Source organism: Corynebacterium sp. HMSC05D08 (assembly GCF_001807215.1).
In the GTDB taxonomy this organism is placed as follows: domain Bacteria; phylum Actinomycetota; class Actinomycetes; order Mycobacteriales; family Mycobacteriaceae; genus Corynebacterium; species Corynebacterium striatum.
In genome coordinates, this window is sequence record NZ_KV788323.1 from 54,569 (window position 1) to 110,146 (window position 55,578).

A 55,578-nucleotide genomic window follows, 5' to 3' on the forward strand; every position below is an offset into this window, starting at 1 on the left:
CGCCGAGGATTCCAACGCCAAGGTAGCCGAACACAACCACTGCGATCCCTTCCCTGCGGAGGATAAGCAGGACGACGTCACCCGCTTTACGTGGGGTTCCTGCGCGATGCCCACCGTGAATTACAAAATTAAGGGCGGCACGCACACCTGGAACGGCGGCGTCACCGACCGCAGCGGACTCGTGCCGCACGACTGGGCAACCAACTCCATCCTGGACTTTTTCAAGGTCGAGTATCCCGGCAGGGTGCCTTCTCGGTAAGCTATGCCGCATGCTAGAAGTCTCAATCAAGGGCGATTCCATTAAGCTCGGCCAGTTCATCAAGCTGGCCTCCCTCGTGGCTACCGGCGGTGAAGCCAAAGAGCTCATCGCGCAAGGCGAGGTCCAGGTCAATGGGGAAGTGGTGACCCAGCGCGGCGCCACCCTGCACCCCGGCGACGAGGTGAGCATCGCTGGCACTTCTGCCCGCGTGGCCGCCGCAGATGACGATGATGATGACTACTTTGACGAAGCCACCGCAGACGACGACTTCGATCCCGAGAAGTGGAGGAACATGTAATGCCCGCTTTCGAAGCTGAAGTAGGCATGCCCTACTGGATTGACCTGACCACCTCCGAGCCACGCCAGTCCGTGAACTTCTACGAGCAGGTGCTGGGCTGGGAGATCGAGTCCGCGACCGAATACCGCATCGGCCGTATCCAGGGCCTGCCGATTGCTGGTTTCATTCCGCAGCCTGAGCAGGCCACCATGCCGGATACGTGGGTGACCTACTTCCTCAGCAAGGACATCGACGGCGACTGCGCCCGTGCCGAGCAGCTTGGCGGCCGCGTGTTGGTGCCGGCAACGCAGGTGCAGCTGGGCCACATGGCGCTGCTTGTCGACGTCGCCGGTGGCATGTTCGGCCTCATCCAACCGGCTGGCGCAGACCAATTCATCGCGGGCGGCGAGCCCGGAACCCCGGTGTGGCACGAGCTGACCGCCACTACGAGCTTCGCTGAGGTCCGCGACTTCTACGGCGATCTGTTCAACTGGGAAGTGCGCGGCAACGACTCCTACGCCACCGCGGAAGAAGACGGCGCTCCTTTCGCCGGCTTCTGGAACGCCGAAGGCCAGTTCCCGCCGCAGGTGCCAAGCTTCTGGCAGACCTACCTGGGCGTGCGCGACCTAGAGGCCGCTGCAGCCAAGGCCGTGGAGCTAGGCGGCGAGGTCATCCGCGAGCCGTGGGATTCTCCCTTTGGCCGCCTGTGCCTGTTGGCCGATTCCACCGGCGCCACCGTCACCTTGGCCGAGGTCGAGGACGCTCCCGAGGAGGAGCCGCGCGAGTCAGATGACGTTCTCAACCTCGACTTTTAGATGAAAGACGAGGTAGATGAAGTAGCGGAGGTCGTTCGGCGCATTCCGGCCGGCAACGTCTCTACCTACGGAGAAGTGGGCAAGGTAGTGGGCGTGGGTGCTCGCTACGTCGGCTGGGTCATGAAGAAGGCCGAGTCCGTGCCGTGGTGGCGCGTGGTGCGCGCCGACGGCACCTCGCACGCGCCTGAGCGCTCAATCCCACGCTGGGAAGCCGAAGGAATTACTCATAAAGACGGCCGCGTAAACATGCGCCGCCATGGTTTAGATGCCCGAGACTTGGAAGGGCTGATCGGTTGAGAGCTTGGTTCTTCCTCTTGCTGGCTGCGGTGCCAGCATGCATCACGCTGTAAGTGGTGTCCTCCCGCGCGAACTTGTTGCCGCGATAGACCAGGTAGATGTTCAGTGGGTAGAGCACCAGCCCCACCAGCACGTATTGAACCGGTATCAGCGTGGTGTTTTCCGGCAGGTAGTTCCAGCAAAAGTGCAGGCCAAAGGCTAGCAAAAGGAAGCCAAAGATAGAGCCCAGGCGCCACCACACTGTCTTGTTCGCGCTGAACAGCGCCCAGCCTATTCCCCAACCCGCCAGCGCGGTGAACAAGATGTGCAGCGCCGGACCCACGATGAGGCGCACGCCCCACATCTGAAACATTCCGGTCCAGTCAGAAAGCGGGTGCATCGTGCCGCCGACGACGCTGTACAACACGTTCTCGAGGGTCTCAAAGCCTAAGCCCACGGTGGCGCCCACGACCCAGCCGTGCCACGGCCGGTTGAGCTGCCGGAATGACAAAAGAATGAAGAAGACTCCGGCGGCCTTGGAAATCTCCTCCGGGTAGGCACCCGCCCACGACATCGTGGCGGCCTGCCACCCAAAGGATGACGCCAGCGTCATCAGCGGAGTAGAGGAGAGCAAAACCATGCCCACCGCGGTGCCGCCACCCCACAGGAGCGCCGCCCAGACCCATCCGCGCGCCGGGAACATGGGGCTTAGGCGAAGCAAAAAGAGGACGAGGGCCACGTAGGCGCCGCCGATGAGCACGCTGGGTACCACCAAAGCAGGAGCAATCAGCAGGTAGCTGATTAGGTTAACCATGATGCTCACTATGCCCAGAGACAGTAGTACCCACAGCGAGTTGCGGAAGAGTTTGCTCATGATGCCACTACTCCCGTCTCCGCTTTCACCGGCAGCTCGCGGTGTCCAAAGGCCTGCCAGATAAGTTCCGCGGCGTGGGTGAAATCGCCGCCGGTGAGCACCACGATGTAGTCAAAGTCAGTAAAGTCGCCCTCCCCGTTGCGGGAGAGGACGATTGCGTCGGCGGGGGCGTCGTAAAGCGCGAGTGCGTCGCCCTCCCTGTGGATCTTTGCTGTGGAAACTTCGCCGTAAGCATAGCCGCGGACGGCGCGACGCATCGCCACCTCCTCGTCGACACCGTCGAGGCCCTCAGTGCTGACCACCTGCACGAGCGTCGCACCGCAGTCCCAGGCCTGGTTCGCCATGGTCTCCGAATTAGGCGTGCAACGCAGACCCGGGACCTCAATGGTCCAGTTTTCATCCTCGCTGAAACCTGTTGCCGCAGAATCAAGCACCACCTCCTCGGTCTTCGGCTCGGGCGGGGTCACCGTTGCTGCGATAAGCGTGGGGATGACGAGCATTATCAGCACGAAGCTAACGACCGCGAGAAAATATCCGCGGAGTCGTGCTGGTGGGAACCGATAAGTTGGCATAGTCCACACCTTAACCGGATTGATTCGCCTAGAGTGGCTGGCATGAAAGATCTCTACCAATTTGTCAATGGACCTTGGCTGAACTCCCACGTCATCCCCGACGACCGCGGCGTTGACGGCACCTTCCACAACCTGCGTGACGAGGCGGAAGAACTCGTCCACGAGATTGTTAAAAATGACACGGGGCGCCCAGGCGCACTCTACGCATCGCATCTTGATACCGAGGGCGTAAATGGTGCAGGCATGGCGCCTATCGACGCCGACCTCGACCGCCTCACCGCAGCCGACCCGCGAGAGCTGGCACAGCACCTGGGTGAGCTGGAGCGCGAAGGTGTCGGTGCGCCCGTGACCTTCTGGGTGGCAAAGGACTCCGGTTCCGAGGAAGCGGTGGCCTACATTATCCAGTCTGGCCTGGGCCTGCCCGACGAGGCTTATTACCGCGAGGAGGCACACGCAGAGACGCTGGCTGCCTACGAGCAGCACGTGGCGCAGATGTTGGGTTTCCTCGACCCGGCCCGCCTCTTTGGTCTAGGCGCGGAGGTGGCTGCAAAGCGCATCGTGGCGCTAGAGACCGAGCTGGCCGCGGGCCATTGGGACGTCGTGTCCACCCGCGATGCCGTGAAGACCTACAACCCAATGGAACTTAGCGAGCTGCCTGCGCTCGTGCGCGCCATCCTCACAGGCAGCGGCCTGTCCGAGAGCCGCGTGGTCAACATGATGCCTTCCTACCTTGAGCACTTCGAGGAGCTCTTCACCGCAGACCGCATGGCGGACTGGCAGCTGTGGGGCACCTGGCACATCCTGCTGTCCCGCGCGCCTTACCTGCCGGAAGAAGTGGGCAAGAAGAGCTTCGAGTTCTACGGCACTCGCCTTTCAGGTGCTACCACTCAGCGTGACCGCTGGAAGCGCGCCGTGGGCCTGGCGGAGTCCCTGGTGGGCCAGGAGATTGGCAAGGTCTTTGTGGACCAGCACTTCCCGCCAGCCTCCAAGGCGGAGATGGACACCTTGGTGGACTACCTCACGGCCGCTTACCGCGAGCGCATCTCGCAGCTGGAGTGGATGACTCCCGCTACCCGCGAGCGTGCCTTGGAGAAGCTCTCCCAGTTCAAGGCCAAGATTGGTTACCCAGACAAGTGGCGTGACTACTCCGATCTGAGCTTCAGCTCTGAGGGCAAGGACCTCGTGGCCAACGTCCGCGCGGGCAACGCGTGGGCGCACGACTTCGAGCTGCGCAAGATTGGCAAGCCAGCGGACCGCGACGAGTGGTTCTCCACCCCGCAGACGGTCAACGCTTTCTACAACCCGGTGGTCAACGACATCACCTTCCCGGCCGCCATCCTGCGCCCGCCTTTCTTTGTCCCTTCCGCTGAGGGCGGCGACGTATCCGAGAACTTCGGCGCAATCGGCGCAGTCATCGGCCACGAGATTGGCCACGGCTTCGATGACCAGGGCTCGCAGTACGACGGCCAGGGCAACCTCAACTCCTGGTGGACCGACGAGGACCGCGCCGCATTTGAGCAGCTCACCGCAAAGCTGGTGGGTCAGTTCGACGGCCGTATCCCGTCCGTGTTGGAAGGCGTTGAGGGCGTGGCAGGCGTCAACGGCAACTTCACTCTGGGTGAGAACATCGGTGACCTGGGTGGACTGGGCATCGCCGTGGTGGCTTACAAGAATTACTGCGCGGACCACGGCCTCGACATCAATGGTCAGGTTGCGTCCTTCGAGGTGGAGGACGCGGAGCCTGCGCTTTACGACGCCGAGTACTCCGGGCTCCAGCGCCTCTTCCTGGCCTGGGCCCGCGTGTGGCGCACGGCCATCCGCCCGGAGATGGCCACGCAGTATTTGGCCATCGACCCACACTCCCCAGCAGAGTTCCGCTGCAACCTCATTGCAGCGAACATTGCGGAGTTCTACGAGGCTTTTGACGTAGACACGGATTCGCCGTTTTACCTGGTCCCGGAAGACCGCGTCACAATCTGGTGATGCGTGCCCATTCTTGGATGACTACCTTCGTCATGGCCGCCATGGTAGCGGTAACCTCGGTCTCATGACTGACAAGCAGGAGAACCCGGAAACCCAAGCCGACCAAGCAGGTCAATCGGACCAAGTTTGGGAGATTGGCGGCCAAGACCGTCAGCTGAGCGAGGAAGAGCAGCTCGACCAGCTCTATTCCTACCTGCAGGTCCACTACCCGTTGCCGGACTTCCGCCCGCCGTGGGCTGGTGGCGGTTCGCCGGATGCGGATCGCTACTGCGCACTGCTGCCGGATCGCATCACGCAGGCTTCCATGATGGTCTTGGGCACCGCAGTGGACCACTCGCTGCCTGGCACCAAGTTCACCGACGGCATCACTCAGCGTGACACTGAGGTCGGCGCCATCTTCGAGCCCACTGCGCCGAATGGCAAGTGGGCAGTCTCCCTCCACTCCGGCGGCTGGTGGCGCGGTGACGGCAACGCGCTGGAGATGCAGTGGCGCCCCGAAGTCGCCGCCGCAGCGCAGTTGTCGGGCACCACCATCATCGACGTGGACTACCCGCTCGCGCCTGAACACACCGTGGCTGACATGGTGGAATCCGTCAACAAGGCCATCGCTTATGCCCGCGAACAAGGTGCGGCTTCCGTGACCGTGTGGGGCTACTCCTCGGGCGGCTCCTTGGCTGCACTCGCGCCCGCCGATGCACTGCTGCTCACGTTCCCCGACTTCGCTGCGCTTTCCAATCTCCCCGATGAGATCCGCGCCGGCTACGAGCTGCCCACCGAGTATCCGCGCACACTCGTCCAGACTGCGGTGCAAGACGAAATCGCCGAGCGAGTCACCATCCCTGGCGCTGAGACCGCCGACTACGTCTCGACCCACCGCATCTCCACCCCAGCAGTGGCCCGCCAGCGAATCATGGACACCGCGGACTTCCTGCGCTCCGTCTAAGCTGCCTGGTTTTAGCGTTTAGCGGTTTGGTCCCATTGGTTGGATCCCCTTGGGGGTAAAGCTACCCAATGGGGCATCCCGCATGGCTTCGTTACTCGTAAAGGGACCATTAGAGGGGGACCCAACCAGGGAAACCAAACTGAATTGAGGTCAGCCTGACCACTGCCGGCAAAAGTTCCCGCGATTCGAAAGGATCACAAGAAAAACTTTATCGGGAACTATTGCTAATAATGTCGCGACTATTCACCCATGAGTATTTCCAATCATGGCGCAATGTCGCGCTTACACAAGACAGCCGGTGTCCTCATAGCGCCGTTCCTCATCGTTGCGGCGCTGAGCGGGTTCTTCTACGCCTTGGCCCCCAGCATCGAGTCGGTGGTGTACAAGAAGGAGATCGTGGCGTCAGGAAGCGCTGAAGCACACAGCCTCGACGAGCAGATCGCAGCAGCCCAGAAGGTGCATCCAGACCTACAAGTCAGCAAGGTCCAAGCTTTTGAAGAGGGTAAAACCACCCGCGTGCTCTTCGCGGATGACGCACTGAAATCATCCAGCTACGCCCACGCAGTGTTCGTGGACCCCGCCACGCTCGAAATCAAGGGGGACCTCGTGCAGTATGGCTCCTCCCGCGCGTTGCCGTTGCGCAGCTGGCTCTCCGAGGGGCACCGCCGCCTCTGGCTTGGCGACGCCGGCCGCATCTACTCCGAGCTCGCCGCCTCATGGCTGGGCGCACTGGCGATCATGGGCATCTACCTGTGGTTCAAGCGGCGTCGGAAAGCGGGCAAGATGCTCACCCTGCACTCCAAGATCGGCGCGTGGCTGCTGCCCGGCTTCGTGTTCCTCACCATCACTGGCCTAACCTGGTCCTTGGTTGCTGGTGAAAACATCTCTACCCTGCGCGAGAAGATGGACTGGATGCAGCCCAAGCCCGCAGCAACCGCCGCCGCGGACCCGCATGCCGAGCATCATCACCATATGGACATGACGGGGGACATGAACGTGATGGGCGCCGCAGATGCGTTGGCGGCCGCGCGTTCGGCAGGGTTGACCGGCATCCTCGACATGACGCCGCCTTCCGCGGAGAAGCCAGCGTGGACCATCACTGAGGCACGCCAAGATTACAAGCTGAGCTACGATGCCATCGCTGTCGACCCGCACACTGGTGAAGTGGTGGACCGCGTGGACTTTAAGGACTGGCCGCTCATGGCCAAGGTGGTCCCATGGCTCATCCAGCTGCACATGGGCACCTTGTTCGGAATCTACAATCAGGTTGCGCTCGCGCTTCTCGCGCTAGGCCTGTTGGCGGTCAGTGTCATGGGCCTGTGGATGTGGTTTAGTCGCCCGAAGCGCGCGCTCCAGCACCTGAAGCTCTCTCCAGCGTTGGTCGTGGGCGCGGTGCTGTATTCCATCATCGCTCCGCTCTTTGGCGCATCCCTGGTGCTGTTCTTCCTCGTGGATTGGGCAGTGCAGCGCGCTAAGAAGGCGAAACAGACCGAGCCACGCGAAACCCAAGAAGGGGAAAGCATCAAGCAACCTGTCTAGAACGATTGCCATAAGGAAAGGAGAGGGAGGACCACCTGGTCCTCCCTCTCTCGTACTCGCTGGGCGCTAATACCCGCTGGGTACTATTACGCGCTGGGTGCTATTTCTCGCTGGGTGCTTTGCACCCAGCCTTATTTCTTCTCAGAGCCCTCCGGGCGAATCTTCATCTCGGATTGCTTCCACAGGCCGGAGCGAGAAATCACCTCGTGGTCGATCTGCGCCTCGGCAGGTGCTTCGCCCTTGGAGTTGGTGCGCAGCTCGTACTTTTCGATTGCGCCCCAGTCGCGAGCCCAATCATTGTTGAGGTAGCTCGGAATCTCGTAGGAGTAGTTGACTGCCTCAGCCGTGGCCATCGCGCCACCGCCCGAGAAGGACTGGAAGTCAGTCAAGGACGTTTGCGCCGCAGCATCCGGCAGGATGCGGTATTCCGGAATCTCCGTCACGCCCGCATAGTGGTCGAACGTGCGCTGGCACGGGAACTGCAGGGCAACAGACCAGTCCAGCAACGCTGGCGTCTCAGAAGAGAATTGCGAGTTGATGGTGGCCAGCTCCGGCACACGCGGTGGCGTGAATGCTAACCAGTCGTCCTCATCAGTGGAGTCGTCCTTAGCCACCAAGCGAACGACGTTAGCGTCTTCCGGCAGGTCAGCCAGCGGGATGCGCAAGTTGCGCCACTTCGGGGTTGCACCGACGTCGGAAAGCTCAGCCTCGCCCGTGTTGGAGACCTTGCCATCCTTGTAAGTGGCGTACTCGAGCTTGAGCTCCATGCCGTCCTGCTCGATGCCGTTGACGTCGTGGTGGTAGGTGTTGCCCGCCGCGGACACCGCGAGGATCGGGGTGTTCTCCGTGGCCTTCGGCAGGTTGTACCACTGGGTGGTTACCGTCGCCGTGGAGCGCTGGCTCTCGTCATACGAGCCCAGCACCGGTACCTTGTTGTAGTCCAGGTTGAACGGCAGGTGGCGGGTCGAGCCGTTGACGCCCTTGGTCTCACGGACGCCGCCGGACTGCTCGTTCGCGGACTTCTCGCTGTTTTGCTCCTCCGTCGCGGCGTCGGCAGAGTCAGCATTTTCCGCCTGGTTCGTGGCGGTGTTCGCAATTGCGCCAACCGACGCCGAGTTCAGGTTCTCCGGCTCGATGGACTCAGGGATGTTGTTCGGGGCGAAGCCGATGGAATCCTCGTCTGGGTCCTCCAACGAATCCTTGAACTCGCCCTTGACCGGGGTGAGGAAGGCGTCGTTGGTGTTGGTCTCGACCAAGGTGGCGTCGGCAAGAGAGCACACGTTGCCCTTCAAGGACGCGAGGTTGCCCTTGCCCACTGAGTAAGCATCTCCCTGTGAGGCATAAGCCTTGGCGAAGGATGCGCACGAAAAGGCCACAATGAGCGCGCAGGCCAGCGCCAGCGGTGCAGACATGATGCCGGCCCAGCGCGATACCTTCGCTGCGGCTTGGGCGGTGAACTCCTCGACGCGGCCTTCTTCCTCGGCCTTGCTCTTGCGGTAGCTGTGGATCATGGCTTGGACCACGCCGACGGCAAGGACCACCAAGCCAATAAACAGCAGCACAGTGTTGGCCTCAATGGCCTTGTACTGCACAGTACGGTCCCACCACGGGATGCCGAAGGAGGAGACGTACCACCATGCATTCCAGCCAGCCATGGAGATGGCGAGCAAGAAGATGACGGAGGCCAGCGCAAAGGTACGCGCACGCGGGGAGCGCATCGCGATCTGCGAGAGAACCACCGAGCCCAGCGCAGCGATGACTCCTGCAACGCCCGCGTAGATGCCGAAGTGGTGCGTCCACTTGGTCGGCGTGAACATCAGGAAGAAGGTGCTCAAAGCCACGATGAGCAGCAGGCGCTGGGTAGGGCCTACCTCGGCGCCGACCACGCGGCGGTTCTTGATGAAGGCGTAGATGATGAGCGCTAAGCAGAAGATCATGGTGAACATCGCGAAGCGGCGGGTCATCGAGCCGTCCACTGACTGCTGGAAGAGCGTGGTGTAGCGGACGTACTCCGAGTACCACGGCAGCGATGGGCCCACCTCAGAGCGCACGCGCGTGGACTCCATGACGGATGCCAAGGTCTGGTCGCCGAATGCCGCGACCATGATGGCCGTGCCGGAAGCGAGGAAAGGCGCAATCATGGCGAGCCAGCCCACGTGCGGGGCGCGCTCGGCCATGAAGGCGAAGAGCTTCGGCAAGGAGATCAAGAAGACACCGACGGCGAACAGGCCCGTGGGGCCCGCACCCAGGGTCAAGGTCGCGGCGATGGTGCCCACGGCTGCTGGCAGTAGGCGGCGGGTGGCAATAGAGCGCTCGAAGGAAGCCCAGGTCACCATCACGCCCAGTGCCACGATGGGCTCCGGGCGGGTGCCGTTGTTGTACGGCAGCCAGAAGGCCAGGAACATAAACGCCGCGGTCCAGTGCGCCACGCGGCGGCCGTTAACTAGGTCGCCGAAGCGCGGCAGAATCTCGCGCGAGAGAATGAACCAGACGATGAATGCGGAGATGAGCGCAGGCAGACGCACGAACATTGACGTGCTGGAAATCTCCGACAAGAAGGCCACGAGGTCGTAATAAGGGGAGCCGAAAGGGGCCTCAGGTACGCCGTACCAGCGGTAGTAGTTAGCCATGTAAGAGGCGTGGCCCGAGACACGACCCATGGTCAGGATGAAGCCGTCGTCAGAGGTGTTTGAGCCAAAGATGTGCCAGAAGGCGAGGATGGCGGCGACGACGCCGTCGAGCGGACGGATCTGCTTCCAGGTTTCCGGCATGAAGGAGAGCTTGCGGCCATCCAGGCGGTCAATTCGCCACAAACAGAACAGGCTCACGATGGTCATCGCGATGCCCAGCCACATGGCGATCTGCTTGATTAGCGAAGGCGAGGAAGTAAAGCGCGAGTTGATGTCCACGTGGATGTTGAGGCCATCGGCCACCAACGCGGAAGCATCGCTCTCTTCGAGCTCGGTATAGACGCCGGTGACCTGCGGGCGAACATCGTCCTCAGTAGTCTTTTTGTGCTTACCCACGGAGACGGTGGTGCCGTCACCAGAGGCGTCGATCTTGAGGACGGCGTCGTCAGGCAGCGCCGCAACTTCCTTCGGGCTCAGGGCAAGTAGGACCTCGTCGAGGGAAACCACGGAAAGACCCTGATCACCCACGCGCACGAACATGCCGCGGTTCGAGGCCTTGGTGGACTCAGGCGGCACGGTTCCGTAGAGCAGATCCTGGCCCTCGCGCAGCTTGTCGACGGCGCTGAGCGGGATGTCCGCTTTAATATCCTCCGGAGCCACGGAGATGAGTGGCGCGTTGATTGACTGCAGCGAGTTGTTCTGCGGCCAGTCGAAGGAAGACTGGGTCTGATTGACCGGCAGCAGCGGAGTAGCCACAAAACAGATAAAGCCAATCAGGCCGGCGATGATAGCGGTTAGCCGGAGCGAACGCGGGGCGTCCGCAAAGGCTAAGCGGGATTTTTCGATATTGGTGAGGCTAACTGACACGGCGATCAGTTTACGGCACGCCTCCTATTTAATGAGAACGCACCGCCACCACAAACGGGCCAACCTGCTCGGTGTCCCAGCCCTTTTTGAATACGTCAGGGTTAAAGAAGACCGCGCGGTAACGCACATTCGGCTGGTTCGGATAGATGTCTTCAGCCAGGTGGATCTTGTAGCCGTCGCCTGGTTCCTCGATGCTGCCGCGGAAGATGACAACATCTGGCCCACGCCAGCGCGCGGAGTCGAGAGACTTGATGAATTGCTGCGGGGTCTGGTTCCAAGAGTCGCGGCCCCAGGCTTCAATCTGCTCATTACGCGAGCTGAATTCACCAAGCGGGTTGGCGTAGTTGCTGGTGAAGGCATTAAAACCGAGGTAAGGATTGTAGGCCATGAAGAGCTTCTCATCGGTCATCACCACGGTCTGGTTCGGTACGTAGCCATGAGAGTCGATGTATTCGCGGATCTTGATGTAGTTCATCGAAGAGTCGCTTGCGAAGCGGTCGGCGCGCTCGCCGTTACCGTCGGTGTCGGTGTAGGCATGATCCAGCGCCGACTCGTTTTTCTCTGGGATCTGCTGGGCGTAGTAGACGCCGCCTAGCGCAACGATGATGGCGAAGGCCGCGGTGATGCGCTTGTTCGTGCTATCGCTGAAGCGCGCCGGGTAAATGTTGGGGATTCCCATGCGGCGGATTTCGGCCAAGCCAAGAATACCTGCGGTGGCAAAGAGGATGACGATGATGCTCTCTAGGCGGAAGCCCAGCAGGGTAGTACCGACAAGCGTAACGACCATGGACAAGACGACCCAGAGGTATGCGCCTATGGTGGCGATGCCCAGCGCGCGAATGGCGGAGTCTTCCAGACGCATCGTCATGTACACCAAGCCAATCAGGCACAGCAGGCCAATGATGCTCAAGGAGAGGAATGGCACCGGGATCTGGGTGCCTTCTTCCGGCAGGTAATGCTGGGCGGTGGATTCCAGAGGTGCCTTAGAGGTCATCGCGGCCATGAGGTATGGGCCCCATGCAATGGCTGCGATGGCCATAGAACCCACACCGATGACCACCAGATGAAGGATAGGGCGCAGCTGACGGTCATAAATGGCGGTGACCACGGCGATGAGGGAAACAATGGTCAGTGCGACCGCACCAGTGAACAACGTGTAGAAACATGCGGAGACGCCCAGGTAAAGCATGATCCCCACCGTGGAGAACCAAGAACCCTTGAACGCGTGGGAAGAAAGAACCGCGACGGCTGGAACGCCCATGGCGATGACGGCGGAATAAGGCTCTTCAGCGTTGACCGTGAGAGTGATCGCTGTGGTGGCCAAAGCGATTGCGGTTGCCACTGGCAAGGAACCAACAAGACGCTGCCAGATCGGAACTAGGATGCAGCCGCATACCGCGAGGGAGACTAGCGCCCACGGTTGGAAGACCTCCCAACCAGGCATGTTGAGCAGGTTGGCCAGGCGGCCACCCAGCCAGAACCAGCCCATTGGGTAAAAGGTGGGAAGCCCCTCGTAGTTCATGTCGGCGTAGCCCATTTGGTCCGTAGAACGCGTGAGGAATTGGGTACGGAAGACCTGGTCTACTTGGACGCCGTCGAGCCACAGCTTGGAGGCAGAAAGCGGCAGGCCGATTGCAGAAAGAACAAGCAGAGCAGGGGAGATATAGCAGGCTGCGTGGGTTAGCCATACGCGCCAGGTGGGGCGGGAGACCTTTTCCTGGTAGGTGTCATAAATCCACCACACGCAGAGGAAGCCCACGACGCCGAGGGTGAGCACGGTACCCACTGTGCTGAGCGCGCGGGTGACCATGGAGGTGCTGAATGCTGGCAAGGAGATGGTCTTGAAAGCATAAAAACCAATAAGTGCGACGACTGCCCCTCCAAGGGCAGACGCCGCTGTGCCCAGCAGCGTCGACTTTCTAGAAAGTTCGTCGACGTTGTAGTCCGTAGTACGGGCAATGTCGGTGCGCACGGGTTGCATTGTTGCTGGGCTAGTCATGCACACTAGTTTCCCATACTCGAGGGAATTGCAGGAATTTAGAAAGGCAGCTTTCGGAAGATGGCCTGCGGGATGAACTTGAACGCCAAAGAAACGTACTCGAACAGCGGGTGGACGTAGATCGACTGGGTGCCGTTGAGGATCGCCTTGACGGTGGCCTTAGCTACATCCGGGACGTCGACAGTCAGCGGAGCCTCGCCGGCTGCAGCGGACATCTTGGTGCGAACCTGGCCCGGACGGACCACGAGCACCTTGGCGCCGGAGCCGCGCAGGGCCTCACCGAGGTTGATGAAGAAGCCGTCCACGCCAGCCTTCGAGGCACCGTAGACAAAGTTGGAGCGGCGTACGCGCATACCTGCCACGGAGGACAGCGCCACGATGGTGCCGTGGCCCTGCTCCTTGAACTTCTGGCCCAGAAGGACGCCCAAGGACACTGGTGCGGTGAAGTTGGTCTGTGCGGAAGCCACGGCCTTGGCCTGGTTCTGCCAGAGTTCTTCCTGGTCACCGAGGGTACCGAAGGCGATGATGGCGATGTCGACGTCGCCGCGCTCCCATGCCTGCTTGACGACGTCCGGGTGGGAATCGAAGTCAGTCGCGTCAAAGTTGATGACCTCAACGTCAGCGCCGCGGGAGGTCAACGTGGCCTTTGCGTCGTCGATGCGCGGGGAATCAGCGCGTGCCGCGAGGGTGACCTTGGCTGGGCCACGGTCGAGGAATTCCTCGACGATGCCGAGGCCGATCTCGGAAGTGCCGCCAAGAAGAAGGATGTGTTGTGCTTGGCCTACTGCATTAAGCATGTGGGTTGTTCCTTAATTTTTCTGCTGGTCTTGAACGAAGGTTGGGAAACTCTTAGTGGAGCTCAAGACGGCGGGACATATCGGATGCGAAGACGCCGGTTGGGTCAATCTCGTTGCGGGTGGCAAGCCAGCCCTCCATGCCTGGGTACATCTTGTGGAAGTTCTCCGCAGAGGTGCGAGACTCCTTGGCCAGGTAGAGGCGGCCGCCGAATTCCATGACGCGCTTGTCCAGATCATCGAGGAAAGCACCGAGCCCCGGCTTGATTGGGAAGTCCACGCAGACGTTCCAACCCGGCATTGGGTAGGACAGCGGAGCCTTGTTGCCCGGGCCGAAGAGCTTGAACACGTTGAGCGCGGAGTAGTGGCCGGAGCGCTGCATGTCGCGGATGATTTCCTTGAAAGGCTCAACTGCCTCGGTCGGAACCACGAACTGGTACTGCAGGAAGCCGTTGGAGCCGTAGCCACGGTTCCACTCGCCGATGAGATCCAGCGGCTGGTAGAACTGCGTCAGGTTCTTGATCTTGTTACGAGCCGGCGCGCCCATGAGGTAGTAAGCCTCGCCGATCGCCATCAGGGAGAGCTTGTTCATGGTGAAGTTCGGGAAGATGTCCGGAACGGTCATCAGCTGCGGCGCGTTGAACTTCAGCGGATCCTTGGCCAGCTTCGGTGCGAGCTCCTCGAGCTGTGCCAGGGTAGCCAGGGAACCACGGGAGATGGTGGAACGGCCCAGCTTTGGCTCAGGGGAGATGACGTCGAACCAAGCAGAGGAGTAGGTGTAGTTGTGCTCCGATCCATCGGAGTGGAACGCAACTGTTTCCTCAAGGTTCTCAGTGCGGTCAGTGTCCGCGATGAAGTAGGCAGTCTCCGTCTTGGTCATGCGGATCTTGGCACGCAGGATGATGCCGGTCAGGCCCATGCCGCCCACGGTGGCCCAGAAGAGGTCTCCGTCTGGATCATCCTTGGAACCGCTAGGTTCCAAGTGGAGGACGCGGCCGTCAGCCACGAGCAGCTCCATGGAAACTACGTGGTTGCCAAAGGAACCAGCGGAGTGGTGGTTCTTGCCGTGGATGTCAGGGCCGATTGCGCCGCCGATGGTGACCTGGCGGGTGCCCGGCAGGACCGGAACCCACAAGCCATACGGCAGGGCCGCCTTCATCAACTGGTCAAGGGTGACGCCGCCGTCGACGTCAACGATTGCGGACTCCGGGTCGATGGAGTGGATCTTGTTGAGCGGCTGCATGTCGATGACCAGACCGCCACTGTTTTGGGCGGGGTCACCGTAGGAACGACCCATGCCGCGGGCGATGACGCCACGGCGGAGGTGCGATGGCTTGTCGGAGTTGTCTTCAGCAACCTGCGCGACGGCCTTCTTGATGACCTCGACGTCCTCGGTTGACAGTACGTGGGCAGTCGTCGGTGCGGTGCGGCCCCAGCCGTGCAGGGACTTTTCGGTGGTATGTAGTTCCATCTCTTACTCTTTACTCGACGTGATATGTCGTACCCAGCCTACCCACCTATCCAGACACGTGACGTTTGTGGCGTTAGTGATATTTGGAACATACTCAGACACAAAACACTTCCGAATATGTGGGTTTTGGCCGTTTAACGTCGCTATTCAGTGTGGAGTTGGCTGCAATGGCACGCCGTCATGAAAATCCCAAAGCCGCCAATGCCATTGGCCACTAGCGTTCGTTAATACAGATCCATGATGTCGCGGATTTCTTCAGGTAACTGCTCTTGTGAGGTGATTTCTGGTCCCTCGTAGCCGCGCAGAATTTCATAAACCCGGCGGCGTGAGGTGGAGTCCAGGATGGGGAGCTCTTCCGCCATCAGGCGAGTCATGAATCCATCGAGCGGAAGATTCGTGTGTTCCGTGGCGAGGAAGTGTCCGTTGCGCTTGTCATCTTCTTGGCGTTCATCCTGCGCCGCACGCTGGGCGGGAGTCAGATGCTCTTTCTTCGATGAGTACATGCGTTTTAGCATAGTTCCGCATAAAGTTATGCCCATGAATCAGCCACATTCGCAGCATGAATCTAACGTCCAAGCTGACACCCGCGTTGATAACTACGCACTTGATGACACTCTCGCCGGCCGCATCACGCAGTCCGCAGCAGCAGGCCTGATGCTCTCTTTCCCGGATTGGATTAAGGACAAAACGGCCCTTAGCATCACCTACGTCTTCTCCTTCATCGGCTTCGGAGCCCTCGTCGCCATCACGAATGCCCAGCGCGAGGATGAAGAACCACAAGCCGAGCAGCCACCAGTCGAGCAGTCACAAGCCGAGCAAAACGATTCTGACCTCAAGCAGTGGGCTGTCTTCGCTGCGGTCATCCTTCTTTTTGTGCTGGGCGGTTTTATTAACGTCAAGGTTTCCCAGGCAGTGGTCAAGCGCCTGCGCAAGCGAGGTCTTTCCAAACCATGGACTGCATGGGGCGCAATTGCTGCTGCTTTCGTATTCCTCGTGAGTGAGCTCGAAGCTCGCGATATCGAAAAGCTCGCTGCGTAGCCTCGCAAGTTTTGCGTATGGTGGGGCCCATGAGCCTCAAGGTCACAGATTTGAGTCAAGCACGCGCCAAGCGTGAAGACTCTCTAGTGACCCTCAAGCGTGAGCCTCTCACCGTCATCTGCCAAGTCTCTAACGTACGGGCAGAAGCAGAAGCACACCGACAGATCGGTTTCTCAGACGCTTTTACCTTCGCGGAGCTCCACCGTGTCCTAGAAGTCAGCTTCGGGCTTCCCGATGAGGATTCACCGTGGCACTTTTATGAGCATCGCGACGCCCGTGGCTGCCGCATTGACCCTGAGCATCAGGTCTCTGAATTCCTCTGGAAAGAGGGAGACCAGGTTGACTACGTGTGGGGCCTGTGGGATTTTAGCCTGGTGGTCGCGGCGATCTACCCACGTGATACTGGCACCCCGGAGGCCCTATGCGTGGGCGGTTCTGGCTCCTTCCTGGTGCCTTTTGATCTCACCGCAATTAATGCTGAGCTAACAGGGCAGGAAACCATCGATGAGGTCCTCAATATCGTGGTTCCGCCAGTGCGCGCGATCATTGAGAGAACTAAACTCTTCGACTTCGTACCCCTGCTCCAGGCCCTTGAACTAGAGCGCCCAGAGAGCCCCGAAAGTACTGACAATGCCGATACTTCCCGCGCCGGTTTGGACTCCTTGCCCCGCGAGGTCACCTCAGAAGGACAGGATGCTTTCTGGTCGATGACGCTTGGTCTTTCCTGCATGGGCGGGCGCGAGCTCACCAATTCTGTGGCTGAGGCAACCATGGAAGCTCTTGGATGGGTAGCGGATGATGGGGCGAGCCTAAGCGGTGAAGAAATCCGCGAATTATGTGCTGCTTCTTTGGAGGAACTGGCTGCCATGGGCGCTTACGGTGCCGACGCTTTGGCGCCTGTGGATCGGCTCGACATTTACCGTGCATTGCTGCGCAGGTAGGCTATTTAGCCGTGATTGATAAAAATCCTAATGCCCATAGTCGTGGCAACATTGACGGCAACGTTGAGGGAAACGTCGGGGGAGACGTTGACACTAACGTCGCCGATGTTGAGGTCCGACGCTCCTCGTTGCAGACGCAGCTTTTTCGCTTTGTCTCCGTGGGCGTGTTCACCGCGGCTATTGATTATGGCCTGACTTTGTTGCTGACCTCGCTGGGTCTGCACAGGTCCGCGGCTAAGGCCATAGGTTGGGTCTTTGGTACCATCGCGGCCTACATCGCGAATGCCCGCTGGACGTTCGGCTCACAGGTCTCCGGCCGCACCGCCGGCGCTGTCGCTGCGCTGTACGCCTCCACCTTCGCTGTGCAGAACTTCCTCTATTGGGTACTCAACGCACCGCTTATCTCCATGGGATTTGAGGGCGCTGTTAAGGACACCATTGCGTTCGTCATCGCGCAGGGTGTGGCCACCGTGACCAACTTTGCCATCCAGCGCATCTTCATTTTTAAGGGTGATTGATGAGTAACGCGGCGGAGCGGCTCTCGCACTCAAATTCCCTGCAAGCCCAAGGCTTCAAGTTCGCAATCACGGGCATGATTGCAGCGGTGATTGATGCTGGTCTGACATGGATTTTCCAGATCGGCTTGGACTTGCTTGGCGACGTCGCCGCCCGCACCGTCGGCTTCATCTTCGGCACCTTGACGGCGTATTTGTTAAATCGCCGTTGGACTTTTAATGCGAAGGCCTCGAAGCGGCGCTTGGCCGCAGTGGTGGCCACTTATGCACTGACCTATGCGGTCAACATCATTCTCTACCGCTGGGCGTTCCCCTTCTTTGACCACGACCTTGAGTGGCCCTCCTCCTGGGCCCTGGTCGTGGCCTTTGTGATCGCGCAGGGTACTGCCACGCTGATTAATTTCTTTGTGCAGCGTTGGGTCATCTTCCGCAGCACGCGGAAGTCCTTTGTGGTGGACAATTAAGCCCAGCAGAGCGCTTAAGGGCGGTGGAAGTCTTCTTTGCGGCCCTTGTTGTGCAGGTTGAGCCACTCGAGGAAGCCCTTGGGATCGCGCCTTTGCACGAGGAAGAACCAGCCAAAACGTGCAAACTCCTGGGGGAGAAGTTTGCGCATGCCGCGCTGCCACAGCAGGTAGCCGCGGTTGCGGTAGGTGAAGTAGCGCTTGAACTCACCGGCGGGGTACTGGGTATGCATCTTGCCGCCCAGGATCGGCTTGAACTCGTCGGAGCCATCTGGGTGCAGGTAGCTGGTAGTCAGCGCGGTGCCGAACTGGAGACCGGAATTTACGAGGCGGCGGTGGTACTCCACCTCGTCGCCGCGGATGAAGAGGCGGTAGTCGGGGACGCCGATGATTTGCATGGCCTCAGCGGAGATGAGTGCGCCGTTGAAGAGGGAGGCGATGCCGGGCAGGAAGTCGCCCTCGAGCTCGCTCATGTAGCGGCGCCACACGAGTCCCTGGCGCAGTGGGAATGCCAGGCGTGCGGGCTCGTTGATGTTGCATACGGCAGGGGAGACCTCGTGCAGGGAGTTGGTTTCAGCGACGCGGTAGAGCTCGGCGAGGACGTTCTTGTCTGCTGGGCGCCCGTCATCGTCGGCGCACCATACAGCGTCGGCACCGAGGGACAGAGCGGTGAGGAAACCGAGGGCGAAGCCGCCTGCACCGCCCAGGTTGGTCTGGGAGGGGATATATACGCCGCGCTCCCCGGCGATGGACTCAACGAGGTCCTTGACGGCGTCTTCGGCACCGTTATCCACAACGATGATCCACTGCACAGGGTGGGTTTGGCGTGCTACCTGCTCCAACGAGGCGCGCAGCAGTTCAACGCGCTGGTGGGTGACAATTACGGCGGCCGTGGAACCGGCAGTGCTCAAGGTGGCAGTCATGCGTTCCATTCTGCCACCCTTGCGGAGGCGTATAGGCTTTGGACATGGAGTTAGAAAAGATGTGGCCGCCTTTTGCGGTGCGCATTCACGCCAGCGATGGCAAGCAGAACATTTCGATGCGTGTCATGCGCGATACAGATATTGCTGCAATTAATGGGGTCACTCCGGAGGAGATCTATGGGGCCGAAATCCCGCAACACGCGTTTGGCTGGCTCTTCGACGGCGATCCTTATGCCTCAGCGCACATGCGGTGGGAGCACCGAGCAAGGATGTCTCCCGCAGAATGGTCTCTCGATTTTGTAGTGTGCATGGACCAGGAAATCATCGGTGTGGTTGACATTCGCGGCAGTGAGTTTGCAGTTCACAAGGAGGTGTCCACGGGTTCCTGGATTTATCATCGCCACCAGGGCAAAGGCTTAGGCACGCTGGTGCGTCATGCAGTAGCGGGATTTTGCTTTGGTGAACTGGGCACACAGGCCCTGAGTACTGGGTGGGTGCAGGGCAATCATGCCTCTGAGAGGGTGTCGATGAAGCTGGGCTATGAGCTTTACGACGCCGGCCTAGCCGCCACCTTGCCCTGTGGCCCAGAAAAGACCGAGCTGCCCATCCGGCGCGCACGCCTTGCTCGGGATAGATACAACAATGCCGGCTACACCGTCACGGTGGACGGAATAACCGGCGCATTGAGGGAGCTGCTCGGGGCGTCGCCAAGCACGGCTTAAGCCTTGCCCGTGCCTTCTTCCTTTTCGAAGCGTTGGCGCAGTTCCTTGACGTATTCGCCTACCTCGGGGCCTTCGTATTCGCTGACTACTTCGGAGACCTCGCCGGCACAGCGGATGGTGCCGTGGTCAATCCACAATGCCGTGTTGCACAGCTGCGCCAGGAAGTCGTTGGAGTGCGAAGCAAAGACCAGGATGCCGGAGCGCTTGACCAGCTCCTGGAGGCGCACACGAGCCTTGGCCATGAAGGCGGCGTCGACAGCGCCGATGCCCTCATCGAGCAGGAGGATCTCTGGCTCGATGGAGGTAACCACGCCGAGCGCCAAGCGTACGCGCATACCGGTGGAGTAGGTGCGCAGCGGCATGGCGAGGTAGTCACCCAGTTCAGAGAACTCGGCGATCTCATCCATCTTGTTTTTCATCTGCTTGATGGTCTGGCCCAAGAACAGGCCGCGGATGATGATGTTGTCGTAGCCGGAGACCTCCGGGTCCATGCCTACGCCTAAGTCGAAGACAGGGGCCACGCGTCCGCGGACGTCGGCGGAGCCGCGGGTGGGCTCGTAGATGCCCGAGAGCAGACGCAGCAGCGTGGACTTGCCTGCGCCATTGTGGCCCACGAGACCTACGCGGTCACCTTCCCGCAGGTGCAGGTTGATGTCCTTGAGGGCCTCAACCACCACCGTGTTGTCGCTGTTCTTGCCAATCGCACCGCCAGCTGAGGAAAGTACAGCCTTCTTTAAGGAGCGGGACTTGGCATCAAAGATGGGAAAGTCCACGCAAGCGTTATAAGTATCGATAGAAACCATTGTTGAAGATCCTTTCGTGCAGCTTGCGCTATACCCAGTAGCTCACGCGGAAGCGCCACTGGCGCATGGCTAAGCCGGCAACGAAGATGCCCACAAGCGTGCAGGCAATGACAATGAGCCAGTGATAGCCGGCGACAGGTTCACCGATCATAGGAGCACGGACGATCTCCATGTAGTGATACAGCGGGTTAATCTCCGCAATGCGTGCACGGCTGGCTACAGCACCGCCCTGATCCTTCAAGGTGTTGGTCATCCACACAATCGGCGTGACGTAGAACAACAGCTGCGTCAGTGCCTCAAGCAGCGGTGCGACGTCGCGGAATCGCGTTGCCACGATGCCGAAGAACATGGCCACCCACACGCCGTTGACCAGCAACAGCGCCAGCGCCGGGATGAACAGGAAGAACTCCCAACCCAAGTGGCGGGGGAAGATGATGATGAGCAGCAACCAAATGATTAGGTTGTGGCCCAAGAAGAGCGTCTGCCGCCAGACCAGGCGATAGACGTGGACTGACAACGGAGCCGGCAGCTGTTTAATCAGTCCCTCATTATCAATGAAGACGGTTGAGCCCTCCTTGATGGCACCCGAGATGAAGTTCCACATAATAAGACCCACGGTGACGTGGGGGAGGAACTCCGCGACGGGGATCTGGAACAGCATTGAGTACAAAAGGCCCAAAGCAGCAGCCATCACACCAGTGGCGATGGTGATCCAGAAGGGGCCGAGAACGGAGCGGCGGTAGCGTTGCTTGATGTCCTGAATACCCAGCATGAACCACAGTTCGCGCTGCTTGGCGCCTTGAATAAGGTCGGCAAAAGCAGTCCGCAGGGTCATGGACTGGGACGCCGGCACCTCGCTTGACTCCGGGGTGGAGGTCATGCGGGCGATGTCGGCGCGCAATTGATTGTTGTCTTGCACGTCAAAACACCCTAGCGTGCATCCAGGCTAAACGGGTATCTACACGCCGCTTGTGCTGGGAAAATGCTTGAGACCAGCGGTTATCCTGTTTTAGGAATCCGGACGGAAACACGTATAGAGTAGGGTGTCGATCGCCCCACAGCGGCCCCTAAAAACGTTGCGTTTGGGAACCAATGAAAGGCACGGAGGAAGGTTATATACATGCCATTAGGCTTGCCATCGAGGTATGACGTTGCCAGCGTGCGAGGTCTTTACACTGGCCTATCGGACGGATGGACCTACCTCAACGCAAACGCTGCGCCCCAGATTTCTGAGCGAGTGGCCGCAGGCGTTGCTCGTTCCTTCCGCATGTCGGCGGCGGTGGCCCCGCACGAAGATTCCACTGGTGCGCACTCCGCGAACCGCACGCCGGGGCAGCTAGAGGGCGCGGGTAATTACGGCGCTGCCCGCATGGCGATCGCGGATCTCGTGGGCTCGAAGGCTGGCCGCGTTGTCTTAGGCCCTTCGCTGCCGGTGCTGTACCAGACGCTGGCGCGTAGCCTGCGCCCCATGCTGCGGCGCAATTCTTCTGTCGTTTTGTCCAAGCTCGATCCGCCTGCGCTCTACACCGCGCTGGCGGAAGTTGATGCGGACGTGCGTTGGGCACAGCCGGACCTCGGCACAGGTGAGCTTCCGGCGTTCCAGTATGCCGAGCTTGTCGACGGCTCCACCCGTCTCGTTTCCTTCTCCGCCGCCCATGAGTTGTTGGGCACTGTGACACCTACTGCTGAGATCCTCGAAGCGATCCGCTCGCGCTCGCGTGCATGGACGCTTGTCGATGTCTCCGCGCTCGCCCCCTATCGACCTCTCGAGTTCGACGAGCTTGGGGCAGACATCCTTGGTATCGATATAGGCCTGCTCGGCGGCCCGCAGATCGCGGCCTTGGTATTCCGCGATGAAGCGATGTTCCGCAGGATTGAATCGTATAGTCCGGCCAAGACTTCACACACTGCTGAAAAACTTGAGACTCCCGTGTCCACTGGCCTGGCCGGCGGCGTTGGGCCCTTGGTGGATCACCTTGCTGCGCTGGCGGGTGGCGAAGCCGGCTCCCGCCGCGTGCGCGTGCATAAGTCGATGGACGCGTTGAGTGATTACTTAAGCGAGCTCACCGCGGATCTATATACGTACCTAGGCACCTTGCCTGCCGTGCACATCCTGGGCGTGACGGGCGAGGCAGCAGCGGGTGCTTCAGATGATAGGCTGCCGCGCCTGACCTTCGCCGTGCAGGGCGTTCCCGCGGAGACTGTGCACCGTCGCCTCATTGACAACGGCTTGGTAACCACGCTGGCTTCCCGCACTCCGCTGCTGACTGAAATGGGTGCCGACGAAATTGGCGGTGCCGTTACCGTGGCACTGGGCCCATTCAACACGCATCATGACGTCGAGCAGCTCACCCGCGTGGTGGCTTCGCTGGCTTAGTGCTGCGGCACCGTCTTGCGGATGCGGGGCCGGTCTACACCTCGAGGACCAATTTGCCCGTGACCTCGCCGGAGTTGAGCGCGCGGTGGGCAGCGGCGGCGTCGGCAAGCGCAAAAGTGCCGTGGAGATGATGTTTGACCGTGCCGTCCTCGAGCCAGGACCAGACGTGCTTGACGGTGTCCGCGACGATGGCGGCCTTGTCCTCAAGTGAGCGCGAACGCAGGGTGGTGCCTTGGAGGGTGAGGCGCTTGGCCAGAAGGATACCCATGTTGAGCTCCTCTTTTGTACCACCCTGGAGGCCGATGGTGACCAAGTGACCGTCGGTGGCTAGTGCCTTGAGGTTCTGCTTGAGGTACTTCGCGCCGATGATGTCGAGAATAACGTCACACTGGTTCTTGAGCTCCTCGGCGAAGTCCTGCTCCTTGTAATTAATGAGGACGTCCGCGCCATAGCTCTTGCAGGTATCGAGCTTCTCCTGTGAGCCCGCAGTAACGGCGACCGTGGCGCCCAGAGCCTTAGCCACCTGGATTGCGAACAGGCCGATGCCGCCCGCGCCGCCGTGGATGAGGATGGTCTGGCCTTCGCACAGCCCTGCCTCCATGGCAAGGTTGGACCACACGGTGCACGCGACCTCGATGACAGATGCGGTGTCGGTGAGTGAGAAGCCTTTGGGAATCGGAAGGAGCTGGCCGACGGGAACCGCAACGTACTCGGCGTAACCGCCGCCCGCGAGAAGTGCTCCAATCTGGGTGCCTTCGGTCCACTCGGTGCCGTTGGCATCGACGATTTCACCGGCGACCTCAAGGCCGATCGTCTCCGATGCGCCAGGTGGCGGCGGGTAGTGGCCGCGGGCCTGCAGCAGGTCTGCTCGGTTAACGCCGGCAGCGTGGACTTTGACGAGCACCTCCCCGGGATAGAGCAGTGGCTTTTCGACGACGCCTAGCTCCAGCGCGCCCGGATCCTCAGGGTTGGTTTGCACGATAGCTTTCATGTTCACCGAGCTTAACGAAAAGTAGACCGTGCGTGGGTGGAGAACTGGGTGGGGGAATGTGAACTCGCTTGGTGGGTTTAGTAGGCTAAGTGAGTCGCAAGACAAGGAGACGTGGCAGAGCGGCCGAATGCACTGGTCTTGAAAACCAGCGTGGGTCAAACCACCGCGGGTTCAAATCCCGCCGTCTCCGCCGTGTGAAGTCTCGAGACATCGTTCCTGTGGATGGTGTCTCGAGACTTTTTCGCGCTTCGCATCGCCACGCGTGGTTTCATGTACCGCTATATGTAAATAGCGGCCAGAAACCTGGTGATTCAGGCACGCTAAATACACACAGAGGTACATACGCCGTGGATTGTCTTCGGTTTCCTTAATATGGGCTGCCTACGCGGTATTCTGCTCGAGCCAGGCATTGATGCCGCCGCGCAGGGAGAAGGCCTGCGTGTAGCCGCGCTCGCGCAGGGCCGCGACTGCCTGGGCGGAGCGGATGCCGCCGGCGCAGTAGATGATGGCAGGCTCGTAATGGCCGAGCTGCGGGTTCTCACCCGCCAGGATGCGGTCCAAAAGGAAGTGCTCGGAGCCGGGAATGGAGTGCTCCGCGCGCTCTTTAGCGGTGCGCACATCGATGATGCGGTAACCGGAAGGGATCTCCCGGACCTCGGGGGCGTCGGCAGGCTGCGAAGGCACCGCGCCGCTGGATACGACGGGGATGTACTCCCACGTGCCGGAAAGCGCATCGTAGTAGCCGATCTTGCCCATGAGCAGGGAACCCGTGCCCGTGAGGTACTTGAGTGCCTCCAATGCCATGGCAGAACCCACCGTGCCCACGACTGGGCCCAGCACGCCGGCTTGGGAGCACGACGGCACAGAGCCGGGTGCCGGGGCAGTGGGAAAGATGTCCTCGTAGACCGGACCGTGCCCAGACCAGAAGACGGAAAGCTGCGCATCGAATCCCAAAATCGAGGCCCAGACGTGCGGGATGCCCAGCTCGTGGCAGGCCCACGAGCACAGGTAGCGGGCCTCAAAGTTGTCGGTGCCGTCAAGGAGGATGTCGGCCTCAGCTAGTTGTTTCAGGGCCGTCGCCGATTCCAGGCGCGGGTGCTGAATGACCCGCACATCAGGGTTAAGCGCGTGGAGGGTCTCCGCCGCGGAGACGGTCTTCGGGCCACCAATGTCGTCCATACCGTGGATGACTTGGCGCTGCAGGTTGGAAAGGGAGACCACGTCGTCGTCGAAAAGCAGGATGCGCCCCACGCCTGCGCCCGCGAGGTAGAGCAGGGCAGGCGAGCCAAGCCCGCCGGCACCAATCACCGCAACGGTGGAACGGGCCAGCTTGGCCTGGCCTTCTTCACCCCACAGTGCTTCCTGGCGCGCGTAACGAATGCTCATTCCAGCCCCACCCAATTGCTAAAACCGTCCGCGTGGCGCTGTTCCTTCCAGATGGGAACCTCCGCTTTCACGCGGTCGGCGCATTCCGCAGCAGCAGCGAATGCGTCGTGGCGGTGTGCCGCGGCGGCGATGACCACGAAGGCGGCGTCGCCAACGTGCAGGTCACCCGTGCGATGCGCACACCACAAACGGGCCTTGGGGTGCGCGGCGATGACCTCATCTGCCACGCGCGCGATCTCCGCATCGGCCGAAGGATGTGCCGTATACGTAAGCAGCTCCACGCCGCCGCGGCCGCCGTCGTGATTGCGCACGATTCCCTCGAAAGTAACCACCGCACCCATCGCGGCGGTGGCCACCTCTGGGTATTCGATCGGTTCCGCGGTCATGAAAGCCCCGAGAACCTTTCCGGTATCGGCGCTGACATACGAAGGATCAGTGCTCATGCTTTCCTTCCAACTGGTCGATGATGTGCGGCAACAAGGGCTTCAACACCTTGCAGCCATCCTTCACGCCGCCCGTTGAGCCAGGCAAAGCCATGGCAAAGGTACGGGCGTTGACGCCAGCGACTGTACGCGAGAGCGCAGCAGTGGGCACGCTTGCCGACGCCGCGTAAAACGCGTGCGCAATCCCTGGCAGCTCCTTGGTTAGGTGCGCGGAGACGGCCTCGACAGTGGCGTCGTCAGGCGAAATGCCCGTGCCGCCGGAAGTAAGAATCACCGAGGGGCCCTCCGCGAAGACCGTGTTCAAGGCTTCGTCGATCTCCGCATCGGGGACGATGAGTGCGTTGGGCGTATCGAAACCCATGCGGCGCAGGAATTCCACCGCGATGGGGCCGGAACGGTCCTCGTAGATGCCCGCGGCTGCGCGGGTGGAGGCCACAATTACTACTGCGCGGCGGGCCATTAGAACGGGATTACCTCGACGACGTCGCCTGGCTGCAACTGCGCGCCAGCCGGGATACGGATGAGGGCGTTGGCGCTCATGGCCTGGGACAACAGGTGCGACCCGGTGCCACTGAAGAGCTCCGCGGTGGCGATGCCATTCTCGTAGTCCACGATGCCGCGGCGGAACTGATCGCGGCCCTCCAAGCCGGTGACAGGAACGGTGACCTGCGCGGTGTGTGCCGCGCGGGAGCGACCCAACGCCGGGCCGAGGTAGACGCGGAAGCTGACCAACGTGGACACGGGGTTGCCGGGCAGGCAAATGACGGGGACGTCGCCAAGCTTGGCCAATCCCTGCGGGCCGCCGGGCTGCTGAGCCACGTGACCGAACCAGCCATCCTCCTCGAAGACCTGGCGCACCACCTCGAACTTGCCGTGGGACACACCGCCAGAGGTGACGATGGCATCGGGCTGGTAGACGCGAACCACGCCTTCGAGATCGGAGCGGAGGATTCCTGGGTCGTCGTTGGTGCGGATAAAGGCCACAACCTCGATGCCGTACTCGCGGCACAACGCGGCGATCATCGGGGCGTTTGCGTCCGGGATGCTGGCCGCGCCCTGGCCGCCGATTTCCGCGCCGCCGGTGCACACGACGATGCGGGCAGGCGCGTAGACCTCGACCTCGGTGATGCCCTGGGAGGCCAGCGTGCCGATGGCGGCCGGGGTCAGGCGGGTGCCTTCCTCGACGAGGACCTTGCCCGCGGCGATGTCGGAACCTGCAAGGCGAATGAACTGGCCCTCAGGGGCTGCGGGGATGGTCACGGTTTCGCCCTCGCGCGGGAACTGCGGCGGCTCGCACTGCTCGACGGGCACGATGGTGACGGTTCCCTCGGGTACCTTCGCGCCGGTCATGATGGGTGTTGCGATGCCATCGCGGGCGGAACCTGGCACAGCACCGGCTGCCACGGTGGCGCCGACGGTGAAGGTGCCGCCGGTGGTGGAGGTAATGGCGTAGCCATCCATCTGCGAGTTGTCGAAGCGCGGCATGTCATAAGCTGCGGTGATGGTGCGGGCGAGGATGAGACCGTCAACTTCCAGCAGGGAGCGGGTCACCACCGTCGGTGTAGGTAGTGCTCCACGGATAGCTGCTAGGTGTTCTTCGTAACTGCGCATGCTGGCGTGCCTCTCCTTATGTGTCTGGTTAACCTCTCCAATTTTAACGGCACTTTTGATGCAAAAACTGGCATAGTGGCAGACATGGTTGAAATTCACTATTTCGCTGCCGCACGCGCTGCGGCCGGCGTGAGCCATGAGCTTGTCGACGCCCCCGCGACTCTCGGCGAGCTCCTCAACGAACTGGCCACCACGCACACCGGGACCACCGAAGCTGGAATGGGCCTGGGCGAGGTCCTCGAGCGCTGTACCTTCCTGGTCGATGGCAAAAACGCCGAGCGCGCCGCCACCCTAGAGGGCGCGACGCGCGTCGATGTGTTGCCGCCGTTTGCTGGCGGCTAGAGCTTAAAGGCCTGCTTCGTTTTAGAAGGCAGCCTCCCAGGCCTTCAGCAGAACCTCGGTCTCCTCGGCGGTGGTGATGGAGATGCGGATGCCCTCCGGGAACGCGCGCACGAGGACACCCTGCTCTGCGAGCTTGGCCGCGACCTCCTGCGGGGTGCCCAGCTGCTCGATGTTTGAAGCAGGGAACCAGATGTGGTTCGCCTCAGAAGCTGGGACGCCGAACTCGGCGAAGCGCTCGGTGAGGCGGTCGCGCTCGCGCACTGCCTCGTCGGTGCGCTCCTGCAGCGAATCCTGCGCTGCCAGGGAGTACACGGCACCAGCCTGAGCCACGGCGTTCACGGAGAACGGGATGGCTACCTTGTTGAGGGCCTCGATGATCTCCTGGGAGCCGAAGGCGTAGCCCACGCGCACACCTGCCAGGCCATAAGCCTTGGAGAACGTGCGCAGGCCGACGACGTTGGCGTGCGTCTTGATGTATTCGGTGGCCAGCGGCACGGAGTCGTTGCGGTTGTACTCGATGTAGGCCTCGTCGAGGGCCACGATGATGTCTTCCGGCACTGCGGCGAGGAACTCGTCGAATTCCTCCTTGGTGATGATGGAACCCGTGGGGTTGTTCGGGTTGCACACGAAGATGACCTTGGTCTTGTCCGTGACTGCCTGCGCCATGGCGGGCAGGTCCACGCGGTGCTCAGCGTTGAGCGGAACCGCCACCGGAGTAGCGCCCACTACCTGCGCAAAGATCGGGTAGGCCTCGAAGGAACGCCATGGGAAGACCACCTCATCGCCAGGCAGGCACGTAATCTGCACCAGCTGCTGGCAGATAGCCGAGGAGCCGGTGCCCACAGCAACCTGCTCCAAGGTCACGCCGAGGTGCTCAGCAAGGGCGCTGCGCAGCTCGATGGCGCCCATGTCTGGGTAACGGTTGGCGTCGGCAGCTGCGGCTTCCATGGCCTTGAGGGCCTCGGGGAGTGGCGGCTGAGTGGCCTCGTTGGAGGAGAGCTTTAGTGCGGTTTCGTTGCGTGCACCCGGAACATAGACGGGCAGCGAAGAAAGGTCTGGGCGAATCATGGGTACTACCTTAAGCGTTGCGCGGGCCGCGGGGGCCGAAATCGAAGTCTGCGGTTAGCGGGCCGAAAGCCTGCAGGCCCTTCGGCGCATCGAATGGATCGAGGTGCACCTCGAGGAATGCCCCGCGTTCTGGGTGAGCGGCGATGTCTTCCAGAGCGTCCTTGAGTTCCCCCTCGGTCTTGGCGGAGTAGGACTCCATGGTGGTGTCCGCCTTGAAGACCTTCGGCAGTTCGTTGTAGTTCCAGTTCTGGATCTCGTTGTACTCCTGCTCCATGCCGAGGATGAAGCGCTCAATGGTGTAGCCATCGTTGTTGACCAGAACGATGATGGGCTTGAGCTCCTGGCGCAGGATGGTGGACAGCTCTTGGGCGGTCAGCTGGAAGGAACCGTCACCGATGAAGAGCACGTGGCGGCGCTCTGGGTTGGCCAGCTGGGAGCCGAGTACTGCCGGTAGGGTAAAGCCGATGGAGCCCCAGATGGTGGAGTTGATGTACTGCACGCCTTCAGGCATGCGTTGCGGGCCCAGGCCAATGTTGGAGGTGCCCGCTTCAGCGATAACAACGTCGTCTTCCTGGATGAATCCCAGCATCTGCTGCCAGATGCGAGCCTGCGTCAGGGCGGCGTCGGCTTCCACCTCGAAGGTCTCCGGAACGAACTTCTCGCCGCCGATCGGCTTCTTGGCAAGGATGCGCTCGAGCAGGACGTCGAGAAGCTCCAGCGTGTTAATTCCTACGAAGTACTCGCCGTCAGCGTTGAGGTGCTGATCGCCGAAGTTGAACACGTGCGCGTTGTCGAGATCGTGGGTGAAGGAACCGGAGTTGACCTCGATGAAGCGAGGGTTGGTGGTGACCAGGAAGTCGGAGTTCTCAATGCGCTCCTGCACGCCCGGGGCAGAAGCCGCGCCGTTGTAGGTGCCGATGAACAGCGGGTCGCGCTCGGAGAGGATGGCCTTGCCGGAGGAAAGCTGCGAGTAGGGCAGCTGGGCCTTGTCGATGATGGCGCGAAACTTGTCGGCGAAGCCGTGGCGGTTAGTGTCCTGATCGATGAGGATGATCGGGTCCTTAGCAGCAGCGAGGCGCTCCAGCACGCGATCGGCCGCAGCCTCGAGGCGCTCTTTGTCGGAGGAAGCCAGCTCGGTGGAGAAAGGCGTATCCGGGACCTCGATGGTCAAGTGGGTGATGTCGGAAGGGATCTGGATGTGCACTGGGCGCTTCTCACGCAGGCAGGTGTGCAGGGCCCGGTCGAATTCCTCGACCACGTTCATCGGGGAAACGCGGGTGGCTACCTCGGTAAACGGTGCGATGGCATCGAGCATGTTGGCAAAGTCGCCGTCGGCAAGCGTGTGGTGCAGGTTCCAGCGGAACTCGGTGGCGTACTGCGGCGGAGCGCCGGCGATGGAAACGAGTGGGACGTGCTCTGCGCGAGCACCTGCGATGCCGTTTAGCGCGGAGAGCTCGCCCACGCCGTAGGTGGTGAGCAGACAGCCGACGCCGCGCTGGCGGGCGTAACCATCAGCGGCGTAGGCCGCATTGAGCTCGTTGCAGGCGCCAACGAAGCGGATGCCCTCGGCCTCGTCGATCTGCTCGAGGAAGCTCAAGTTGAAGTCGCCGGGAACTCCGATGATCTCGGAGATGCCGATGGCCTTGAGGCGGTCGAGGATAAATTCGCCGACGGTGGTCTGCATTGCGAGCCCTTTCTTTTGTTAGCGATAAAACGTGCTTTTCCGATTATCGTAGGTCACATTTTTGTTGTCATTAGTCAACATAGAGAAATATCTTTGACATATGTCGAAACCGACGGTGCCGAACCTGGCACGGATTCAAGAGCTAGCCGATGACATCGCGCGGCAGTTGCAATGCTCGGTGGAGGTAACCACTCCCTCTATCAACGTGATTGCGGCAAGCGCGCAGTTGGGCGCCGTGGATAGTCACCGCGTGGCTTCGATTCTGGAGCGCACCCCGCCGCCGGAGCCGATCCCGTGGATGCTCAGTTATGGCATTCAGGAATCTTCTGCCCCGGTGCGCCTGCCGGCGAATGCGGAATATGACATGCTCCCGCGCGTGGTTATTCCGTTGCGCCACGGCCCTGAACTGGTAGGGCACGTGTGGATCATTGATGAGCACGCGCTTTCCGACGCCGCTCTTGCCACCGTTTCTCCGCAACTGAGCACGCTGACCAAGTTGGTAGACGAGCGCGATGCTTATCTGGCCACTCGTGCGCAGCAGCTTGGTGATTTAGCCCGTGACATCGTTGCGGGTGATGAAAGTGCGCTGGCCATAGCCCGCGAGCGCGACCTTTTGCCGCGTGATGGGGAAGTGCTCATTCATCGTATCGACGTAGACGGTGACTTGGTCCAGCTGTCGATGGAGCTCGCCCGTCCGCTGCGGCGGCGTCCGTTTCTAGCCCTGGACTTGCACGATTCGCTCATCATCGTGGAATCCCCGCGCGACGAGCAAGACACGAAAACGTTGATTGAGGAGGTTGCTTCCGCGGCCCTTACGGCGGGAACGCAGATTGGTGCGCGGGGCAGTGCGCCCACTGCGCGTCGGGCTCGTTTCATGGCCGACGTTGCGCGGCTGACCGGGCAACCTGCGATGGACTGGGCTGTGGCTGGCGCCTGGCGCGCGCTGTTGGGATGGGATCTGAGTCCGGCTACCGTGCGCGCGCTGAGCCCCGATGCCGCGCTGCTTTTAGACGCCAAGCGCAATAGCTACTGGGAAAGTCTGCTTTGCTATTTCGAGCATTCTCGCAACGTCAATGACACAGCCGCCGCGCTCTATATTCACCGTGCTACTTTGCATTATCGCCTAGACCGCGTCCGTGAGATTCTGGGCTCGGCTGCCCTCGAAGATGGCTGGCGCTGTGCCGCTTTGTATATGGCATTGAAGCTGCATGCGGCGCTTAATCGTCGTTATAACTTAAGCAGTTAGACGGTAGTGAGGGGGCTGTTTGGCACGCGTGGAGGGGCTCGGGTAAAGTAAGCGAAGATTCATCGCGAATCGCTGGAGACGTGCCAGAGCGGCCGAATGGGGCTCCCTGCTAAGGAGTTGACTTGCTTGCGCAGGTCCGGAGGTTCAAATCCTCTCGTCTCCGCCACTTGAGAAGTCTCGAGACATCGTTTACGCGCTGTCTCGAGACTTTTTGCTTAAGTCCCCATTGTGGGGCTGTGCGGTTATTGCCGCCGCTGAGCCTGGAGCTCGATAACGCTGATTCTTTGTCGTTGTTGCTCTCTGCATGGGAATCGGATAGGGGAAGGTAGTCAACCAGGCGGGTTAGCGCGTGCGGCGATACGGCTGTGCCACCGTTTCTTAGAGGCGTCCTTGTGCTGCACCGTGGTTGCCGCTAGGTGGTGAGGTCTAGACGGTGAGGAGTAGATGGTGAGGTCACCCAACAATAATCACAGCGCTTAACACGAACCGCAGTGGTTACGGGGTGACCTCACCATTTGTGGCCGCAGTAAAAGGCGAACCCCGCCCCACCAGTGATGAGCTGGCAGGACGGGGTGCGGCTTCGGAAGAGCGGGCTCGAGTACTTACATCGCCGGGGAGAGGCCCGCGTCGTCCTGGCCGCTGATGCGGTAGAGGTGCTCGTTGACGAACTCGCCCACGCCCCAGCGCTCGAGCTCGCGGCCGTAGCCGGAGCGGTTAATGCCGCCGAACGGGAGGCCGGCAGCGGTGACGGAAGCCTCGTTGACGAAGGTCATGCCGTCGTTAAGCTGCTGCGCCACCTCGAAGGCTTTGTCGAGGTCGGAACCCCACACGGAGCTGGAGAGGCCATAGTCAGAGTTGTTGGCAATTGCGATGGCCTCGTCGATGTCCTTTGCCTTGTAGATGACTGCGACTGGGCCGAAGATCTCGTTGCAGGCGATCTCGGCGGAAGGATCGACGTCGCTAAGCAGCGTTGGCTCCATGTAGGCGCCGTCGCGGTCTACCTTCTTGCCACCCACACGGACGGTGGCGGTGCCATCGGCAACAGCCTTGTCGAGGCGCTCGATGATTTCGTCGCGGGCACCGATGGAGGACAGTGGGCCGATGTCGGCATTCTCGTCGTCGTATGGGCCGACCTTGAGGTTGCCGATCTTCTCCACAAGGTAGTCGAGGGTGCGATCGTAGAAATCTTCCAACACAATCAGGCGCTTTGGGGCGTTGCAGGCCTGGCCGGTGTTGTACATGCGGATTGGTACGAACTGATCGAGGGTCCACTCGAGCTTCTTGTCATCGATGATGATGAATGGGTCGTTGCCGCCGAGCTCCAGCACGGACTTCTTGTAGTTCTCACCCGCGGTCTTTGCCACCGCAGCGCCGGCTGCTTCAGAGCCGGTGAGGGAAACGCCCTTGATGCGCTTGTCCGCCACGAAGGCATCCATCTGGGAGCCGGAAGCGTAGATGTTGATGAAAGCGTCCTTCGGCAGACCCGCCTCTTCCAGGAGATCCTGGCAGGCCTGGGAAGACAGCGGGCAGATGGAAGCGTGCTTGAGCACGATGGTGTTACCCAGCAAAAGGTTCGGCGCCGCGAAGCGGGCAACCTGGTAGTACGGGAAGTTCCATGGCATAACGCCCAGCAGCGGGCCGAGCGGCTCCTTTCGAACAACAGTCTTTTGCGCGCCCTGGGCCGCCAAGTACTCGGGCGCGAGCAGCTCGTGGGCGTGCTCGGCGTACCAGCGGTAGATGTCAGCGACGATTTGAATCTCGCCCTTTGCCCAGCGTGTGAGCTTACCCATCTCACGGCCGATGTGCTCGGCTAGCTTGTCTGCGTTTTCTTCATAGAGTTCCGCAGTGCGGAAGAGGATGGCTGCACGCTCCTCGATTGAGGTGCGGGACCAGCTCTTGAAGGCTTCCGTGGAGCGGTCCAGGATCGCGTCACGGTTAGAGTCATTGATGCGGTCGAAGGTCTCCTCGGAGACGCCGGTGTTTGGGTTCTCAAGTGCAAAAGTACTCATGTCCCCTGTGTACCCGCGGCGTGCCGAGCCTTCAAGAAAAATTATTCATTTATAAAAGTGGTGAATCGCCCGAACAGGTCTACTATCCCTATTTGTGAAACGTAGTTCTTCGCAGAACCGAAGCCGCATCTTTGGACCTGCACGCGTGACAGCTTTGGGCTTTTTACTGCTTATCTTGCTCGGCACGTTCCTTCTTATGCTGCCGATTTCCACGGCCGGCCCGCAGTGGACTCCGCCGCTGCATGCGCTGTTCACGGCGACGTCGGCGGTGTCCCTGACTGGGCTTATCGTTCAAGACACCGGCACATACTGGACCTCCTTTGGGCAGGTTGTCATCATCACGCTGATTCAACTTGGTGGCTTGGGAATCATGTCCCTGGCCTCCTTGTCCGGCATGCTGCTGACGGGGCGTATCAGCCTGAAGGCGCGGCGCTCCACGGCAGCGGAGGGCCGCCCCGTTGACGGAGGTATTCGTCGCACGCTGCGTTTTACGTTTTTGGCCACCTTCGTGTGTGAGGCCGTGGTTGCCATCGTCGTTGGAATGAGGCTTCACCTAGAGCACGGAGTGTCAGGCCCACGTGCGGTGTGGGAGGGTATCTTCCATGCGATCTCGGCCTTCAACAACGCTGGCTTCAGTACCTATTCGGACAACATGATCGGGTTCAGCACCGATGCCTGGATCCTTTTGCCCTTGGCCTTCGCCCTGATAACCGGTGGCTTGGGCTACCCGATGTTGGCGGAAATCGCACGCCGCATCCGCGGCCGGGTGCGGTTGTCAGTGCGGGGTGACGCCCCGCGTGTGCACCACATGTCTATCACTGCCCGAATGACATTCGTGGCCACGGCCATGTTGCTCCTCGGCGGTATGGCGTTCTTCCTCGTTGCTGAGTGGAACGGCGTGCTCAAAGACATGAGCCTGGGAACCAAGCTACTCAACGGCTTCTTCATGAGCGCCTCACCGCGTACTGCGGGCTTCAACGCCATCGACTACGCGGACGCGCACACCATTACGCTCATGTTTTCCGATATCTTGATGTTCATCGGCGGCGGCTCCGCGGGTACCGCGGGCGGCGTGAAGGTGACCACCGCCTGCGTGCTCGCTGCGGGAATGGCGGCAGAGTTTCTGGGCCGCGAGGACACCACCATCGGCAAGAGACGGCTGCCGCACGCAGTGACCCGCCAAGCGCTAGCGCTGACCATCGCGGGCGTGGGCGTCGTCATGTTCGGCGTGGCCAGCTTGGTGGTGCTCAACCCGCAGTTCTCCACGGACCAAATCACATTCGAGGTGCTCTCGGCGTTCGCAACCGTGGGTCTTTCCACCGGAATCACGGCCAACCTCACCGCGCCCTCGCAGATTATTCTGTGTTGCATCATGTACTTGGGACGCGTCGGCCCCACCACGCTGGTGGCCTCCCTGGCCGCCCGCACCATCACTCGTCACTACCGCTACCCAGTAGAAAGGCCGTTCATTGGCTAACATTTTTGACGCTTTGCGTCGCGAAAAGCAGTCCATCGACATTCCTGCTGTGGTGGTCATCGGCTTGGGACGCTTTGGTTTCTCCCTCGCCTGTGAGCTCATGGATCACGGCGTGGAGGTCCTGGGAATCGATACCTCAGAAAAGTTCGTACGCGACTACTCGCCGATTCTCACCGAGGTTGTCCAAGCTGACACAACCGACGCCGAGGTTCTCCGCCAGCTGGGTGTAGCCGAGGTCGAGCGCGTGGTCTTGGCCATCGGCTCCCACTTGGAGGATTCCATTCTGACAGCCTCCAACCTGGTTGAGCTGGGCATCAAGGACATCTGGGCCAAAGCAGACTCCGACGCCCACGCGCGCATCCTGCAGCAGCTCGGCGTGCATCACGTCATCCGCCCTGAGCGCGATACCGGACGCCGTATCGCCCACCTGCTGGGCGGCAAGTTCGAGGACTTTGCGGAGATCGCCAACGGCTACGGCGTCACTAAGCTCACGGCCCCCTCCGACGTGGTACGAACCCCGCTCGACCCGCAAGCCATCTGGAAGAAGCACCACGTCCAGCTGGTGTCCGTGCGCCGCGATCAGGGTGCCTGGATGCCGATTGAGAAAGGCTTAGAACTCTCGCCCACGGACCTCATCGTCATCGCCGGAAGCCCCGCAGCCTTAGAGAAGTTCTCCGAGGCTAAGTAGCTTCCAGCCGGTTAATCGCCCGCCTGGCGGTATTCCCGCCATCCAAAAGGTATTCGTACCAGTAATAGGGCCCCTAATTAAACGTCAAAGTCTGTGCCCCACGTAGTCAGTTGCGTCCTAGCGAGTAACCGTTCAGCGATTAAGCTTGTCGGGGCCATCGGAAGGCCGACTAAACGAAGGAAGTCAATGGAAGCTGAAGCACTCCACACAGCTGCCGATCACGCCGCACTCGCGCTTGCCGACGCCGAATCCTATCGCTTCGTCGAGGGCTGGCACGCATGGCGGGTGGGTGGCAAGTGGTTCATGTTGGCCAGCGAATACAAAGGCCAGCGCGTGCTCATTCTTAAGGCGCCGCCGGAGGACGTCGCCGCGCTGCAGGAGGGCTACGCCGACATCGGTCCGGCCTATCACATGAACAAAAAGCACTGGTACACGGTATTTCCTGGCCCTTCCATTACGGAGCAGCTCATCACTGAGCTCGTGCAGGAGTCCTACATGGCAGTGGTCAAAGGCATGCCCAAGGCACAGCGCCCGGCTGGGTGGCAGGAGGCTGTGAAATAACGATGTCCGCACCAGATAAGCGTTTCCCGCGCTCCGTTTACTCGCGCGGCAGCGAACCTGATCCGCGCTTCAGCATGGCCAACGAACGCACCTTCCTGGCCTGGATTCGCACCGCCTTGGCGTTCATCGCGGGTGGCGTGGCGCTGCAGGCTTTCGAATTGCCTATTCACGGGATGCTGACCACCGTCATTTCCGTGCTCATGCTGCTCACCGCCATGGTGTTGCCGGGTGTGGCGTGGGCGCACTGGAGGGCGTCGGAAAGCGCAATGCGTCAAGAAAAGCCCCTGCCCGCGAACCTTGCCATGCCGGTGCTCGTGGGGCTCGTCATCATGGTGGGCGCGCTCATCCTCGCAGGTCAGTTGATGTCTTAGATGTACGACGTCGGATTGCAGCCCGAGCGCACGCGCCTGTCCTGGCAGCGCACGCTGTTGGCTTTCGCGTTGGTGGCGTTGGTGGTGCTGCGCAGTGAAATTCCCTGGTCAAACGCGGAACTGGCGGCCTACGTGGGCGGTGGCCTGGTGTGCGCATGGTTGGGTTGGCGGGTACATCGACGCGCCGCGCTTTACGACGCCGCCCTCGCCTCCCGCACTCCACTTCCCGGCGCCGCGGCTCTCGCTGGCCTTGCCTTGGCCGTGTCTTTGCTCGCGCTCTTGGCCATTGTAGGACTCGGTGGGGGTAGCACCATTTCCTTGCAAAGCTGAACTGTTGCAACGTTGTCTAGTGGACCCGAGGGGGTAGGCTAGTCGATTTTTCATAAACAGTGGGGGTAAATAAAAACGATTTCCTAGTTTTGCGTTGGTCCAAGTTGTATGGTTTTCGCGAACGTGGGTATTTATTTTCCGCTGCGAAACGCCCCGTTGCACACCCCAAGCCGAGGATAAACCAGGGAGAACTGTATGACAACACCGCATACACACGAATCGACAGCACATGTAGAAGGTGAAGACGACCGCGGCGTAAAGCAGAGCGAATGGCGCCGCATGGTGATTGGCCTTTTCCTTGGCGTAGCCCTGGCTGCGCTGGTGTGGTTCCTCTTCCCATCCAATGCAGTGGAGACTGTTCTGCAGTCTTCCGGCGCTGACCCAGAAGAGGAGTACTCTTACGGGGCCATTCGCGCGGTTGCGGCCGTGACCATCCTGATGGGTGTGTGGTGGATGACCGAGGCGATTCCGCTTGCAGCGACCGCTCTGCTCCCGCTCGTTATTTTCCCGCTGGCTGGTGTGGGCACGATTAAAGAGGTCGGTGCGCCTTATGCATCGGCGACCATCTTTCTTTTTATGGGCGGCTTCCTCATCGCGCTGGCTCTGCAGCGCTGGAACCTGCACCGCCGTATGGCGCTGGCCGTGGTGAAGGTTGTGGGCACCTCGCCCAAGCGCCTGATTTTGGGCTTCATGCTGGCCACGGGCTTTTTGTCCATGTGGGTCTCTAATACCGCTACCGCAGTGGTCATGCTGCCGATTGGTACCTCCGTGCTGGCGCTGACTGCTGAGACGGTTGGTGGCATGAAGAACCAGAAGAAGTTCGCAACGGCCCTGATGCTGGGTATTGCTTACTCGGCTTCCATCGGCTCGCTTGGCACGCTCATTGGTACCCCGCCGAACGCCCTGCTGGCTGGCTATATGAAGGAATCTCATGACATCGTGCTGGGCTTCGGCAAGTGGATGATTGTCGGTATGCCGCTGGCTATCATCTTCCTGTTTGTCGCCTGGTTCATGCTGATCACTATCTTCAAGCCGGAGATGGATCGTATTCCTGGTGGTAAGGAGCTCATCGACAAGGAAATCGCGGCTCTCGGTCCGTGGACCATGCCCCAGATTCTCACCGGGATCATCTTCTTGGGTGCTGCGATCTCTTGGGTTGCCGTCCCGTTCCTAGTGGGCGAGGACTCCAACTACGACGACGCCATCGTCGGCATCGCGGCCGGCCTGCTGCTATTTGCTATCCCTGCCGACGCTAAGACCGGCGTGCGCTTGCTGGATTGGAAGACTGCCAACGAGATGCCATGGGACGTGCTGCTTCTCTTCGGCGGTGGCCTGTCCTTGTCGGCGATGTTTAACAACTCCGGTCTCTCCCTGTGGATTGGTGAGATGGCCAAGGGCCTGGGCGGCTTGCCGACCATCCTGCTCATCGCGGCGGTCGCCCTGCTCGTCCTCTTCCTGACGGAGATTACCTCCAACACCGCAACGGCGGCTACCTTCTTGCCGATTATGGGCGGTGTGGCCGTGGGTATTGGCCTGACTACCAACGGGGAAATCAACATCCTGTTGCTGACCATCCCGGTTGCTCTCGCGGCTACCTGCGCGTTCATGCTCCCGGTTGCGACCCCGCCGAACGCGATTGCGTACGGCTCTGGCTACGTCAAGATTGGCGACATGATCAAGGGTGGCGTTGGCCTCAACCTCATTGGCTGTGTGCTCATTACGCTGACGGTCTACCTGCTGGCCGTGCCGGTCTTCGGCTTGGTGCTGTAAACACTGTCTGCTGCGTGCGGGCAAGGCACCTATCCGGTGCCGAACGCCAGGCTAACAATGCGTAAAAACGTATTGTGGCCTGGCGATTTGCTGCTTCTGGGCAACAGCACTATAGTTAATCAACGTTGCAGAGAGCGCTTAACGCTCAACGCCAACGGACTGCGCCCGTAGCTCAACGGATAGAGCATCTGACTACGGATCAGAAGGTTGGGGGTTCGAATCCCTCCGGGCGCACAAAATTTAACCCTAGCTTGCTAAACAGGCTAGGGGTTTCTTCGTTTCACGGTGTGCCTATATTTCTAGGGTCACTTACCGGTTGCTTAGCCCTCGGCTTTCACCCGTGGATGTCACCTAGGATCTGCGTAGTTGCCAACGAGAGCGCTCGTGGAGGCCAAGTGAAGGGCTTTGTTGTCAGTTATGCAGATCCGAGCCGCAGCCAAAGCCCTAGCCGCCGCGAAAGCCACAGACAGCCCGCTTACTGCGGCTCCTGCTGAGAAAAGTCGATGTCTCTCACCCAGTCCGGCTCGGGCGGCGGCTCCAGAGCTCCCTCCCACGGCGCCGGACCCAACGCGCGGTGCCAGCTGCGCACTCCGCGGTAGTAGCGCCTCTCCCAGGCGGGCTGATTAGCAGTACAAATCTGCTCCACGATGTAGTTCAGATGGTATTTCACGCAATGGCCGGTATAGCGCAACGTGCGCCAGCCCCGCAGGACGGCCTCGTTGTTCTTCCAGTGGTCCCTAATCCACGGCGTGAGCGCCGAGTGGAATTGCAGACCGTTTATCTCAATCGCAATCTTGTAGTCCGGCAAGACAATGTCCCACCGATACGCCCCAATGAGATAGTTGCTCTCCACCTTCAGCCCGCGCGCCTTCAAAGCGCGGATGACTAGTATCTCCGCAGAAGAGTCGGTAAACAGTGCAGCTTGCGTAAGTACCTTCTGCGCGTGCGCCGACAGTCGGCGAAACTCCGCTCGGTCCCGCTCGATGGCCTCCCTGCCTTCCTTCGTCGAGTAGAGGGCCTCGCACAGCTCCACCGCCAGGGCGGCGTCGAGCCGCTCGATGGCGAGAAGCGGATTGGACACCCGGATGCCATCGATCATCCGATAGGCGTTTTGCTTAGTGCGGCGCAGTGAGTAGAAAGGCGACGTCGGCAAGCGTGCAGGTCCGCGCAGCTCCAGCGGAGTCGTCAGCTCATGGCCTAAATAGAGCTGTGCCGCGGTGCGACCGGCGGCGATCACAGTAGCTTTGTATTCTTGGACCGCTTGCAGAACCTCCAGCGGCGTCGGAGCTCCCCACACGTAGATACCGCGCGCAATTTTGGTGATGTCCCCACGCCGCAGACGCGTGACAAGTTGGGACCTACTTAGCCCCCGAACAAGTAGTGCATTCATCGTTTCCCCCCGTTGATGCTGCGCTCAGCTTAACAAGAGGTGGGGCCACCGGCTACCGGGGAAAGCTGCATTTTTGCCAACGAAAGCCGCGACACCCCCAAAACTGTAGGCTTCGTTGTCAGTTAGGCCGATCGCACATGCTTTCCGACGCCCCCGTACCCTAGATTCCATGAACCAGAAGCTTGCATCCTGTCTCATCGCCGGCGCCATTCTCGGTGCGGTTCTCTGGCTGGCGTCGGGGATGCTATGGCTTTTGCCCGTCGGAATTGCGCTCGGCCTCTTAGGCCTGCCGATTCTCGCGCTGAGCCGAGACGAGTCACAGTCCCGGAAGCAGCGCGATGACACCTTCCGGGACTAAAAGCGCAGCCTAGAAAATCTCGATGCGCCCGCCCAAGGACTCCGACTGGCGCAGCTGCGCCACCCAGTTCGGGCCGCCCGGGTGTAGGCGCAGTACCGGTCGGGAGGAAATCTTCACCGGCGAGACAGACTCCTTGCGGGCACCCGAGCGCGCCTCAATACGAGTACGGGCGCGGAAGCCGGTCTCAGCCAAGTCTGCGATGGAAGGCTGCTCCGCAGCGAGCGAGTTGCGCGCGGCTTGGAGGAGCTGGAGGGCTTCGTCGAGGGCGTCGACAAGCGCGGGCGCGTTCGTCTCACACATCTGACGCACGAGCTCAGGCGTGGTGCCCGCCACACGCGTGCCGTCCTTGAAGGAGCCCGCGGCCAAGGACTGCGCGAGGATGCCGCCATTGTCGCCCACCACGGCGAGGGTCTCAGCCAGCACGTGTGGCAGGTGAGAAATGCGGGCCACGGCCGCATCGTGGTTGGCCACGCGCACCGGAACGGCCTCTGCGTGAACCATCTGTGTCATGCGCACAACGTCGGAGAAGGTCTCAATCCACTTCTTAGGGATGCGCTCGCCACGGGCTTCGCACTCCGCCGCGTAGTCATAAGTAATTGCCCACGCCGAGCGCTTGAACAGGCCAATTTGGGAGTGGTCCCAGCCGGAGTTCTGGGTACCGGCCATCGGGTGTCCGCCCACGTAACGGCTTTCCATACCACGCTTCAGGAAGAGTTCGCGGACCTCCGTCTTGACCGAAACCACGTCGGTAATGCCGCAGCTCGGCGCATGCTCTTCGATCTGATTCAGCACCGAGTCCACCGCATTCATGGGGGTAGCGATGACGATAAGGGCGTCGTCAGCCTCGGCGCGTGCGAGGATCGCAGGCATGTCATCGGTGACGTCATAGCCCGCTTTGATGGCACTGCGGGCACCGGAAGTCGAGTGATTATAGCCATACACTGCGTGTTTGCTTGCCACGAGGTCACGCAGCAGGGAACCACCAATGAGGCCGAGGCCGATGATGCATACGGGTCGTTGAACGTCTTGAGAACTCACGGTGACAATTCTGGCACAACACGACTAATCTCACGAGGTATGAGCGATGACAACATCTCCTTCGCAGTAACCGTTGCCCGCAATGAGGGGCAATGGGTGGTTCGGGAGTTCGATGACGACTTCGAGGACATCAACACCTCCATAAACGCAGTGCGCGCGCTGCGCTCCGAGGGCGCGGCCTTTGCGCTGCTGTGTGTGGACGATGATTACTTTGTCGTTGTGCGCCCGGTGCCGGGAGATGTGCGCATGCTGATCTCTGACGCCACATATGCCGACGAGGATGATTTCGCCGCCGACTTCCTGGAGCTGCGCGACCTTGACTTCCCCGAAATCGATGACGACGACGAGGATCCAGATCCTTATGGCGACGGTGACTTCGATATTTTTGCTGATCTTGGGCTCAGTGAAGATCAGTTGGGCTACATCATCGACAATGACGAAGATTGGCCCTCCGACATGCTCCTGCGCATCGCGGGCGATTTAGGCTTCGGCGACGAGCTCGAAGAGATCATTGCTTAAATCCCAAGGCTTGGCCCGCGCCGAGGCGCGCATGCGCCGCGCGCTCGAGGTGGCACGCCAGACACCCGCGGGAGACATCCCGGTAGGCGCTGTGCTTTACGACGCCGCCGGCAACGAGCTTTCCACCGGCGTCAACCGCCGGGAGCAGCGCGGCGATCCCACCGCGCATGCGGAAGTGGAGGCGATTCGCGCGGCCGTCGCCAAGCATGGCAATGGCTGGCGCCTAGAAGGCTGCGAAATTGTGGTCACCCTCGAACCGTGCGCGATGTGTGCCGGGGCCATCCAGGGTGCCCGCGTGGCTTCCGTGGTCTTTGGTGCTTTCGAACCGAAGACGGGCGCGTGCGGCTCGCTTGTCGATGTCCTGCGTGCCCCCGGTTCCCTGCACGTGCCCGAAGTGCGCGCCGGGGTGTGCGAGGAAGAATGTGCCGGACTGCTGACCGGCTTCTTCGGCGAGCTGCGCTGAATCTGTGTAGGGTGGGGTCATCGCAAAACAAAGGAGGCTCATCATGGGTGATTTTGAAAACAAGAAGGACGACCTAGTAGGCAAGGCCAAGGAAGCTGCGGGAAACGCAACCGACAACGAGGATCTTGCTAACGAGGGCAAGGCAGACCAGGTTATTTCCCAGGCTAAGGACAAAGTCTCTGACGCTGTCGAGGGCGTAAAGGACAAGGCCAACGAGGTTATTGGCGGCCTGAAGGACAAGTAAATCCGGCGGGATTTTGTGCCGCGCGCTTCAACACGTAACCTAGACCACGGTGGCGTGTCCGAGCGGCCGAAGGTGTTCGCCTCGAAAGCGAATGTTGGGTAACCCCCAACCGCGGGTTCAAATCCCGCCGCCACCGCCATAGCGAAAGCCGTGGGGCAAGTAATTGCTCCACGGCTTTTCGTGTTTTAGCTGCCAGCGGCTGGCCGCTAGACTGGGCGAAGTTAATCAACGAGACAGAAGGTAACTCCTGTGGCAAAACTCTTGTACCGTCTTGGGCGCTGGTCCTTCCTCAACAGGTGGAAAGTGATCATCGCATGGCTTGTGATCTTTGTGGCCGCCGTGGGCGCCACGATTGCCTTGATGAAGCCCATGACTACGGAGTACTCCATCAAGGGCACGCCGGCGATTGACGCTACCCACCGCGCCGCCGAGCTCTTCCCGGAAAGCGGCAACCTGGCCAGCGCGCCTTCTGTGAACCTAGTCTTCCAAGCCCCCGAGGGGCAGAAGCTTTCTGACCCGCAAAACAAGGAAGCGATCCAGCAGGTGGTCGATCAGATCACCAACGAGCTCGGCATCAAGGACCAGCAACGCTGGGGCAACCCGCTCGACGTATCTCCGGCTTTGCAGCAGCAGGTTATCGATCAATTCACCTCGATGGGCCTGCCGGAAGAGACCGCCCGCAAGGATGCGGAAAACCTCGCGATGGTCAACGAGGATGAGACTATCGCCTACACCACCTTCGACTTCGATGCGGAAAGCTCCTACACCGTTGAGCAAGAAGACAAGGACGTCGTCACCGCGGCGATGGAGCTGGGCCGCGAGAAGGGGCTAACGGTCGAGGCCGGTGGCGCGGGCTTTGGCGATGAGATTAAGGTCAACTCCACCTCGGAGATCATCGGCTTGGGCGTGGCCTTCCTCGTCCTCATCTTCACCTTTGGCTCTTTGGTCTCGGCGGGCATGCCGCTCATCTCGGCCGTCGTGGGCGTGGGTCTCGGCGCGCTCGGCGTCATGATTGCCACGCACTGGATTGAGCTCAATAACTTGACCCCGGTCCTGGCCATCATGATTGGCCTGGCCGTGGGCATCGACTATGCGCTGTTTATCATGTCGCGCTACCGCCAGGAGCGCTCGCGGATGGATGGGCCCGAAGCCGCCGGCATGGCGGTGGGCACGGCAGGTTCTTCCGTGGTCTTCGCCGGCGCCACGGTCTTTGTGGCGCTCTTTGCCCTCATCGTGGCCAAGATTGGCTTCCTCACTGCCATGGGCTTGGCCGCCGCGGGCACCGTGTTCATGGCGGTGCTCGTCGCGTTGACCCTGGTGCCGGCGCTGCTTGGCCTGGCTGGCGATAAAGCCTTTGCTGGTCGAATCCCCGGCATCGCCGGCAACCCGAACAAGAAGGGCAAGCACCGTAAGGGCGCCACCATGGGCAACCGCTGGGTGCGCGCAGTGCAGAAGGCCCCGGGCCTGGTCATGGCCGTGGTCGTGTTGGGTCTTGGCGCGCTGAGCGCCCCGGTGCTGAACATGGAGCTCGCGCTGCCGGCAGATACCAGCTCAAATCCGGATACCACCCAGCGCAAGTCCGCGGACCTGCTGGCGGAAGGCTTCGGCGCAGGCGTCAATGGTCCATTCCTGGTCATCGTCAACGGTGAGGAAGCCAACCCAGACGCGCCGGCTCTCCAGCCGCTGATTCAGGGTCAAGAAGGCGAAGACCAACAAAAGAAGGCAACTTTCGCCTCCTTCATGTACGCGACCCAGCAGCTTAACCAGGTAGGCGGCGTGAAGCACGCACAGATCGTTGGCCTCAACTCTGATCAGACCGCGGCACAGATCATGGTTACACCGACCACCGGCCCGACGGATCCCACGACCGTCGGCACGGCGTCGGCACTGCGTGCGGAAAATGAGCGCTTGGGCGAGGTCACTGGCGCAGAAATCGGCATGACTGGCCTGACCGCCGTGCAGCTAGATATCACCGAGCGCCTTGAGGCCGCCATGCTGCCTTATCTGGCCATCGTGGTGGGCCTGGCCATCCTGCTGCTCTTCCTAGTCTTCCGCTCGGTCTTGGTCCCTGTGGTGGCTGGCTTGGGCTTCCTGCTCTCAGTGGGCGCGGCCTTCGGCCTTACGGTTCTGGTGTGGCAGGACGGCCTCTTTGGCCTAGTCCCGGCGCCTGGTCCGCTAATTTCCTTCATGCCTATCTTCTTGATCGGCGTGACCTTCGGCCTGGCCATGGACTATCAGGTCTTCCTGGTTACCCGCATGCGCGAGCATATCTCGCGCCACCCGCAGGGCAGTGGCACCAAGTACAACGCCGTGGACGAGGCCACCATCGCGGGCTTTACCGAAGGCGCGCGCGTGGTCACGGCCGCAGCCATCATCATGATTTCGGTCTTCGTGGCGTTTATTAACCAGCCGCTGCCGTTCATTCAGATCTTCGGTTTCGCCCTTGCCGCAGGCGTGCTTTTCGACGCCTTCTTCGTGCGCATGTCCCTCGTCCCCGCCACGATGTTCCTGCTGGGTCGCGCCACCTGGTGGCTGCCGAAGTGGATGGACAAGGTCATGCCTTCCCTCGACATCGAAGGCACAGCTCTGGAAGAAGAGTGGGAGCGTGAGCATGGCGGCGCATCTGCTGATACGACGCAGCACGTAAACTAGCCCTTATGATCGAGCAACAGCCGCCTTTTCCTGCACCCAAGCTAGAGACTGACCTGAGCTTCGACGTGCGCACGCACCTCGACCAGGCCGGTCCTGGCAAGCATGGTCGCAGCGGCACCATTCACACCCCGCACGGGGATATTCAGACCCCAGCCTTTATTCCCGTGGCCACTAAGGCCACGGTCAAGACCCTGACTCCGGAGCAGATCCGGCAGACGGGCGCGCAGGCTATCTTGTCCAACGCTTATCACCTTTATCTGCAGCCGGGCCACGACATCGTGGATGAGGCTGGCGGCGTCGCGGCCTTTGAAAACTGGCATGGGCCCACCTACACCGATTCCGGTGGATTCCAGGTGATGTCGCTTGGCGTGGGTTTCAAGAAGGTCCTGGCCATGGACACCTCGAACCTCACCGAGAAGGACATCCGCGCGGCCAAGAAGGAGCGCATGGCGCAGGTCGACGAAGACGGCGTGGACTTCAAGTCCGTCATTGACGGCTCGAAGCACCGCTTTACCCCAGAGGTTTCCATGCAGATTCAGCATGGTTTGGGTGCCGACATTATGTTCGCCTTCGACGAGCTGACCACTTTGGTGGATACCCGTACCTACCAGGAGGAATCCGTCGCGCGCACCCATCGCTGGGCACAGCGTTGCTTGGACGAACACCACCGCCTGACCGAGGAGCGTGGCCCGCAAAAGCCACGCCAATCCCTGTGGGGCGTGGTGCAGGGCGCGCAATATGAGGATTTGCGCCGCCAAGCCACCCGCGGTTTGGTGGAGCTTTCCCAGGCTGCCGAGGCAAACGGCAAGCGCGGTTTCGGCGGCTTTGGCATCGGCGGCGCGCTGGAGAAGGAGAACCTGGGCACCATCGTGGGCTGGGTCTGCGACGAGCTTCCTGAGGATAAACCGCGCCACCTGCTGGGCATTTCTGAGCCCGATGACCTGTTCACCGCGATTGAGGCCGGCGCCGATACCTTCGATTGCGTCGCGCCTACCCGCCTGGGGCGTCGCGGTGGCGTGTACACGCTCGATGGCCGCTTGAACTTGAAGGGTGCGCGCTTCAAGCGCGATTTTGCAGGAATCGACGAGGAGTTCGGCGGCTACGTCTCGGAGAACTACTCCCGCGCGTACATCCACCACCTGCTCAAGGCCAACGAATTCCTGGCCGGCACGCTGTGCACCATGCACAACCTGACCTTCATGATCCGCCTGGTGGACAACATCCGCGCCTCCATCGACGGCGGCTACTACGAGGCCTACCGCGACGAGTTCATGGGCCGCTACTACGCCGGCAAGTAAGCTACCTCCCTGCGCCCTCCGCCTTTTCCGCAAATGCGCCCTCCGCCTCTTTTCCGCAAATACCCAGGGCTGGAACTGCAGACCTCCTGTTCGGCTTTTCTCGCGCTTGCCGACGCCGCCCTTTTCACCAGGAAGCTGCAGTTCCAGCCCTGGGTTTCTAGGGCTGGGTTTCTAGGGCTGGGGATTTGTGGGTTAGCTGCTGGGAACGTAGTCTTCGCGGGATTTAACCCACTTGATGACGACGGTGGTTATTGGCAGCATGACCACCTCGATGAGGGTTTTCCACACGAAGCCGACCACTACGTAATTGAGAAAGCCGCTGAATGTAGAAATGCCGATGACTGGTGCGGCGATGATGCAGAACAACACAGTATCGCCGAACTCGCCCACGACGGTTGAGGCCACCAAACGGCCGATGAGCCCGCGTTCACCGGACTTTGCCTTCATACGGGTCAGCGTGAAGGAGTTGAGCAGCTGGCCCACCAAGTAGCCTGCCAAGGAAGCGGCGAGGATTTGCGGTACAAGGCCCAAGGTAGCGGCGAAGGCCTCTTGGCCCTCATAGAAATCCGCCGCTGGCAGCCAAATCGCGATATAGAAGCACACCGCGGCCAGAATCGCCATGACGAATCCGATGTAGACCGCCCGCCGCGTGGACTTGAAGCCATAGCATTCGGACAGGACGTCGCCTGCGATATAAGCCAGTGGGAATAAGAAGAAGGCGCCGTCGGTGATGAGCGGACCGAGCTGGACGCCCTTTGTGGCGTTGATGTTGGAGATGAGGAACGTAACGACGAACACCGTAACCAGCCACGGGTACAGAGTGGACTGTACCGGGATGAATCGGATGCTCTCGCCACTGGAAGTGGTTGCGGTTGCCGATTTTTCTGTCATGGGCAGTTATCTTGCCATGTCGTCTTATGGTCTAAGAAACCAGAAAATGCTCCCACATGTTGGGGGGGAGGTTGGGGAATGATCCTCAAGGTAGATCCAGCGAAAGATTTGCAGTTAAACCTAGCTTTATCAATCTAGCGATGAGGTAGCAGAGGGCAAATCCCAAGGAAGGGGCGAAATGAGGCCTCAAATATGGCATTCTTTTGCTTGCTACACTTGTGCCTATTTTGTTCCCTTTGGTTTCCCTGGCTGCGCTCTTGGTCGGGGGAGCGCTATTTGAGAAAAGGTCATTAATTATGACATTTGGTTCGCCTGGTTCGTCGCCCCAGTTTGGCGGTCCGTACCCCGGAGCGGGCAGCGGGTCCAATACCGGACCCAACAACGCCGGCTCGGGTTTCGGATTCCCGAGTTCCCCTAACTTCGGTTCGCCGAATCAAGCAGGAGGCACCGCGCCGTCGTTTGGCGCAGCTGGCCCCGCACAAGGCAGCCAGGGCTTTGGCGCACCGGGCGGACAGCCCAGCGCCCCGCGCAGTTCGCGCCCAGCCACTCCGGCCGCGCCGACCAAGGGCCCGTGGCCTTTGCTCATCGCCGCTGGTGTGGCCGCCATTTTGTCTGCAATCGTAGTGATTGCCGCGCCGTTGGTTTCCACTGCGACCCAAGGCCTCTTCTTTGGACTGGCAATTACCGGTTGGGTGCTTGCAGGCATCGTCGCCTTCGTGCTCCTTGGCCTGTACACCCTGCAAAACACCAGGCGCCAAGCAGAGAGCTTCTACATTGAGGACACGCGCCAGACGCTGGTCTACCGCCTAGTCATGATCGGCGGCTTCGTACTCGTTGTTGCCTCTGCGGTGGAGATCGCCTTCTACGTAGGAAAGGTGATGGGCGCCTAATGCGAAAACTAAATCGTCTCCTCGCTCTCAGCAGCACCGCATTGTTGTGCGGTTTCGCAGGTTCCTTGGGAGCTTCCGCGCAAGAAGCACCAGCGCCTGAGCAAGCACCAGCGCCCGAAGCGGCCCCGCCAGCAGAACAAGCACCACAAGAACAAGCCCCACCAGAACAAGCTCCGCAGGCCTCCGAAAGCAGCCTCTCCGAAGCCTCGCAGAAGAACCTCGCGGACTTCAGCTCGTGTATCGCGGATAAGAAATCCGCGGACCTGTTGTTCGTGCTCGACCAGTCGCAGTCCCTCATCGGTTACCAAGGCGAACCCGCCACCGATGGCTCCCACTTCCGTGTTGATGCCACCAAGGACATCGTCAATCAGCTGGCCAACCTGGGCAAGGACGCCGGCGCGGATATCAACGTCAAGCTTGCCGGATTCGGCTCCGGCTATTACTCCGAGGCCGGCGAGTACGGCGGCTGGACCAATGTTTCCGGAAACGCCGGTGCCCTGGACAAGGAGATTGATGCTTTCCGTAACAAGGAGCGCACCTCCGATCTGGAAACCGACTACGGACTGGCCTACTCGGGCGCGCTCAAGGAATTCGGCGATCATGATGGCAGCGATTGCCGGGCCATCGTCTTCTTTACCGACGGCGCCTACGTAGGCGTTGAGACCGGCAAGGACAACGCAGCAGCCCGCAACATTTTGTGCACCCCGGATTCCACGGTTTCCGCCTTCCGCCAGTCCAATATCCGCCTCTTCAACGTCGGCCTCGTACCGGAGCGCGATGCGAAGGAGCAGACGGATCTTCTCACCGATCTGGCTGAAGGCGAGGGCTGTGGCCAGGGCGAACCGAACGGTGCTTTCTTCAACGGCGGTGAGGATCCCGCCGCATTGTTCGCGGCCTTCCGTAATCTCATTCCTACCTCCGGTGGCTTGAACAAGGAAGGTACTTTCACCGAGCAATTCGATTTCTTCCTGGATAACTCGGTCGACCCGGTCCGCTTGTCCGCGGTTCCGAAGACCAGCGTGGAAGAAGGCAAAATCATCCCGACCCTCACCGGCCCTGATGGGCAAACGGTAGAGCTGAAGCCAGATACCAAGAAGGTCGCCGGCGCCGACGTGGAGATCACCACCAATGACCGCCTGCCGGGCATGGTCGACGTCGCGATGAAGAAGGGTGGCGAAGGCTGGGCCGGCAAGTGGACCTTTGGCTACAAGCTGGAGGGCGGCGCCGAGGGCGAGTACCAGGCATCCATGGTGATGATTCCGGGGCTGAACCTCAACCTGCAGCGCGAAAACGGTGAGAAGCTAAGCGGCGGCATCAACTCCGACCAAGTTATTAAGGCACAGCTTGTCGACGGCGGCGGTCAGCCGCGCAAGCTCGAAGGCCAAGGCACGCTGCGCGCGGAGTTCGTCCCCGAAGAGGGCGAGACAGTAACGCTGCTCGAAAACGCCCCGATCGTGGACGGCAACGCAGTGGATATCCCGTTGGATAAGGTCGAAAACGTTGCCGCGGGCAAGCTGGTGACCAGCGTGGACATCACCACGAAGGGCGTCGATAATCAGCCGGGCTCCAAGCTCAACCCCATCAAGAGTGAAACCCCGCTGACGATTACCCCGGTCAACATGCCTTCCGTCGGCTCGGCACAGGTGGTGTCGATGACGGAAAAGGAAGTCACGATCGATGTTCCGGTAGCTGGTCCGGGTAAGGTGTGGCTGGCGGAGCAGAGCTTCGGCGCTGATGAGGTCACGCTGCCGAAGGGCGTGGATGCGCTGAAGGTAACCTCGCAGTACGATTCCGCGGATAACGCGCTTGAGCTGGCCAAGGGCGAAGAGGCGACGCTGCCTGTGACCCTTTCTGCCGAAAATATGGAAGACGGCGCATTGGCGCTCAAGCCAACGCTGAGCTTGCAGTCTGCGGAAGATAACCAGGAAGCGCAGCTGCCTTTGCAGCTCAAGGGCTCGATGACCACGCCTTTGAGCAAGAGCGCTTTCGGCCTGGCATTCGTGCTGGCGGTCCTTTTGGGCCTTCTGATTCCGCTGGCAGTTCTTTACTTCATGAAGTGGTTCTCGGGCCGCATCCCTGAATCCCCGCGCATGTTCGCGAAGACGATTCCGGTCAAGAAGGACGGCACGAGCCTCATCCGCACGGATACCGGCAAGCCGTTTGTGGTTTCCAAGGACGAGTTCCAGGGCGCAGTGCCTGTCGACGCCGCGCCGCGCCGGGCAAACCTGGGCCTGTACGAGGCAAAGGTAAAGATGGGCCTTAGCCCATTTACCGCGGCACACGTGGAAATTGAAAAGGACGGCTCCATCTCCGGCAAGGGCAAGCAGTCCGGTGGCCGCGCCATCTTGCCGCTGGCAGTTCAGAACAACTGGTTCTTCGTGGGCAACGCGAATGACAAGGACCGCGGCGAGATCGTCTTGACCATCGACACGATGGCACATGCCGAAAAGTACGGCGAGCTTTCCGAGGAGATTAACCGCTCCGCACCGGTGCTCTTCGAGCAGGTGCAGTTCCCAGCGCCGAAGGAGCCGAAGGCGCCAAAGGGCCCGAAGGGAGAGCAAGGCGCACAAGGTGTACAGGCACGGCAGAACGCGCCGGGTGCTAACGCTCCAGTGCAGCAGTTCCCGGGGCAGCAGGGCCAGTCGCAGCAGCAGCCGGGCCAGCCAGGCGGCTTCGGCCAGCAGGGCGGCTTTGGTCAGCCAGGCCAACAGGGCGGCTTTGGTCATCCAGGTGGCCAAAGTGGCTTCGGTCAACCAGGTCCGCAGGGAGGCTTTGGCCAACCGGGTAACCAGGGAGGCTTTGGCCAGCCGGGCAACGGACCAAGCGGCAATAATGGTGGATGGCCGCAGGGGCCTTCCTTCGGAAACAACTAGTCCGAGCCAGAACGCAAGCAGAACGCACAAGTTGAACACTTAAAGAGACATCCCGAAAGGTTTTAAGAGCAGATGAAGAAGTTCCTCGTAGTTGGCTGCGGTGGCTCCGGCGCCAAGACCTTGGCTTTTATCATGGACCAGCTCAAGGCGGAGCTGCGCACCATCGATCCAGACATTACCGAGCTGCCCAAGGCGTGGCAGTTTGTGAACATCGATGTGCCCCTCGAAGAGGAGGCTGGCCCGCAGAAGCTGCCGAACGTTACCCAGAGCGGTGGCCAGTACGTCGGCATCGGTTCACGACAGCGTTACAACCAGTTCGACGCGGGTATCTCTGAAACGCTGGGCCGCTCCGGCAAGCTGGGCGAGATCGCCACGTGGGCTTCGCGTACGCCGCAATCGAATGACACGAAGCTTGCCGACGGCGCCGGCCAGTACCGCGCCATCGGCCGCATCCTGACCCTGCGCCACCTGAGGGACATCCGCAACGCATTGAACGCGGCGGTGTCTGAGATGTTTACCCAGGAAGCTATCCAGGAGCTCAACGAGCTCAATTACAAGCAGTCGAAGAAGCGCACCGATACTGGTTCCTCCGCGCCGGTTGTGCTGGTTGTTTCCTCCATGGCAGGCGGCGCAGGCGCTTCGATGTTCCTGGATGTCTGCCGCGTTCTGACCACCATCAAGAATCTCGATCCCACCAGCACGCTGGTCTTCATGTACACCCCGGAGATCTTCTCCGACAACAAGGCAGAGGACATGGCCGGTGCGTGGCCGAATTCCCTGGCCATGTTCGGCGAGGTTGTGGCTTCCCAGATGGGCAACTCCACCGCGCATGACCGCGCCATCTTCGAGGCCTTCGACATGGGCACCCCGCCGGACGGTCCGACATTCGGCCGTATTTTCCCAATCGGTTCCAAGATGGGCACAACCGGCTCCCGCTTCGGCGATGGCTCCGCGATGTCCGTCTACCGTGGCCTTGGCCGCGCGCTTGCGGGCTTGATGGCCTCGACCCGTGCCTCTGACAACCTGGTTTCCTACGCACTGACCAACACCCCATCCGGTGACGGCGGCCGCCGTTTCTTCGGTTGGGACCGTGATCAGTCCCAGGGCGGTACGCCGTGGGCACGCTTGCCTTGGGGCTCTCTGGGTTACGCACAGATTTCCATGGGCCGTGACCGCTTCGCTGAGTATTCCGCACAGCGCCTGGCCCGTAGTTCTTTCGACCGTTTGCTCAACGGCCACCTTGACAAGGCCAATCCGGAAGCTGGCGAGATACAAATTGCTAAGCGCCTCGATGAGCGTCTACCTGCTCGCTTCCAGGAGATGACTCTGGACCCTAACTGGGCAACGGGCGCTCCGATTGATATCAACACTACCTGGAACTGGCTGATGGCCAATTTCAATATGATGGCCCAGCCCGCCGCGGAAAACGCAGTGCGCAACCTGCGTAACTTCATTCCTATCGGCGAGGGCCGCAAGGTAGACGAGTGGCGTGGCGAGCTCATCCAGAACCTGAACGACCCACAAAACCAGCAGTACATCTCTGGTCTGCTCCAGCAGTCCGCGTATGACACCGCGTACCGCTATGCAAACTTCTTCTCTGACAGGGTTCTTGAGACCGTTGAAAGCGAACTTGCTGCAGTCGGTGTTCCTTACGTCCGCGAGGTTTTGGACCGACTCAGCGACGCCCTCACTAGCGGCGACCGTCTGATGCCGCAGCTGAACGAGTTGTCTAATCGCTTCCTCAGCATCGGCACCAACGTTCTGGCTTTGCCGCAAGGCTCCGAGCCGATTCTGAGTCCGCTGACCGGCAAGGGCCAAATGACGGACCCAGCCCCCATCGTTAATGGCCTGTTGGGCCTTTATCACAAGCAGTTCTACGACTACTTCCTCATGGCGATGGCGCACTACCTGAAAGATGTTCTGCAGGACTACGCGGATGAGAATCTCTTCCACCTCAAGCGCGAGCTGAAGGATGCCCACGAGGTCTTGGAGAAGGCTGCACAGTCGCGTCCGGAGACCAACAAGCTGGCTGACGTTCGCACCAACGAGGTCAACGCATGGCCGGAGGAGGTAGACGAGGTCGTTGAGTCCCGCTTTAAGGGCGCCGAGAACGAGATCATGTTGACTGACGTCAACGCGTTTATCACCGATTACCAGGACCAGATGTTGCGCACCATTCAGGGCCAGCACGCCACTTCCCACGTTCAGCACTATGACCAGGCTTACCCGTTTGCGGTCCGCGCGGTTATTCGCGGTGAGTGGGATTCCCTGGATGCCAACAAGGCTCCGAATAACACCTTGGCACCGCAAAAGCGCACTAACGATGAGTACAGCAACCGCGCCGGCTGGGTTTCCAAGTACCTGTCCCGTCACCCACAGACTGGCGAGGTTCGTGAGTCGCAGCGTGCCCAGTACCGTGCACGTATCCGCCCGGCGGACCTACTGGGACGTGCTCGCGATTGGATCAACCGCCGCGACTACGAGTTCCACAAGTTCAACTCAGTGGATCTGCGCAGCTACCTGACGCTTACCCCAGATATCAACGAGGTTGAGCATAGCCAGCGCATCGATCGCTTCGTCAGTGCCTTCCAGATGGCGCTGAGCTACGCCCGCCCGTTGGCTGCCGTGTCCAGCGACATGGTCCAGCGCATCCACGGCAAGGACGTCCAGTACACCTACTCTTTCTCGGACATTCCGTTCGAAGCGCTGGGGAACGAAGAGACTGGCATTGTCCCACGCCTGAGCAGCATCCTGAGCACGTCTTCCATCGATGAGCCATCCCAGGTAGCGCTGCGCAACTCGCTCAACATGTCTGAGCAGGTCCAGCACATCGAAATCTTTGGTTCCTACCCGAACTACTCGCCGATCGTGTTTTCTTCCATGTTCGGCTACATCGCCGAGGACATCGACAAGCAAGAAAACTTCGATGGCTCTTATTGGTCGGAGCGCCGCACACGCCCGCTAGCTGCCGCTCTGCCGATCACCGAGACGGAGCGCCAGGCCATGGTGGCAGGATGGATCATCGGCCGCATCACCGGCCTCATCTACATCTCCGATCAGGACACCGACAAGGCCGCGGCGCACATCTTCGATGACACCCCAGGTGGCGTCAATGCTTGGGTTCCTTTCCCGAACCCGATGCTGATTTCCCCGCGCCGTATGGTCAAGAAGTCCGACTGGATGTCTTCTGTGCTTGAGTCCATCTTCATCGCCTACGCGAAGGTACAAAAGAATGGCGCATACGGCTTTGCCTCTTCCATGTACCCGTACCAGTTGCTGCGCGGGCTTTACGACGACGGCCAGGACTTTGCGCACTCCGGTGCTTCGACGCACCCACTGGTCCACCGTCTGGCTAAGTTCCTGCGCGATGGCAAGGTGCCGGGCCGCCGCGACGCCGTCGGCCTCGGCATCCAGGATCGTTATGAATCCTTCGTTGCGGAGCTCGATAAGTTCGTCCGCGGCGCCGATCACTTCATTCCGGGTGGAATGAATTCTCTGCCGGGCCAAGGCATGGATGACAAACCATTTGCAAACATTCGCCGCCGCGATATCGCCTCCGCTACGCCGTACTACCGCGACCTTGCACCGGACGTCGTCGTCATGGCGCAGCGTATCCGCGATTTGCTGGGCCAGGCAAAAACTGTCGCTGAAACGCCCGATACTTTTGAGGCTCCCGCGAGCCGGGATTCTTCCAGCCAGACCCCGCGCTTTGAGCCTGAATTCAACCTCACCGACTTGGATGACACCTTCTAATGACTAACGTACTGTTCTTTGGACACGGCGCCACGGCCGATGAGATCCGTTCCCGCCTTTTCGACCTGCGTGCAGTGGGCTTGCTGGATAACTTCATGTGGGTGGACTACACCCACCCCACGTCAGCTGCAGTAGTGCGCTCTTTCGATGCGG

Annotated in this window: 52 protein-coding genes and 4 tRNA genes (2 of these 56 only partly in view); 35 read left to right on the forward strand and 21 right to left on the reverse strand. The window is 60.7% G+C overall.

All coding sequences use genetic code 11. The features are described from left to right. The 4 genes in view from HMPREF3148_RS04645 to HMPREF3148_RS13140 are tightly spaced (at most 10 nt apart) and all read left to right on the forward strand, a layout consistent with a single transcriptional unit that may run on beyond the window. A protein-coding gene (locus HMPREF3148_RS04645) for a CE1 family esterase (RefSeq protein ID WP_129720867.1) crosses the window boundary here: on the forward strand, positions 1-259 show its end. 542 nt of this gene lie to the left of the window's left edge; 259 of the gene's 801 nt are visible here — the last part of the coding sequence; its start codon lies beyond the left edge, outside the window; its stop codon occupies positions 257-259. 10 nt (positions 260-269) lie between these two features. Beyond that, the gene (locus HMPREF3148_RS04650) at positions 270-557 is read left to right on the forward strand and encodes an RNA-binding S4 domain-containing protein (protein ID WP_005530492.1); all 288 of its coding nucleotides are present in this window, start codon (positions 270-272) and stop codon (positions 555-557) included. Next, complete coding sequence (locus HMPREF3148_RS04655; protein ID WP_046645766.1) at positions 557-1,351, forward strand: VOC family protein; 795 nt, start codon at positions 557-559, stop codon at positions 1,349-1,351. Before HMPREF3148_RS04650 ends, HMPREF3148_RS04655 begins: the two co-directional genes overlap by 1 nt. Beyond that, positions 1,352-1,648 carry an MGMT family protein gene (locus HMPREF3148_RS13140; RefSeq protein ID WP_049151551.1) on the forward strand — a complete coding sequence of 99 codons (297 nt, stop codon included), beginning with the start codon at positions 1,352-1,354 and terminating at the stop codon, positions 1,646-1,648. Here HMPREF3148_RS13140 and HMPREF3148_RS04660 read toward each other — a convergent pair. Both HMPREF3148_RS04660 and HMPREF3148_RS04665 read right to left on the reverse strand, forming a co-directional pair. Continuing rightward, positions 1,572-2,501, reverse strand: coding sequence for a PrsW family intramembrane metalloprotease (locus HMPREF3148_RS04660; RefSeq protein WP_049062332.1), 930 nt, complete (start codon positions 2,499-2,501; stop codon positions 1,572-1,574). The genes HMPREF3148_RS13140 and HMPREF3148_RS04660 overlap by 77 nt on opposite strands. Continuing rightward, a complete protein-coding gene (locus HMPREF3148_RS04665; RefSeq protein ID WP_100622267.1) occupies positions 2,498-3,073 on the reverse strand; it encodes a hypothetical protein in 576 nt (191 codons plus the stop codon). The genes HMPREF3148_RS04660 and HMPREF3148_RS04665 overlap by 4 nt, the downstream gene beginning before the upstream one ends. A 42-nt stretch (positions 3,074-3,115) precedes the next feature. On the opposite strand from HMPREF3148_RS04665, the gene HMPREF3148_RS04670 reads away from it, so the two are divergent. From HMPREF3148_RS04670 to HMPREF3148_RS04680, 3 genes are all read left to right on the forward strand, one after another. After that, on the forward strand, positions 3,116-5,056 hold the full coding sequence (locus HMPREF3148_RS04670; protein WP_049151553.1) for a M13 family metallopeptidase: 1,941 nt from the start codon (positions 3,116-3,118) through the stop codon (positions 5,054-5,056). Between the two features lie 64 nt (positions 5,057-5,120). Beyond that, positions 5,121-5,999 (forward strand): alpha/beta hydrolase, encoded by an 879-nt coding sequence (locus HMPREF3148_RS04675; RefSeq protein WP_049151554.1) that lies wholly within the window; start codon positions 5,121-5,123, stop codon positions 5,997-5,999. A 249-nt stretch (positions 6,000-6,248) separates the two neighbouring features. Then, positions 6,249-7,538, forward strand: coding sequence for a PepSY-associated TM helix domain-containing protein (locus tag HMPREF3148_RS04680; RefSeq protein ID WP_049062336.1), 1,290 nt, complete (start codon positions 6,249-6,251; stop codon positions 7,536-7,538). Between the two features lie 131 nt (positions 7,539-7,669). Here the strand turns inward: HMPREF3148_RS04680 and HMPREF3148_RS04685 are convergent, their stop codons facing one another. The 5 genes from HMPREF3148_RS04685 to HMPREF3148_RS04705 form a co-directional block, all read right to left on the reverse strand. Next, positions 7,670-11,035, reverse strand: a complete 3,366-nt coding sequence (locus HMPREF3148_RS04685; RefSeq protein ID WP_210382997.1) for an arabinosyltransferase domain-containing protein — start codon at positions 11,033-11,035, stop codon at positions 7,670-7,672. 28 nt (positions 11,036-11,063) lie between these two features. Further along, the gene (locus HMPREF3148_RS04690) at positions 11,064-13,034 is read right to left on the reverse strand and encodes a galactan 5-O-arabinofuranosyltransferase (protein ID WP_049151555.1); all 1,971 of its coding nucleotides are present in this window, start codon (positions 13,032-13,034) and stop codon (positions 11,064-11,066) included. A 38-nt stretch (positions 13,035-13,072) separates the two neighbouring features. After that, positions 13,073-13,831: a decaprenylphospho-beta-D-erythro-pentofuranosid-2-ulose 2-reductase gene (locus HMPREF3148_RS04695; protein ID WP_049151556.1), complete on the reverse strand. Its 759-nt coding sequence runs from the start codon at positions 13,829-13,831 to the stop codon at positions 13,073-13,075. A gap of 52 nt (positions 13,832-13,883) precedes the next feature. Beyond that, positions 13,884-15,299: a decaprenylphosphoryl-beta-D-ribose oxidase gene (locus HMPREF3148_RS04700; RefSeq protein WP_005530470.1), complete on the reverse strand. Its 1,416-nt coding sequence runs from the start codon at positions 15,297-15,299 to the stop codon at positions 13,884-13,886. Between the two features lie 224 nt (positions 15,300-15,523). Beyond that, complete coding sequence (locus tag HMPREF3148_RS04705) at positions 15,524-15,802, reverse strand: hypothetical protein (RefSeq protein ID WP_005530468.1); 279 nt, start codon at positions 15,800-15,802, stop codon at positions 15,524-15,526. A gap of 34 nt (positions 15,803-15,836) precedes the next feature. Here HMPREF3148_RS04705 and HMPREF3148_RS04710 point away from each other — a divergent pair, with 34 nt between their 5' ends. From HMPREF3148_RS04710 to HMPREF3148_RS04725, 4 genes are read left to right on the forward strand one after another with little or no spacing between them, the layout of a single operon-like run. Further along, positions 15,837-16,337 carry a hypothetical protein gene (locus HMPREF3148_RS04710; RefSeq protein ID WP_049062338.1) on the forward strand — a complete coding sequence of 167 codons (501 nt, stop codon included), beginning with the start codon at positions 15,837-15,839 and terminating at the stop codon, positions 16,335-16,337. A 29-nt stretch (positions 16,338-16,366) separates the two neighbouring features. Beyond that, the gene (locus tag HMPREF3148_RS04715) at positions 16,367-17,278 is read left to right on the forward strand and encodes a plasmid pRiA4b ORF-3 family protein (protein WP_049151557.1); all 912 of its coding nucleotides are present in this window, start codon (positions 16,367-16,369) and stop codon (positions 17,276-17,278) included. Between the two features lie 50 nt (positions 17,279-17,328). Then, entirely contained in the window at positions 17,329-17,796 is a 468-nt protein-coding gene (locus HMPREF3148_RS04720) for a GtrA family protein (protein ID WP_275042328.1), read from the forward strand. Next, positions 17,796-18,257, forward strand: a complete 462-nt coding sequence (locus HMPREF3148_RS04725) for a GtrA family protein (protein WP_049151558.1) — start codon at positions 17,796-17,798, stop codon at positions 18,255-18,257. Before HMPREF3148_RS04720 ends, HMPREF3148_RS04725 begins: the two co-directional genes overlap by 1 nt. Before the next feature lie 14 nt (positions 18,258-18,271). Here HMPREF3148_RS04725 and HMPREF3148_RS04730 read toward each other — a convergent pair whose 3' ends face one another. Next, entirely contained in the window at positions 18,272-19,186 is a 915-nt protein-coding gene (locus HMPREF3148_RS04730; protein WP_005530458.1) for a galactofuranosyltransferase GlfT1, read from the reverse strand. A 35-nt stretch (positions 19,187-19,221) separates the two neighbouring features. Here HMPREF3148_RS04730 and HMPREF3148_RS04735 point away from each other — a divergent pair, with 35 nt between their 5' ends. Next, entirely contained in the window at positions 19,222-19,899 is a 678-nt protein-coding gene (locus tag HMPREF3148_RS04735) for a GNAT family N-acetyltransferase (protein WP_053084987.1), read from the forward strand. On the opposite strand, the gene HMPREF3148_RS04740 is transcribed toward HMPREF3148_RS04735, so the two are convergent. Beyond that, entirely contained in the window at positions 19,896-20,702 is an 807-nt protein-coding gene (locus HMPREF3148_RS04740) for a galactan export ABC transporter ATP-binding subunit Wzt/RfbE (RefSeq protein WP_046645756.1), read from the reverse strand. The genes HMPREF3148_RS04735 and HMPREF3148_RS04740 overlap by 4 nt on opposite strands. A 28-nt stretch (positions 20,703-20,730) precedes the next feature. Next, positions 20,731-21,582 carry a galactan export ABC transporter permease subunit Wzm/RfbD gene (locus tag HMPREF3148_RS04745; protein ID WP_046645839.1) on the reverse strand — a complete coding sequence of 284 codons (852 nt, stop codon included), beginning with the start codon at positions 21,580-21,582 and terminating at the stop codon, positions 20,731-20,733. A gap of 240 nt (positions 21,583-21,822) precedes the next feature. On the opposite strand from HMPREF3148_RS04745, the gene HMPREF3148_RS04750 reads away from it, so the two are divergent. Further along, positions 21,823-23,079, forward strand: coding sequence for an aminotransferase class V-fold PLP-dependent enzyme (locus tag HMPREF3148_RS04750; protein ID WP_049151559.1), 1,257 nt, complete (start codon positions 21,823-21,825; stop codon positions 23,077-23,079). A gap of 34 nt (positions 23,080-23,113) precedes the next feature. On the opposite strand, the gene HMPREF3148_RS04755 is transcribed toward HMPREF3148_RS04750, so the two are convergent. Then, the gene (locus HMPREF3148_RS04755; RefSeq protein WP_049151560.1) at positions 23,114-24,070 is read right to left on the reverse strand and encodes an NAD(P)H-quinone oxidoreductase; all 957 of its coding nucleotides are present in this window, start codon (positions 24,068-24,070) and stop codon (positions 23,114-23,116) included. Between the two features lie 105 nt (positions 24,071-24,175). Here HMPREF3148_RS04755 and HMPREF3148_RS04760 point away from each other — a divergent pair. Next, positions 24,176-24,260, forward strand: a tRNA-Ser gene (locus tag HMPREF3148_RS04760). A 191-nt stretch (positions 24,261-24,451) separates the two neighbouring features. Here the strand turns inward: HMPREF3148_RS04760 and HMPREF3148_RS04765 are convergent. Genes HMPREF3148_RS04765 through HMPREF3148_RS04780 form a run of 4 tightly spaced genes read right to left on the reverse strand, consistent with a single transcriptional unit; the run spans position 24,452 to position 27,510 of the window. Continuing rightward, complete coding sequence (locus tag HMPREF3148_RS04765; protein WP_049151561.1) at positions 24,452-25,456, reverse strand: ThiF family adenylyltransferase; 1,005 nt, start codon at positions 25,454-25,456, stop codon at positions 24,452-24,454. Then, entirely contained in the window at positions 25,453-25,899 is a 447-nt protein-coding gene (locus HMPREF3148_RS04770; RefSeq protein ID WP_049151562.1) for a molybdenum cofactor biosynthesis protein MoaE, read from the reverse strand. The genes HMPREF3148_RS04765 and HMPREF3148_RS04770 overlap by 4 nt, the downstream gene beginning before the upstream one ends. Then, positions 25,889-26,359 (reverse strand): MogA/MoaB family molybdenum cofactor biosynthesis protein, encoded by a 471-nt coding sequence (locus HMPREF3148_RS04775; protein WP_005530441.1) that lies wholly within the window; start codon positions 26,357-26,359, stop codon positions 25,889-25,891. Before HMPREF3148_RS04775 ends, HMPREF3148_RS04770 begins: the two co-directional genes overlap by 11 nt. After that, complete coding sequence (locus HMPREF3148_RS04780) at positions 26,359-27,510, reverse strand: molybdopterin molybdotransferase MoeA (protein ID WP_049151563.1); 1,152 nt, start codon at positions 27,508-27,510, stop codon at positions 26,359-26,361. The genes HMPREF3148_RS04775 and HMPREF3148_RS04780 overlap by 1 nt, the downstream gene beginning before the upstream one ends. An 84-nt stretch (positions 27,511-27,594) precedes the next feature. Here HMPREF3148_RS04780 and HMPREF3148_RS04785 point away from each other — a divergent pair, with 84 nt between their 5' ends. Next, a complete protein-coding gene (locus tag HMPREF3148_RS04785; protein WP_034657333.1) occupies positions 27,595-27,852 on the forward strand; it encodes a MoaD/ThiS family protein in 258 nt (85 codons plus the stop codon). Between the two features lie 21 nt (positions 27,853-27,873). On the opposite strand, the gene hisC is transcribed toward HMPREF3148_RS04785, so the two are convergent. Next, positions 27,874-28,920 (reverse strand): histidinol-phosphate transaminase, encoded by a 1,047-nt coding sequence (gene hisC / locus HMPREF3148_RS04790; RefSeq protein WP_049063180.1) that lies wholly within the window; start codon positions 28,918-28,920, stop codon positions 27,874-27,876. A 10-nt stretch (positions 28,921-28,930) separates the two neighbouring features. After that, a complete protein-coding gene (locus HMPREF3148_RS04795) occupies positions 28,931-30,604 on the reverse strand; it encodes an alpha-keto acid decarboxylase family protein (RefSeq protein ID WP_049063179.1) in 1,674 nt (557 codons plus the stop codon). Between the two features lie 100 nt (positions 30,605-30,704). Here HMPREF3148_RS04795 and HMPREF3148_RS04800 point away from each other — a divergent pair, with 100 nt between their 5' ends. Both HMPREF3148_RS04800 and HMPREF3148_RS04805 read left to right on the forward strand, forming a co-directional pair. Beyond that, positions 30,705-31,850, forward strand: a complete 1,146-nt coding sequence (locus HMPREF3148_RS04800; RefSeq protein WP_005530432.1) for a PucR family transcriptional regulator — start codon at positions 30,705-30,707, stop codon at positions 31,848-31,850. A 74-nt stretch (positions 31,851-31,924) separates the two neighbouring features. Then, positions 31,925-32,016 (forward strand) — tRNA-Ser (locus tag HMPREF3148_RS04805). A 436-nt stretch (positions 32,017-32,452) separates the two neighbouring features. On the opposite strand, the gene HMPREF3148_RS04810 is transcribed toward HMPREF3148_RS04805, so the two are convergent. Continuing rightward, positions 32,453-33,859: an NAD-dependent succinate-semialdehyde dehydrogenase gene (locus HMPREF3148_RS04810; RefSeq protein ID WP_049145465.1), complete on the reverse strand. Its 1,407-nt coding sequence runs from the start codon at positions 33,857-33,859 to the stop codon at positions 32,453-32,455. 145 nt (positions 33,860-34,004) lie between these two features. Here HMPREF3148_RS04810 and HMPREF3148_RS04815 point away from each other — a divergent pair, with 145 nt between their 5' ends. The 7 genes from HMPREF3148_RS04815 to HMPREF3148_RS04845 all read left to right on the forward strand — a co-directional run bounded on the left by HMPREF3148_RS04815 (position 34,005) and on the right by HMPREF3148_RS04845 (position 39,290). After that, positions 34,005-35,336 (forward strand): TrkH family potassium uptake protein, encoded by a 1,332-nt coding sequence (locus tag HMPREF3148_RS04815; protein WP_080970002.1) that lies wholly within the window; start codon positions 34,005-34,007, stop codon positions 35,334-35,336. Next, on the forward strand, positions 35,329-36,024 hold the full coding sequence (locus HMPREF3148_RS04820; protein ID WP_168712917.1) for a potassium channel family protein: 696 nt from the start codon (positions 35,329-35,331) through the stop codon (positions 36,022-36,024). The genes HMPREF3148_RS04815 and HMPREF3148_RS04820 overlap by 8 nt, the downstream gene beginning before the upstream one ends. 186 nt (positions 36,025-36,210) lie before the next feature. Further along, positions 36,211-36,585, forward strand: coding sequence for an MmcQ/YjbR family DNA-binding protein (locus HMPREF3148_RS04825; RefSeq protein ID WP_046645749.1), 375 nt, complete (start codon positions 36,211-36,213; stop codon positions 36,583-36,585). Positions 36,586-36,587: 2 nt separating this feature from the next. Continuing rightward, entirely contained in the window at positions 36,588-36,956 is a 369-nt protein-coding gene (locus HMPREF3148_RS04830; RefSeq protein ID WP_049151566.1) for a YidH family protein, read from the forward strand. Further along, positions 36,957-37,286, forward strand: a complete 330-nt coding sequence (locus tag HMPREF3148_RS04835; protein WP_049151567.1) for a DUF202 domain-containing protein — start codon at positions 36,957-36,959, stop codon at positions 37,284-37,286. It begins immediately after the preceding gene. A gap of 195 nt (positions 37,287-37,481) precedes the next feature. Next, entirely contained in the window at positions 37,482-39,056 is a 1,575-nt protein-coding gene (locus HMPREF3148_RS04840; RefSeq protein ID WP_049063176.1) for an SLC13 family permease, read from the forward strand. A gap of 161 nt (positions 39,057-39,217) precedes the next feature. After that, a tRNA-Arg gene (locus HMPREF3148_RS04845) sits at positions 39,218-39,290 on the forward strand. Between the two features lie 241 nt (positions 39,291-39,531). On the opposite strand, the gene HMPREF3148_RS04850 is transcribed toward HMPREF3148_RS04845, so the two are convergent. Then, positions 39,532-40,446: a hypothetical protein gene (locus tag HMPREF3148_RS04850; RefSeq protein ID WP_049151568.1), complete on the reverse strand. Its 915-nt coding sequence runs from the start codon at positions 40,444-40,446 to the stop codon at positions 39,532-39,534. A gap of 169 nt (positions 40,447-40,615) precedes the next feature. Here HMPREF3148_RS04850 and HMPREF3148_RS04855 point away from each other — a divergent pair, with 169 nt between their 5' ends. Then, positions 40,616-40,804 (forward strand): hypothetical protein, encoded by a 189-nt coding sequence (locus HMPREF3148_RS04855; protein ID WP_046645745.1) that lies wholly within the window; start codon positions 40,616-40,618, stop codon positions 40,802-40,804. Positions 40,805-40,813: 9 nt separating this feature from the next. Here the strand turns inward: HMPREF3148_RS04855 and HMPREF3148_RS04860 are convergent, their stop codons facing one another. Further along, a complete protein-coding gene (locus HMPREF3148_RS04860; RefSeq protein WP_005530400.1) occupies positions 40,814-41,842 on the reverse strand; it encodes a prephenate dehydrogenase in 1,029 nt (342 codons plus the stop codon). Positions 41,843-41,881: 39 nt separating this feature from the next. Between HMPREF3148_RS04860 and HMPREF3148_RS04865 the strand changes: the two genes are divergently transcribed. From HMPREF3148_RS04865 to tgt, 6 genes are all read left to right on the forward strand, one after another. Further along, complete coding sequence (locus HMPREF3148_RS04865; RefSeq protein WP_005530399.1) at positions 41,882-42,361, forward strand: tRNA adenosine deaminase-associated protein; 480 nt, start codon at positions 41,882-41,884, stop codon at positions 42,359-42,361. 31 nt (positions 42,362-42,392) lie between these two features. Further along, the gene (locus HMPREF3148_RS04870) at positions 42,393-42,824 is read left to right on the forward strand and encodes a nucleoside deaminase (RefSeq protein WP_034657328.1); all 432 of its coding nucleotides are present in this window, start codon (positions 42,393-42,395) and stop codon (positions 42,822-42,824) included. A gap of 43 nt (positions 42,825-42,867) precedes the next feature. Further along, positions 42,868-43,068, forward strand: a complete 201-nt coding sequence (locus tag HMPREF3148_RS04875; RefSeq protein ID WP_005530396.1) for a CsbD family protein — start codon at positions 42,868-42,870, stop codon at positions 43,066-43,068. Between the two features lie 48 nt (positions 43,069-43,116). After that, a tRNA-Ser gene (locus tag HMPREF3148_RS04880) sits at positions 43,117-43,207 on the forward strand. A gap of 110 nt (positions 43,208-43,317) precedes the next feature. Next, positions 43,318-45,720 (forward strand): MMPL family transporter, encoded by a 2,403-nt coding sequence (locus HMPREF3148_RS04885; RefSeq protein ID WP_049063173.1) that lies wholly within the window; start codon positions 43,318-43,320, stop codon positions 45,718-45,720. A gap of 5 nt (positions 45,721-45,725) precedes the next feature. After that, positions 45,726-47,018 (forward strand): tRNA guanosine(34) transglycosylase Tgt, encoded by a 1,293-nt coding sequence (gene tgt, locus HMPREF3148_RS04890; RefSeq protein ID WP_046645743.1) that lies wholly within the window; start codon positions 45,726-45,728, stop codon positions 47,016-47,018. A 192-nt stretch (positions 47,019-47,210) separates the two neighbouring features. Here the strand turns inward: tgt and HMPREF3148_RS04895 are convergent, their stop codons facing one another. Continuing rightward, complete coding sequence (locus HMPREF3148_RS04895) at positions 47,211-47,909, reverse strand: queuosine precursor transporter (protein WP_005530391.1); 699 nt, start codon at positions 47,907-47,909, stop codon at positions 47,211-47,213. A 296-nt stretch (positions 47,910-48,205) separates the two neighbouring features. Here HMPREF3148_RS04895 and HMPREF3148_RS14005 point away from each other — a divergent pair, with 296 nt between their 5' ends. From HMPREF3148_RS14005 to HMPREF3148_RS04915, 4 genes are all read left to right on the forward strand, one after another. Beyond that, positions 48,206-48,799 (forward strand): hypothetical protein, encoded by a 594-nt coding sequence (locus HMPREF3148_RS14005; protein WP_236081462.1) that lies wholly within the window; start codon positions 48,206-48,208, stop codon positions 48,797-48,799. Continuing rightward, entirely contained in the window at positions 48,799-51,672 is a 2,874-nt protein-coding gene (locus tag HMPREF3148_RS04905; RefSeq protein WP_070508818.1) for a vWA domain-containing protein, read from the forward strand. Before HMPREF3148_RS14005 ends, HMPREF3148_RS04905 begins: the two co-directional genes overlap by 1 nt. Before the next feature lie 72 nt (positions 51,673-51,744). Beyond that, the gene (locus HMPREF3148_RS04910; RefSeq protein WP_049159457.1) at positions 51,745-55,425 is read left to right on the forward strand and encodes a tubulin-like doman-containing protein; all 3,681 of its coding nucleotides are present in this window, start codon (positions 51,745-51,747) and stop codon (positions 55,423-55,425) included. Further along, positions 55,425-55,578, forward strand: the 5' end (the start) of a protein-coding gene (locus HMPREF3148_RS04915) for a hypothetical protein (protein WP_049151571.1). It continues 2,714 nt past the right edge of the window; only the first 154 of its 2,868 coding nucleotides appear in the window; it begins with the start codon at positions 55,425-55,427; its stop codon lies beyond the right edge, outside the window. The genes HMPREF3148_RS04910 and HMPREF3148_RS04915 overlap by 1 nt, the downstream gene beginning before the upstream one ends.

Bases quoted from the DNA above. Each gene is read 5' to 3' on its own strand.
- HMPREF3148_RS04855 (WP_046645745.1), top strand. From the start codon at position 40,616: ATGAACCAGAAGCTTGCATCCTGTCTCATCGCCGGCGCCATTCTCGGT.
- HMPREF3148_RS04660 (WP_049062332.1), bottom strand. From the start codon at position 2,501: ATGAGCAAACTCTTCCGCAACTCGCTGTGGGTACTACTGTCTCTGGGC.
- HMPREF3148_RS04755 (WP_049151560.1), bottom strand. From the start codon at position 24,070: ATGAAAGCTATCGTGCAAACCAACCCTGAGGATCCGGGCGCGCTGGAG.
- HMPREF3148_RS04655 (WP_046645766.1), top strand. From the start codon at position 557: ATGCCCGCTTTCGAAGCTGAAGTAGGCATGCCCTACTGGATTGACCTG.
- HMPREF3148_RS04850 (WP_049151568.1), bottom strand. From the start codon at position 40,446: ATGAATGCACTACTTGTTCGGGGGCTAAGTAGGTCCCAACTTGTCACG.
- HMPREF3148_RS04745 (WP_046645839.1), bottom strand. From the start codon at position 21,582: ATGACCTCCACCCCGGAGTCAAGCGAGGTGCCGGCGTCCCAGTCCATG.
- HMPREF3148_RS04895 (WP_005530391.1), bottom strand. From the start codon at position 47,909: ATGACAGAAAAATCGGCAACCGCAACCACTTCCAGTGGCGAGAGCATC.
- HMPREF3148_RS04870 (WP_034657328.1), top strand. From the start codon at position 42,393: ATGCGCCGCGCGCTCGAGGTGGCACGCCAGACACCCGCGGGAGACATC.
- HMPREF3148_RS04910 (WP_049159457.1), top strand. From the start codon at position 51,745: ATGAAGAAGTTCCTCGTAGTTGGCTGCGGTGGCTCCGGCGCCAAGACC.
- HMPREF3148_RS04875 (WP_005530396.1), top strand. From the start codon at position 42,868: ATGGGTGATTTTGAAAACAAGAAGGACGACCTAGTAGGCAAGGCCAAG.
- HMPREF3148_RS04775 (WP_005530441.1), bottom strand. From the start codon at position 26,359: ATGGCCCGCCGCGCAGTAGTAATTGTGGCCTCCACCCGCGCAGCCGCG.
- HMPREF3148_RS04690 (WP_049151555.1), bottom strand. From the start codon at position 13,034: ATGACTAGCCCAGCAACAATGCAACCCGTGCGCACCGACATTGCCCGT.
- HMPREF3148_RS04770 (WP_049151562.1), bottom strand. From the start codon at position 25,899: ATGAGCACTGATCCTTCGTATGTCAGCGCCGATACCGGAAAGGTTCTC.
- HMPREF3148_RS04710 (WP_049062338.1), top strand. From the start codon at position 15,837: ATGAATCAGCCACATTCGCAGCATGAATCTAACGTCCAAGCTGACACC.
- HMPREF3148_RS04810 (WP_049145465.1), bottom strand. From the start codon at position 33,859: ATGAGTACTTTTGCACTTGAGAACCCAAACACCGGCGTCTCCGAGGAG.
- tgt (WP_046645743.1), top strand. From the start codon at position 45,726: ATGATCGAGCAACAGCCGCCTTTTCCTGCACCCAAGCTAGAGACTGAC.
- HMPREF3148_RS04750 (WP_049151559.1), top strand. From the start codon at position 21,823: ATGCCATTAGGCTTGCCATCGAGGTATGACGTTGCCAGCGTGCGAGGT.
- HMPREF3148_RS04665 (WP_100622267.1), bottom strand. From the start codon at position 3,073: ATGCCAACTTATCGGTTCCCACCAGCACGACTCCGCGGATATTTTCTC.
- HMPREF3148_RS04675 (WP_049151554.1), top strand. From the start codon at position 5,121: ATGACTGACAAGCAGGAGAACCCGGAAACCCAAGCCGACCAAGCAGGT.
- HMPREF3148_RS04650 (WP_005530492.1), top strand. From the start codon at position 270: ATGCTAGAAGTCTCAATCAAGGGCGATTCCATTAAGCTCGGCCAGTTC.
- HMPREF3148_RS14005 (WP_236081462.1), top strand. From the start codon at position 48,206: ATGACATTTGGTTCGCCTGGTTCGTCGCCCCAGTTTGGCGGTCCGTAC.
- HMPREF3148_RS04830 (WP_049151566.1), top strand. From the start codon at position 36,588: ATGTCCGCACCAGATAAGCGTTTCCCGCGCTCCGTTTACTCGCGCGGC.
- HMPREF3148_RS04825 (WP_046645749.1), top strand. From the start codon at position 36,211: ATGGAAGCTGAAGCACTCCACACAGCTGCCGATCACGCCGCACTCGCG.
- HMPREF3148_RS04835 (WP_049151567.1), top strand. From the start codon at position 36,957: ATGTACGACGTCGGATTGCAGCCCGAGCGCACGCGCCTGTCCTGGCAG.
- HMPREF3148_RS04715 (WP_049151557.1), top strand. From the start codon at position 16,367: ATGAGCCTCAAGGTCACAGATTTGAGTCAAGCACGCGCCAAGCGTGAA.
- HMPREF3148_RS04800 (WP_005530432.1), top strand. From the start codon at position 30,705: ATGTCGAAACCGACGGTGCCGAACCTGGCACGGATTCAAGAGCTAGCC.
- HMPREF3148_RS04670 (WP_049151553.1), top strand. From the start codon at position 3,116: ATGAAAGATCTCTACCAATTTGTCAATGGACCTTGGCTGAACTCCCAC.
- HMPREF3148_RS04865 (WP_005530399.1), top strand. From the start codon at position 41,882: ATGAGCGATGACAACATCTCCTTCGCAGTAACCGTTGCCCGCAATGAG.
- HMPREF3148_RS04730 (WP_005530458.1), bottom strand. From the start codon at position 19,186: ATGGAACGCATGACTGCCACCTTGAGCACTGCCGGTTCCACGGCCGCC.
- hisC (WP_049063180.1), bottom strand. From the start codon at position 28,920: ATGATTCGCCCAGACCTTTCTTCGCTGCCCGTCTATGTTCCGGGTGCA.
- HMPREF3148_RS04765 (WP_049151561.1), bottom strand. From the start codon at position 25,456: ATGAGCATTCGTTACGCGCGCCAGGAAGCACTGTGGGGTGAAGAAGGC.
- HMPREF3148_RS04700 (WP_005530470.1), bottom strand. From the start codon at position 15,299: ATGGAACTACATACCACCGAAAAGTCCCTGCACGGCTGGGGCCGCACC.
- HMPREF3148_RS04905 (WP_070508818.1), top strand. From the start codon at position 48,799: ATGCGAAAACTAAATCGTCTCCTCGCTCTCAGCAGCACCGCATTGTTG.
- HMPREF3148_RS04785 (WP_034657333.1), top strand. From the start codon at position 27,595: ATGGTTGAAATTCACTATTTCGCTGCCGCACGCGCTGCGGCCGGCGTG.
- HMPREF3148_RS13140 (WP_049151551.1), top strand. From the start codon at position 1,352: ATGAAAGACGAGGTAGATGAAGTAGCGGAGGTCGTTCGGCGCATTCCG.
- HMPREF3148_RS04725 (WP_049151558.1), top strand. From the start codon at position 17,796: ATGAGTAACGCGGCGGAGCGGCTCTCGCACTCAAATTCCCTGCAAGCC.
- HMPREF3148_RS04740 (WP_046645756.1), bottom strand. From the start codon at position 20,702: ATGGTTTCTATCGATACTTATAACGCTTGCGTGGACTTTCCCATCTTT.
- HMPREF3148_RS04705 (WP_005530468.1), bottom strand. From the start codon at position 15,802: ATGTACTCATCGAAGAAAGAGCATCTGACTCCCGCCCAGCGTGCGGCG.
- HMPREF3148_RS04695 (WP_049151556.1), bottom strand. From the start codon at position 13,831: ATGCTTAATGCAGTAGGCCAAGCACAACACATCCTTCTTCTTGGCGGC.
- HMPREF3148_RS04680 (WP_049062336.1), top strand. From the start codon at position 6,249: ATGAGTATTTCCAATCATGGCGCAATGTCGCGCTTACACAAGACAGCC.
- HMPREF3148_RS04780 (WP_049151563.1), bottom strand. From the start codon at position 27,510: ATGCGCAGTTACGAAGAACACCTAGCAGCTATCCGTGGAGCACTACCT.
- HMPREF3148_RS04795 (WP_049063179.1), bottom strand. From the start codon at position 30,604: ATGCAGACCACCGTCGGCGAATTTATCCTCGACCGCCTCAAGGCCATC.
- HMPREF3148_RS04735 (WP_053084987.1), top strand. From the start codon at position 19,222: ATGGAGTTAGAAAAGATGTGGCCGCCTTTTGCGGTGCGCATTCACGCC.
- HMPREF3148_RS04840 (WP_049063176.1), top strand. From the start codon at position 37,482: ATGACAACACCGCATACACACGAATCGACAGCACATGTAGAAGGTGAA.